This window comes from Trinickia diaoshuihuensis (assembly GCF_003390925.1).
In the GTDB taxonomy this organism is placed as follows: domain Bacteria; phylum Pseudomonadota; class Gammaproteobacteria; order Burkholderiales; family Burkholderiaceae; genus Trinickia; species Trinickia diaoshuihuensis.
The window spans coordinates 1-43,690 of record NZ_QUBS01000068.1; the positions used below are offsets into that span (position 1 = coordinate 1).

45 protein-coding genes are annotated in these 43,690 nt (G+C 65.0%); 17 read left to right on the forward strand and 28 right to left on the reverse strand.

Translation table 11 applies throughout. The annotated features are described in order from the left end of the window. The 13 genes from fliF to fliR form a co-directional block, all read left to right on the forward strand. Positions 1 to 1,752 (forward strand): flagellar basal-body MS-ring/collar protein FliF (fliF, locus tag DXT59_RS13530; RefSeq protein WP_240324504.1); only part of this gene is annotated, 1,752 nt, incomplete at its 5' end. Further along, positions 1,742 to 2,737, forward strand: a complete 996-nt coding sequence (gene fliG / locus DXT59_RS13535) for a flagellar motor switch protein FliG (protein ID WP_116137409.1) — start codon at positions 1,742 to 1,744, stop codon at positions 2,735 to 2,737. The genes fliF and fliG, both read left to right, overlap by 11 nt. Then, positions 2,730 to 3,398: a flagellar assembly protein FliH gene (fliH, locus tag DXT59_RS13540; RefSeq protein ID WP_116137410.1), complete on the forward strand. Its 669-nt coding sequence runs from the start codon at positions 2,730 to 2,732 to the stop codon at positions 3,396 to 3,398. Before fliG ends, fliH begins: the two co-directional genes overlap by 8 nt. Next, a complete protein-coding gene (gene fliI / locus DXT59_RS13545) occupies positions 3,392 to 5,071 on the forward strand; it encodes a flagellar protein export ATPase FliI (RefSeq protein WP_116137411.1) in 1,680 nt (559 codons plus the stop codon). The genes fliH and fliI overlap by 7 nt, the downstream gene beginning before the upstream one ends. A gap of 13 nt (positions 5,072 to 5,084) precedes the next feature. Further along, complete coding sequence (fliJ, locus tag DXT59_RS13550; protein WP_116137412.1) at positions 5,085 to 5,537, forward strand: flagellar export protein FliJ; 453 nt, start codon at positions 5,085 to 5,087, stop codon at positions 5,535 to 5,537. Between the two features lie 67 nt (positions 5,538 to 5,604). Further along, positions 5,605 to 7,113: a flagellar hook-length control protein FliK gene (locus DXT59_RS13555; RefSeq protein ID WP_116137413.1), complete on the forward strand. Its 1,509-nt coding sequence runs from the start codon at positions 5,605 to 5,607 to the stop codon at positions 7,111 to 7,113. Between the two features lie 289 nt (positions 7,114 to 7,402). After that, a complete protein-coding gene (fliL, locus tag DXT59_RS13560; protein WP_116137414.1) occupies positions 7,403 to 7,903 on the forward strand; it encodes a flagellar basal body-associated protein FliL in 501 nt (166 codons plus the stop codon). 82 nt (positions 7,904 to 7,985) lie between these two features. Continuing rightward, complete coding sequence (fliM, locus tag DXT59_RS13565; protein WP_116137415.1) at positions 7,986 to 8,987, forward strand: flagellar motor switch protein FliM; 1,002 nt, start codon at positions 7,986 to 7,988, stop codon at positions 8,985 to 8,987. Further along, positions 8,980 to 9,468 carry a flagellar motor switch protein FliN gene (fliN, locus tag DXT59_RS13570; RefSeq protein ID WP_116137416.1) on the forward strand — a complete coding sequence of 163 codons (489 nt, stop codon included), beginning with the start codon at positions 8,980 to 8,982 and terminating at the stop codon, positions 9,466 to 9,468. Before fliM ends, fliN begins: the two co-directional genes overlap by 8 nt. Next, a complete protein-coding gene (gene fliO / locus DXT59_RS13575) occupies positions 9,468 to 10,049 on the forward strand; it encodes a flagellar biosynthetic protein FliO (protein WP_116137417.1) in 582 nt (193 codons plus the stop codon). Before fliN ends, fliO begins: the two co-directional genes overlap by 1 nt. Beyond that, positions 10,050 to 10,829, forward strand: coding sequence for a flagellar type III secretion system pore protein FliP (gene fliP / locus DXT59_RS13580; protein WP_116137418.1), 780 nt, complete (start codon positions 10,050 to 10,052; stop codon positions 10,827 to 10,829). It begins immediately after the preceding gene. Between the two features lie 33 nt (positions 10,830 to 10,862). Further along, positions 10,863 to 11,132, forward strand: a complete 270-nt coding sequence (fliQ, locus tag DXT59_RS13585; protein ID WP_102644072.1) for a flagellar biosynthesis protein FliQ — start codon at positions 10,863 to 10,865, stop codon at positions 11,130 to 11,132. Between the two features lie 32 nt (positions 11,133 to 11,164). Further along, a complete protein-coding gene (gene fliR, locus DXT59_RS13590) occupies positions 11,165 to 11,947 on the forward strand; it encodes a flagellar biosynthetic protein FliR (RefSeq protein ID WP_116137419.1) in 783 nt (260 codons plus the stop codon). A gap of 123 nt (positions 11,948 to 12,070) precedes the next feature. Here the strand turns inward: fliR and flgL are convergent, their stop codons facing one another. The 12 genes from flgL to DXT59_RS13650 all read right to left on the reverse strand — a co-directional run bounded on the left by flgL (position 12,071) and on the right by DXT59_RS13650 (position 24,237). After that, a complete protein-coding gene (flgL, locus tag DXT59_RS13595; protein WP_116137420.1) occupies positions 12,071 to 13,309 on the reverse strand; it encodes a flagellar hook-associated protein FlgL in 1,239 nt (412 codons plus the stop codon). A 13-nt stretch (positions 13,310 to 13,322) separates the two neighbouring features. Continuing rightward, positions 13,323 to 15,323: a flagellar hook-associated protein FlgK gene (gene flgK, locus DXT59_RS13600; RefSeq protein ID WP_116137421.1), complete on the reverse strand. Its 2,001-nt coding sequence runs from the start codon at positions 15,321 to 15,323 to the stop codon at positions 13,323 to 13,325. 117 nt (positions 15,324 to 15,440) lie between these two features. Next, complete coding sequence (locus DXT59_RS13605; RefSeq protein ID WP_116137422.1) at positions 15,441 to 16,196, reverse strand: flagellar brake protein; 756 nt, start codon at positions 16,194 to 16,196, stop codon at positions 15,441 to 15,443. Positions 16,197 to 16,570: 374 nt separating this feature from the next. After that, entirely contained in the window at positions 16,571 to 17,593 is a 1,023-nt protein-coding gene (gene flgJ, locus DXT59_RS13610; RefSeq protein WP_116137423.1) for a flagellar assembly peptidoglycan hydrolase FlgJ, read from the reverse strand. A 19-nt stretch (positions 17,594 to 17,612) separates the two neighbouring features. Beyond that, positions 17,613 to 18,776, reverse strand: coding sequence for a flagellar basal body P-ring protein FlgI (locus tag DXT59_RS13615; protein ID WP_116137450.1), 1,164 nt, complete (start codon positions 18,774 to 18,776; stop codon positions 17,613 to 17,615). A 5-nt stretch (positions 18,777 to 18,781) separates the two neighbouring features. Beyond that, positions 18,782 to 19,507 carry a flagellar basal body L-ring protein FlgH gene (flgH, locus tag DXT59_RS13620; RefSeq protein ID WP_116137424.1) on the reverse strand — a complete coding sequence of 242 codons (726 nt, stop codon included), beginning with the start codon at positions 19,505 to 19,507 and terminating at the stop codon, positions 18,782 to 18,784. Between the two features lie 50 nt (positions 19,508 to 19,557). Next, positions 19,558 to 20,346: a flagellar basal-body rod protein FlgG gene (gene flgG / locus DXT59_RS13625; protein WP_116137425.1), complete on the reverse strand. Its 789-nt coding sequence runs from the start codon at positions 20,344 to 20,346 to the stop codon at positions 19,558 to 19,560. Between the two features lie 51 nt (positions 20,347 to 20,397). Then, on the reverse strand, positions 20,398 to 21,156 hold the full coding sequence (gene flgF, locus DXT59_RS13630; RefSeq protein ID WP_116137426.1) for a flagellar basal-body rod protein FlgF: 759 nt from the start codon (positions 21,154 to 21,156) through the stop codon (positions 20,398 to 20,400). A gap of 38 nt (positions 21,157 to 21,194) precedes the next feature. After that, positions 21,195 to 22,433 (reverse strand): flagellar hook protein FlgE, encoded by a 1,239-nt coding sequence (flgE, locus tag DXT59_RS13635; RefSeq protein WP_116137427.1) that lies wholly within the window; start codon positions 22,431 to 22,433, stop codon positions 21,195 to 21,197. A 41-nt stretch (positions 22,434 to 22,474) separates the two neighbouring features. Further along, the gene (locus tag DXT59_RS13640) at positions 22,475 to 23,203 is read right to left on the reverse strand and encodes a flagellar hook assembly protein FlgD (RefSeq protein ID WP_116137428.1); all 729 of its coding nucleotides are present in this window, start codon (positions 23,201 to 23,203) and stop codon (positions 22,475 to 22,477) included. Positions 23,204 to 23,214: 11 nt separating this feature from the next. Further along, the gene (gene flgC, locus DXT59_RS13645; RefSeq protein WP_205417426.1) at positions 23,215 to 23,637 is read right to left on the reverse strand and encodes a flagellar basal body rod protein FlgC; all 423 of its coding nucleotides are present in this window, start codon (positions 23,635 to 23,637) and stop codon (positions 23,215 to 23,217) included. A gap of 78 nt (positions 23,638 to 23,715) precedes the next feature. Next, positions 23,716 to 24,237, reverse strand: a complete 522-nt coding sequence (locus DXT59_RS13650; RefSeq protein ID WP_116137429.1) for a flagellar basal body protein — start codon at positions 24,235 to 24,237, stop codon at positions 23,716 to 23,718. A gap of 232 nt (positions 24,238 to 24,469) precedes the next feature. On the opposite strand from DXT59_RS13650, the gene flgA reads away from it, so the two are divergent. The 4 genes from flgA to DXT59_RS13670 all read left to right on the forward strand — a co-directional run bounded on the left by flgA (position 24,470) and on the right by DXT59_RS13670 (position 27,131). Further along, complete coding sequence (gene flgA / locus DXT59_RS13655; RefSeq protein WP_116137452.1) at positions 24,470 to 25,711, forward strand: flagellar basal body P-ring formation chaperone FlgA; 1,242 nt, start codon at positions 24,470 to 24,472, stop codon at positions 25,709 to 25,711. A 167-nt stretch (positions 25,712 to 25,878) separates the two neighbouring features. Beyond that, positions 25,879 to 26,220 carry a flagellar biosynthesis anti-sigma factor FlgM gene (flgM, locus tag DXT59_RS13660; RefSeq protein ID WP_116137430.1) on the forward strand — a complete coding sequence of 114 codons (342 nt, stop codon included), beginning with the start codon at positions 25,879 to 25,881 and terminating at the stop codon, positions 26,218 to 26,220. An 83-nt stretch (positions 26,221 to 26,303) separates the two neighbouring features. Further along, positions 26,304 to 26,744, forward strand: a complete 441-nt coding sequence (locus DXT59_RS13665; RefSeq protein ID WP_116137431.1) for a flagella synthesis protein FlgN — start codon at positions 26,304 to 26,306, stop codon at positions 26,742 to 26,744. Between the two features lie 177 nt (positions 26,745 to 26,921). Then, positions 26,922 to 27,131 (forward strand): type II toxin-antitoxin system HicB family antitoxin, encoded by a 210-nt coding sequence (locus tag DXT59_RS13670; RefSeq protein WP_116137432.1) that lies wholly within the window; start codon positions 26,922 to 26,924, stop codon positions 27,129 to 27,131. A 22-nt stretch (positions 27,132 to 27,153) separates the two neighbouring features. On the opposite strand, the gene DXT59_RS13675 is transcribed toward DXT59_RS13670, so the two are convergent. The 16 genes from DXT59_RS13675 to DXT59_RS13750 all read right to left on the reverse strand — a co-directional run bounded on the left by DXT59_RS13675 (position 27,154) and on the right by DXT59_RS13750 (position 43,400). Then, complete coding sequence (locus DXT59_RS13675; RefSeq protein ID WP_116137433.1) at positions 27,154 to 27,720, reverse strand: cysteine hydrolase family protein; 567 nt, start codon at positions 27,718 to 27,720, stop codon at positions 27,154 to 27,156. Positions 27,721 to 27,723: 3 nt separating this feature from the next. Beyond that, positions 27,724 to 28,116, reverse strand: coding sequence for a VOC family protein (locus DXT59_RS13680; protein ID WP_116137434.1), 393 nt, complete (start codon positions 28,114 to 28,116; stop codon positions 27,724 to 27,726). 182 nt (positions 28,117 to 28,298) lie between these two features. Then, the gene (locus DXT59_RS13685) at positions 28,299 to 29,027 is read right to left on the reverse strand and encodes an RNA polymerase sigma factor FliA (RefSeq protein WP_116137435.1); all 729 of its coding nucleotides are present in this window, start codon (positions 29,025 to 29,027) and stop codon (positions 28,299 to 28,301) included. A gap of 31 nt (positions 29,028 to 29,058) precedes the next feature. Then, positions 29,059 to 29,937 carry a MinD/ParA family ATP-binding protein gene (locus DXT59_RS13690; protein ID WP_116137436.1) on the reverse strand — a complete coding sequence of 293 codons (879 nt, stop codon included), beginning with the start codon at positions 29,935 to 29,937 and terminating at the stop codon, positions 29,059 to 29,061. Next, positions 29,930 to 31,759, reverse strand: coding sequence for a flagellar biosynthesis GTPase FlhF (flhF, locus tag DXT59_RS13695; protein WP_116137437.1), 1,830 nt, complete (start codon positions 31,757 to 31,759; stop codon positions 29,930 to 29,932). The genes DXT59_RS13690 and flhF overlap by 8 nt, the downstream gene beginning before the upstream one ends. Further along, positions 31,756 to 33,858, reverse strand: a complete 2,103-nt coding sequence (flhA, locus tag DXT59_RS13700) for a flagellar biosynthesis protein FlhA (protein WP_116137438.1) — start codon at positions 33,856 to 33,858, stop codon at positions 31,756 to 31,758. Before flhA ends, flhF begins: the two co-directional genes overlap by 4 nt. Further along, a complete protein-coding gene (gene flhB / locus DXT59_RS13705; protein WP_116137439.1) occupies positions 33,855 to 35,060 on the reverse strand; it encodes a flagellar biosynthesis protein FlhB in 1,206 nt (401 codons plus the stop codon). The genes flhA and flhB overlap by 4 nt, the downstream gene beginning before the upstream one ends. 268 nt (positions 35,061 to 35,328) lie before the next feature. Beyond that, positions 35,329 to 36,576, reverse strand: a complete 1,248-nt coding sequence (locus DXT59_RS13710; protein WP_116137440.1) for a DUF3443 domain-containing protein — start codon at positions 36,574 to 36,576, stop codon at positions 35,329 to 35,331. A 23-nt stretch (positions 36,577 to 36,599) separates the two neighbouring features. Then, entirely contained in the window at positions 36,600 to 37,121 is a 522-nt protein-coding gene (locus tag DXT59_RS13715; RefSeq protein ID WP_116137441.1) for a DUF2844 domain-containing protein, read from the reverse strand. 310 nt (positions 37,122 to 37,431) lie between these two features. Beyond that, a complete protein-coding gene (locus DXT59_RS13720; RefSeq protein ID WP_240324505.1) occupies positions 37,432 to 38,760 on the reverse strand; it encodes a DUF3443 family protein in 1,329 nt (442 codons plus the stop codon). A 24-nt stretch (positions 38,761 to 38,784) separates the two neighbouring features. Next, positions 38,785 to 39,285, reverse strand: a complete 501-nt coding sequence (locus DXT59_RS13725; RefSeq protein WP_116137443.1) for a DUF2844 domain-containing protein — start codon at positions 39,283 to 39,285, stop codon at positions 38,785 to 38,787. A gap of 167 nt (positions 39,286 to 39,452) precedes the next feature. After that, positions 39,453 to 40,157 carry a protein phosphatase CheZ gene (cheZ, locus tag DXT59_RS13730; RefSeq protein ID WP_116137444.1) on the reverse strand — a complete coding sequence of 235 codons (705 nt, stop codon included), beginning with the start codon at positions 40,155 to 40,157 and terminating at the stop codon, positions 39,453 to 39,455. Position 40,158: 1 nt separating this feature from the next. After that, positions 40,159 to 40,554 (reverse strand): chemotaxis response regulator CheY, encoded by a 396-nt coding sequence (gene cheY, locus DXT59_RS13735; protein WP_116137445.1) that lies wholly within the window; start codon positions 40,552 to 40,554, stop codon positions 40,159 to 40,161. A 49-nt stretch (positions 40,555 to 40,603) separates the two neighbouring features. Further along, positions 40,604 to 41,698, reverse strand: a complete 1,095-nt coding sequence (locus DXT59_RS13740; RefSeq protein WP_116137446.1) for a protein-glutamate methylesterase/protein-glutamine glutaminase — start codon at positions 41,696 to 41,698, stop codon at positions 40,604 to 40,606. A 5-nt stretch (positions 41,699 to 41,703) separates the two neighbouring features. Beyond that, on the reverse strand, positions 41,704 to 42,429 hold the full coding sequence (cheD, locus tag DXT59_RS13745) for a chemoreceptor glutamine deamidase CheD (protein WP_116137447.1): 726 nt from the start codon (positions 42,427 to 42,429) through the stop codon (positions 41,704 to 41,706). Then, complete coding sequence (locus tag DXT59_RS13750) at positions 42,426 to 43,400, reverse strand: CheR family methyltransferase (RefSeq protein WP_116137448.1); 975 nt, start codon at positions 43,398 to 43,400, stop codon at positions 42,426 to 42,428. Before DXT59_RS13750 ends, cheD begins: the two co-directional genes overlap by 4 nt. Positions 43,401 to 43,690: the final 290 nt, after the last annotated feature.

A 43,690-nucleotide genomic window follows, 5' to 3' on the forward strand; every position in this document is an offset into this window, starting at 1 on the left:
CCCGGCGCAGCCGCGGCCGGCGCGCTGCAAGGCGCCGGCGCGGGCTCGGCCGGCGGCGCCGAGTTCGGTGGTTTCGCTCAGCGGCTTTCGTCGCTCTCGCAGATGCGCGGCAATCCGCGCGCGCCGCTCATCGTCGCCGTTGCGATCGTCGTGGCCCTGGTGACCGCGCTCGTGCTCTGGAGCCGCACGCCCGACTACCGCGTTCTTTATAGCGGCCTGTCCGACCAAGACGGCGGCACCATTATTGCCGCGCTGCAGCAAGCGAACGTGCCCTATAAGCTGTCGGAAGGCGGTTCCGCGATTCTCGTGCCGTCCGAGCAAGTGAACGACGTGCGCCTGAAGCTCGCCTCGCAAGGCCTGCCCAAGAGCGGGTCGGTCGGCATGGAACTGATGGACAACGAAAAGTTCGGGATCAGCCAATTCGCCGAGCAAGTCAACTATCAGCGCGCGCTCGAAGGCGAACTCGAACGCACGATTCAATCGATCTCGGTCGTGCGCCAAGCGCGCGTGCACCTCGCCATTCCGAAGCCCACGGTCTTCGTGCGCGATCGCGAGGCGCCCACGGCGTCGGTGCTCGTGAACCTTTATCCGGGCCGGATGCTCGACGAAGGCCAAGTCTCGGCAATCACCCATATGGTGGCATCGAGCGTCGCCGACTTGCCCGTCAAGAACGTGACGATCGTCGACCAGGACGGCACGCTGCTGACGCAGGCCGCCTCGCTCTCGGGCCTGGACGCCACGCAACTGAAATACGTCCAGCAAGTCGAGCACAACACGCAGCAGCGGATCGACGCGATTTTGGCGCCGCTGTTCGGCGCGGGCAATGCCCACTCGCAAGTGAGCGCCGACATCGACTTCTCGCAGCAAGAACAAACGGCCGAAACCTACGGTCCGAACGGCAACCCGCAGCAGGCGGCGATCCGCAGCCAGCAAACGAGCCAAGCGACCGACATGACGCAAAGCGGCGCCTCGGGCGTGCCGGGCGCGCTGTCGAACACCCCGCCGCAGCCGGCCTCCGCCCCGATCGTCGCGGCGAGCGGCGCGCAAGCCACGGGCGTGACGACGACGCCGGTCAGCGAGCGCAAGGACGCCACGACGAACTACGAGCTCGACAAGCGCGTGAGCCACGTCGAACAGGCCAAGGGCGGCGTCAAGCGTCTGTCGGCGGCGGTCGTCATCAACTACCAGCGCGTCGTCGATGCCAAGGGCCACGCGAGCATGCAGCCGCTCACGCCCGAGAAACTCGCGCAAGTCACTCAGCTCGTGAAGGACGCGATGGGTTACGACGTCAAGCGGGGCGACTCGGTCAACATCGTGAACGCGACGTTCACGGCCGAAACCGACCCGCTGGCAAACCTGCCGTGGTGGAAGCAGCCGCAGATCATGTCGCTCGCGATCACCGCCGCTAAGTGGCTCGGCATCGGCCTCGTCGCCCTGGTTTTGTATCTGGTCATGATCAAGCCCGCGATGCGGCGCGCGTTCCCCCCGCCGGCCGAGACGCAAGCGGCCGACGGCTCGGGCGCCGGCGGCATGCTGGACGGCCCCGGCGAGCCCGTGCTGCTCGACGGAGGCTCGCCCTCGCCGGTCACGACGGCGATCGAGCTCGACAACGACATGGAGCAAAACCTCCTGGCGTTCGAAAGCGAGAAGCACAAGTTCGAACGGAACCTCGACTACGCGCGGACCATCGCGCGCAAGGATCCGAAGATCGTAGCGACTGTTGTCAAGAATTGGGTGTCCGATGAGCGCTGAAGGAGTTACGAAGAGCGCGCTTCTGCTGATGTCGATCGGCGAAGAAGAAGCCGCTGAAGTTTTCAAGTTTCTCGCGCCGCGCGAAGTGCAGAAGATCGGCGCCGCCATGGCCGCGCTCAAGAACGTGACGCGCGAGCAGGTCGAACACGTCTTGCAAGACTTCGTCAAGGAAGCCGAGCAGCACACGGCGATGTCGCTCGATTCGAACGACTACATCCGCTCCGTGCTCACCAAGGCGCTCGGCGAGGACAAGGCCGGCGTGCTGATCGACCGGATCTTGCAAGGCAGCGACACGAGCGGCATCGAAGGGCTCAAGTGGATGGACTCGCCCGCCGTGGCCGAGCTCATCAAGAACGAGCACCCGCAGATCATCGCGACGATCCTCGTGCACCTGGATCGCGACCAAGCCTCGGAAATCGCCGCTTGCTTCACCGAGCGGCTGCGCAACGACGTGCTGCTGCGGATCGCCACGCTCGACGGGATTCAGCCCGCCGCGCTGCGCGAACTCGACGATGTGCTCACGGGCTTGCTCTCGGGCAGCGACAACCTGAAGCGCAGCCCGATGGGCGGTATCCGGACGGCGGCCGAAATCCTGAACTTCATGCCGAGCGTGCACGAGGAATCGATTCTCGAGAACGTGCGCCAGTACGACGCGGATCTCGCGCAAAAGATCATCGATCAGATGTTCGTGTTCGAAAACCTGCTCGACCTCGAAGACCGCGCGATTCAGTTGCTGCTCAAGGAAGTGGAGTCGGAAGCGCTCATCATCTCGCTCAAGGGCGCGCCGCCCGCGCTGCGTCAGAAGTTCCTCTCGAACATGTCGCAGCGTGCGGCCGAGTTGCTCGCCGAAGATCTCGACGCACGCGGTCCGGTGCGCGTCTCGGAAGTGGAAACGCAGCAGCGCCGTATCTTGCAGATCGTGCGCAACCTGGCCGAAAGCGGCCAGATCGTAATCGGTGGAAAGGCGGAAGATGCATATGTCTGATTCAGGCCGTTCGGACAAGAAGCCCGTCTCGGCGTACCAGCGCTGGGAGATGGCTTCGTTCGACCCGCCGCCGCCGCCCGATCCCGTCCGCGAAAACAAGCTCGCGCAGGAAATCCAGCGCATTCGTGCGGCCGCCCATCAGCAAGGACTCGCCTCCGGGCACGTCGCCGGCCAAGCGATCGGCTACCAAGCCGGCTTCGACCAAGGTCATGCGCAAGGGCTCGAAAAAGGCCGGCAGGAAGCGCATGCCGAAGCCGCGCGGCTCGCGGGTTTGGCCGATGCGTTCAAGGCCGCGCTCGACGGCGCCCAAGCCGAAATGGCGGAATCGCTGGTCGCGCTTGCGATCGACATCGCGCAGCAGGTCGTGCGCCAGCACGTCGCGCACGATCCGGCCGCCGTCATCGCCGCGGCCCGCGAGGTGCTCGCCGCGGAGCCGGCGCTGTCCGGCGCGCCGCAACTGATCGTCAACCCGGCCGACTTGCCGATCGTCGAAGCCTATTTGAAAGACGAACTCGACACACTCGGCTGGAACGTCCGTACCGACGTGGCGGTGGAGCGCGGCGGGTGCCGCGCGCAGGCAGCCACCGGTGAAATCGACGCCACGATCGGCACGCGCTGGCAGCGTGTCGTCGCCGCGCTCGGCAAGGTGAGTCAATGGTAAATCCCGCTCCGACCGTCGAATCGCTGCGCGCAAGCGGGCTGTCGCCGCTCGAAATCGAACTCGCGCTGGCGTCGTTCGGGCCGGAGGCCGCGCAGCCAACGCGGCCGGCCGCCGATACGCATACCGGCGAAGGCGGCTCGAGCTTCGACCCCGCCGGCGAATTGGCGACGATCGACGCGATCGATGCGATCACCAAGGCGGCGGCCCAGGAGAGCGCGCCCGCTGCCGCCCACACGCCGCAGCCGAGCGCCTCGCGCGCATCCGCTGCGCCCGTTCCGTTCACGCCCGATCCGGCCTTGGCGAACAATCGCCATCTGGCCGCTTGGCGCACGCGTCTCGATACGTTGCGCGAGCGCAGCGCGCTAGCGCGGCCGCTATCGACGTGCGGGCGCCTCACGCGCGCCGCGGGGCTCGTGCTCGAAGCCGTGGGCATGCGCATGGCCGTCGGCGCCGAATGCCTGATCGAATTGCCGCCCGGCAGCACCGCGCCGATGGCCGAAGCCGAAGTGGTGGGTTTCGCGGGCGACCGCCTCTTTCTGATGCCGACGACCGAGTTCGCGGGCCTGCTGCCCGGCGCACGCGTCTATCCGCGCGAAAGCGCCCCCGTCGCCGATCCGCTCGCGGGCGCCAAGCGCCTGCCCGTCGGCTGGGGCATGCTCGGGCGCGTCGTCGATTCGTCGGGCCGTCCGCTCGACGGCCTCGGTCCGCTCGACACCGGCGCCGATGCGCCGCTGTCGGCACCGTCGATCAACCCGCTGCAGCGCGAGCCGATTCACAAAGTGCTCGACGTCGGCGTGCGCGCGATCAACTCGCTGTTGACGGTCGGACGCGGTCAGCGCATGGGCTTGTTCGCCGGCTCGGGCGTGGGTAAGTCGGTACTGCTCGGCACGATGGCGCGCTACACGAGCGCCGAGGTGATCGTGATCGGGCTCATCGGTGAGCGCGGCCGCGAAGTGAAGGAATTCATCGAGCAAATCCTCGGCGAGGACGGGCTCGCCCGTTCGGTCGTCGTGGCGGCGCCGGCCGACGTCTCCCCGCTCATGCGGATGCAAGGCGCAACGTACGCCACCTCGCTCGCCGAGTACTTCCGCGATCAAGGCAAGCACGTGCTGCTCTTGATGGATTCGCTCACGCGTTATGCCATGGCGCAACGCGAGATCGCGCTGGCGATCGGCGAGCCGCCCGCGACGAAAGGCTATCCGCCCTCCGTCTTCGCCAAGTTGCCCGCGCTCGTCGAGCGTACCGGCAACGGTCCGGCGGGCGGCGGCTCGATCACGGCGTTCTACACCGTGCTCACCGAAGGCGACGACCAGCAAGACCCTATCGCCGACTCGGCGCGCGCGATCCTCGACGGCCATATCGTGCTGTCGCGCGCGCTCGCCGAGGCGGGCCATTATCCGGCGATCGACATCGAAGCCTCGATCAGCCGGGCGATGACGGCGCTCATCGACGAGAAGCATCTGGACCGCGTACGGCTGTTCAAGCAGATGTTGTCGCGTTATCAGCGCAATCGCGATTTGATCAACGTGGGGGCCTATTCGAGCGGACGCGATGCGCTGCTCGACCGGGCGATCGCGCTGTATCCGCGCATCGAGGCGTTTTTACAGCAGGGCTTTCGCGAATGTGCACCGTTCGACGAAAGTCTCACCATGCTCGATGCGCTGTTCCAATGAGGAGTGCTAAGCGATGGCGAATCATTTTCCGATCAAAACGCTAATCGACCTCGCGCAAAACGACGTCGATGCGGCGGCCAAGCAACTGGGCCGCGCGCAACGCGAGCGCGCGGACGTACAGGCGCAATTGGAATCGCTGGTGCGCTATCGCGACGAGTATCATGCGAACTTCTCCGCTTCGGCCCAGGCCGGCATGCCCGCCGGCAACTGGCGTAACTTCCAGGCGTTCATCGATACGCTCGACGCGGCGATCGAACAACAGCGGCGCCTGCTTCAGGCAGCCACCTCGCGAGTCGAGGCGGCAAAGCCCGAATGGCAGCGTCAAAAGCAAAAGCTCGGCTCGTACGAAGTCTTGCAGGCCCGCGGCGAAGCAGCCGAGGCACGTGTCGCCGCGCGGCGCGAGCAGCGCGACGCCGATGAACACGCGGCCAAGATACTGCGGATGCGTCGCGAAAGTTTGAACTGAACCGGAATCGAATCGGCCGGCCCGCGCACGAGCGCATGGCCTGGCCGACGCACACAAAGGCATAGCCATGTCGCCCATCTCTCTTCTCGGGTCTCTCACGGGTACGCCGGGCTCCTCGTCCGGCGGCGCCCGCGCGAATACGCCGGCCGTCGCCCCGTTCTCGCAGACCTTGCAGCAAAGCGTAAACGCGCAGCAACAAGCGGCGCAATCGGCTCAATCCGCCCAGCCGGCCGGGTCGGCGCAGTCCGGCGCGAACGCGTCGTCATCGACTAGCGCTCAGAACAACGCCGCATCTCAGCAAGCTTCAACTCAGAACGCGGCGAACGGCGGTGCGTCGAGTGGCGCCGACAGTGCCGCCAATGCCTCGTCGAACGCGCCCGCGAGCGACGGCACGCCGTCCTCGCAAGCGAGCACGGGCACGAAGAGCAGCGACGCGTCGTCGAACGCGCAGCAGCAAAGCGACCAAGATCAAAACGCGGCAGCCGCCGCGGCCGGCAGCGCTCAAGCGCAAGCCGCGGCCGCCGCCCAAGCCGCCGCGCAAACCGCGGCTCAGCAGGCGCTGGCCGCCGCCGGCACGGCCACGCCGAGCCCCGCCGATGGCTCGACGAACACGACAGGTACGGTGGGCGCAACGGGCAAATCCGCCGAACCGAAGACGGTGCGCGCGGCGCTCGAAGCGGCGCTCGCAGCCCAGATGGGCATGCAAGGCGCGGCGGCCAGCGGCGCTGCAGCGGGAGCGGGCGGCGCGCAGGTGCTCGGCAACGACGGCAACACGGGCGCGACGGGCAACCTCGCCAACGGCACGGGTTCGCTGCCGCTCAACGCCAAGCTCGTGGGTACGCTGACGGGCGACGGCAAGAACGCCACCGCCCAGGCGATCAGCGCGGCCGCCTCGCAAGCGGCCAAAGCCGGCGCGGGCGCTACGGCGTCCCCCGACAGCGCGGCGCTCGCCACGGCCCAAGCGCTCGCGGGCGGCGGCGACGCAACCGCCGCGCTCGCCACGCTCAAGGACAACGCCGAGGCGGCGCGCAGCGCGCTCGCCGCCACGCAGGCAGGCTCGGCCGCGAGCATGGCCAGCGCCGGCGCTCAAGCCATGGCGACCTCGCCGAACGCCGCGGCAGCGGCGGCCTCGCTCGCGCCGCAAGTGGGCACGCCCGATTGGGAAGATGCGCTGAGCCAAAAGGTCGTGTTCCTCTCGAACGCGCACCAGCAAAGCGCCGAGCTCACACTCAATCCGCCCGATCTCGGCCCGCTCCAGGTCGTGCTGCAAGTGGCCGACAACCACGCCCATGCGCTGTTCGTCTCGCAGCACCAGCAGGTGCGCGAAGCGGTCGAAGCCGCGCTGCCCAAGCTGCGCGACGCGCTGGAGGCCGGCGGCCTCGGTCTTGGCAGCGCGAGCGTCAGCGATGGTTTCGCCCGTCAGGCAAGCCAGCAGCAAGCCGGCAATCAAAGCGGCGGCGGCAACGGGCGGCGGACGGGATCCGGCTCCGGCGACGGCGGCGCCGACGCGACGGTGACCGCCTCGGCGTCGATCGCCACGCGACGCACGGTCGGTCTCGTCGATACGTTCGCTTAAATACGCGGCTGCGCGCCGATTCGCGTCTCGGCGGCCGACCGCCGGGCGCGGCGCGCTCGTGCCCGCCGCACTCGGCCCGGGCAAGAATCGGCCATCCGCGCGCGGGCGCCCTCGCGCGTTCCGGATCCGTCCCATGGATCCAGCCTATCGCACCCCGTTTTTCCGCCCCGGCGCGCTTGCTTCCGGCTTAAACGGATGAGATGGCGTCGAATGTCCCTTCTTTTCGGCTTATCGCTAGAGCCCGGTATAGCCAACAATTCACCTTACCGCACTTACGCAAAGCATTGTCATGGCATCCACGACCGCAGCTCAGCAGACCGTCGACGTTCCCGCGAAAAAGGGCAAGCTCAAACGCATCATCGTGATCGTTTTGATCGCGCTCGTCGCGGCGGGCGCCGCCGCCGCGGGCATGTACTTTTTTCTGCTCAAGAACGGCGTCGGCAACGGCAAACCCGTACCGCCGCCCCCGCCGCCCCCGCCGGTGTTCTTCGCGCTCGACCCGATGACGGTCAATCTGCTGTCCGACGACGGCCAGCATTACCTGCGCGTCGGCCTGTCGCTGAAGCTTTCCGACGCGAAAATCCAGGAGGCGCTCACGCTGCACATGCCCGAGATCCGCAGCCGCATCTTGCTCGACCTGTCGAACAAGCATCCGGAAGATCTGCAGACGCTCGACGGCAAGCGCGCGCTGGCGCAAGAGTTGAAGACACTGATTGAAAAGCCGACCGACGCGAGCGAGCCGCCGGTCCACGTTCAAGAAGTGCTCTTCACGGAATTCGTGGTCCAGTAGTGCGCAAGGTCCGGCCCGGCGCCGGACCGAACGTGCCACTTTAGGCGTTACTCACAACCGCAATACAGGGACGAGCAAAGCGATGGGCCACGAAGAGTTCATGTCCCAAGAGGAAGTCGATGCACTCCTCAAGGGCGTAACCGGCGAATCCGATGCCGACACCGAGAGTCGCGAGAAGGCGGGCGTACGCCCGTACAACATCGCCACGCAGGAGCGGATCGTCCGCGGCCGGATGCCCGGCCTCGAGATCATCAACGAGCGCTTCGCGCGGCTCTTGCGTCTCGGCATCTTCAATTTCATGCGCCGCACCGCCGAAATTTCGGTCGGTCCGGTCAAAGTACTGAAGTACAGCGAATTCACACGTAATCTGCCGATTCCGACGAACCTGAACCTCGTGCACGTCAAGCCGCTGCGCGGCACGTCGCTGTTCGTGTTCGATCCGAATCTCGTGTTTTTCGTCGTCGACAATCTGTTCGGCGGCGACGGCCGGTTCCATACGCGCGTCGAAGGGCGCGACTTCACGGCGACCGAACAGCGAATCATCGGCAAGCTGCTCAATCTCGTGTTCGAGCATTACACGACGGCTTGGAAGAGCGTGCGGCCGCTGCAGTTCGAGTTCATGCGTTCGGAGATGCACACGCAGTTCGCCAACGTGGCCACGCCGAACGAAATCGTCATCGTCACGCAGTTCTCGATCGAGTTCGGCCCGACGGGCGGCACGCTGCATATTTGCATGCCGTACTCGATGATCGAGCCGATCCGCGACGTGCTGACCTCGCCGATCCAGGGCGAAGCGCTCGAAGTCGATCGCCGCTGGATCCGCGTGCTGTCGAAACAGGTGCAGGCGGCCGAGGTCGAGCTGACGGCCGATCTGGCGCAGATCCCGGTGACGTTCGAGGACATCCTGAACATGCGCGCGGGCGACGTGCTGCCGATCAATATTCCAGAAAACATCGTTGCCAAGGTCGACGGCGTGCCCGTCATGGAATGCGGCTACGGAATCTTCAATGGTCAATATGCGTTGCGCGTGCAAAAAATGATCAGCGCAGCGGAAAACACGATTAAGGAAACGGATTATGAGTGATCTGAACGCGACGCCGGGCGAAGGCTCGGCCCAACTCGACGCGCAAATGGCCGCCATGGCCGCCGAGACGGTCAAAAGCACGGCCCCCGCCCCCGACGAGGAAGCGAGCCTGGACGACTGGGCGGCCGCGCTGGCCGAGCAGAACACGAATCCGACGCCCGCGCCCGCCGCGGCCGGCGTGTTCCAGCCGCTGTCGAAAGTCGAATCGACCACGACGCGCAACGACATCGACATGATCCTGGACATCCCCGTCCAGATGACGGTCGAGCTGGGGCGCACGAAAATTGCGATCCGCAATTTGCTGCAACTTGCGCAGGGTTCCGTCGTCGAACTCGACGGGATGGCCGGCGAGCCGATGGACGTGCTCGTGAACGGCTGTTTGATTGCGCAGGGCGAAGTCGTCGTGGTCAACGACAAGTTCGGCATCCGGCTGACCGACATCATCACGCCGGCCGAACGCATTCGAAAACTGAACCGTTGATGAAATCACGCTTGCACCGTGCGCCGCTCGAGCGGCGCGTGGCAGCAATCCTCCTCGCGGCACGCATCACCATGGCCGCCACGGCCGCCGCCGCATTCTCGGCTTTCGCGCCCCTGGCCGCGGCCGCCGACATGAACGCGGTCAACAATGCCGCGAAAATCGCCTCGGGCGTGGGGGCGGGCACGGCCGTGCCGTCCGTCGGCGTGGGCGCGGTATTGCAAACGCTCGTCGGCTTGGCCGTCGTCGTGGCGCTCGTCTTTGCCTGCGCGTGGCTCGCCCGCCGCCTAGGTCTGCAGCCTTCCGGCCGCGGCCAGCTCGTGCGTACCGTCGGCGGGGTGTCGCTAGGCGGTAAGGAGCGCGTGGCCGTCGTCGAGATCGGCGATACCTGGCTCGTGCTCGGCGCGGCGCCCGGCAGCGTACGGCTGCTCCATACGATGCCGGCGGCGAACGCCGGCGCCCCCGGCGGCGAAATCGATTCGCCCGAGGGCGCGATGCCCGGTACGTTCGGCGCGCGGTTTCGCTCGGCACTCGGCGGCGAAGCCAAAAAACGGTTTTCTCGGCCTTCGGGCGGAGGCAAGTAAATGTCGTCCAGTCCCATCGTGCGGCTCGCGCGCGCCGCGGCGCCCGCACTGCCCTTTCTGATCGTCACGCTGCTGCCGCAACTGGCGCTCGCGCAAGCGGCGCCGAACGGCCTGCCCGCGTTCAACACCAGCCCCGGCCCCAATGGGGGGACGACCTACTCGTTGAGCGTGCAGACGATGCTGCTGCTCACGATGTTGTCGTTTTTGCCGGCAATGGTGCTGATGATGACGAGCTTTACGCGCATCATCATCGTGCTGTCGCTGCTGCGCCAAGCGCTGGGCACGAGCACGACGCCGCCGAATCAGGTGCTCGTCGGCCTGGCCCTGTTTCTGACGCTGTTCGTGATGTCGCCCGTTATCGACAAGGCTTACAACGACGGCTACAAGCCTTTCTCGGACGGCACGATTCCGATGGAGACGGCCGTCTCGCGCGGCCTCGCGCCGTTCAAGCAATTCATGCTGAAGCAAACGCGCGAATCGGACCTCGCCCTGTTCGCGAAGATCTCGCATTCGCCGCCGCTGCAAGGCCCGGAAGACGTGCCGCTGTCGCTGCTCGTGCCAGCGTTCGTGACGAGCGAGCTCAAGACCGCGTTTCAAATCGGCTTCACGATCTTCATTCCGTTTCTGATCATCGACATGGTCGTGGCCAGCGTGCTGATGTCGATGGGGATGATGATGGTGTCGCCCATCACGATTTCGTTGCCGTTCAAGCTCATGCTCTTCGTGCTCGTGGACGGCTGGCAATTGCTCATCGGCTCGCTCGCGCAGAGCTTTACCTGAGCCCGCCCAACCTTACCGAGTAAGCGCTTCGCCATGACGCCCGAATCCGTTCTCACGCTCGCGCACCGCGCGATGTACGTGGCCCTGCTGCTCACCGCCCCGCCGCTGATCGTCTCGCTGGTGGTGGGCCTGCTCGTGAGCTTTTTTCAGGCTGCCACGCAGATCAACGAGTCCACGCTTTCGTTTATCCCGAAGCTGATGGCCGTAACGATCACGCTCGTGATCGCGGGTCCCTGGATGCTCTCCATCGTGCTCGATTACATGCGGCAGATGCTGACGAGCATTCCCTCGCTAGCCGGATAGCGCCGCTCGCCCGCTCGCGCCCCGGCCCGTCGATGTTCACCGTCACTTATGCGCAACTGAACGCCTGGCTCACGGCCTTTCTCTGGCCGTTCGCGCGCATCGCCGCGCTGATCGCGGCCGCCCCCCTGCTCGGCCACCGGTCGATTCCCGCGCGCGTGAAGATCGCGCTCGCGGCTTTTACAACGGTGATCGTCGCCCCCACCCTGCCCGCGATGCCACAGGTGACCGTTTTTTCGGCCGCCGGCGTCTGGGTCATGGTCATGCAGTTCCTGATCGGGGCGGCGCTCGGCTTCACGATGCAACTCGTGTTCACGGCCGTGGAAATGGCGGGCACGCTCGTGGGGCTGCAGATGGGGCTCGGCTTCGCGACGTTCTTCGATCCGACGTCGAACGCGTCCTCACAGGTCATCACGAGCTTTCTGAACATGATCGCGATGCTTGCGTTCCTCGCCTACAACGGGCACACCCAGGTCATCGCGGCGTTGATCGAGTCGTTCCAATCGGTGCCGATCGCAGCGACCGTGGTGGGGCCGCCGGGGTTTCGCACGCTCGCGCAATGGGGCGGGTCCATCTTCATGGCGGGGCTGCTCATTTCGCTGCCGGTCGTGGTGGCGCTGCTCGTGGCCAACCTTTCGCTCGGCATTCTCAATCGCGCCGCCCCGCAAATCGGCGTGTTCCAAATCGGCTTTTCCGTGACGCTCATGGTCGGCATGCTGCTCTTGATGCTGATGCTGCCGAATATGATTCCGTTCTTCGCGCACCTCGTCGATACGGGTATCGATCAGATGGGGCGGGTGGCCGCGGGGTTGCGGTAGCCGACCGGCGCCAGCCAACGCTGGGCAAAAAAAAGCCGAAGTCCCGAGGAGATGGGGCTTCGGCCTGATGACGCGCCCTTGCGGGCGTGTGGCTTCGTCAATCGTCGAACGTGCGGCGGTACGTTAGTTGCCGATGTATTGGAACAGCGACATCCCTTGCATCTTCACGAACGTCTGTTGCGCCGCTTGCAGCGCGCTTTGCGTTTCCTCGAATTTGCTGATCGCCGTGACCATGTCGACCCCCGTGAGCGTCGCCAGATCGCTTTGCGTTTGCACGGAGTTCGTCCGCGTCGTGGTTTGCAGCGCTTGCAGTTCCTGCTCGCGGCCGCCCACCGACGCCTGAACGACCGTCACGTTCGTCATCGAGTTTTGGACTTGCGTGAGACCCGACGTCAGTGCGTTTTTCAGCGTCGCCATCGCAGTCGGATTGTTGTCCGCCGGTTGCTTCAATGCCGCGATGATCGAATCGAGCGAGGAGAAAACACTCGTATTTTGCGTGGCCGTTGCCGGCGTCACGGTGAACGTGTCGCCCGGGTTCGGCGCGCCGGAGATCGATACTTGCATGCCGGCCCCGAGCGAGATCGGGTTGTTCGCGCTGAACGCGGCGGGGGCCGTCGTCGTCGCCGGAACCACGGTGTTGTCGGTCACCGTATAGGTGGGCGCGGCAGCCGTGCCGCCGATGGTGATCGAGTAGTGATCGGCGTTCGTCGTCGCGGACGGGTTCGTGACCGATGCGGTGCCGATCACGCCCGTGCCCGTGTTCGTGCTCGCGCCGGCCGAGACGGCCGAGGTACCGGTCGCGGGCACGGCCATGAACACGTTCGCCCCGCTATCGTTCGTCGCGATCTGGCGCGTATCGGCCACCTGAATCTGGCGGATGCCGCTATCGCCCTGGTAGTTCACGCCGCCGGCCGGATTGTTCGTAAACGGCTGCGTCGTCGCTTGAAAGCCCGAGAACAAATAGTTGCCGGCGCCATCGCTCGCATTCGCCAAGTTCAGGAGCTGATTGCGATAGCCTTGGAGCGCCTGAGCGATCGAAGCTCGGTCGGAATCGTTCAAGGTGCCGTCGCCCGCGCGCACGATCTGCGACGTGATGCTGTCGAGCGTGTTGGTCACGCTCGAGAGCGTCTTATCTTCGAGGCCCAAAGACGAGAGCGCCGTGGTCTGGTTCGTTTGGTACTGCGTGATCGTGGCCGAGACCATCGTCAATTGGACGGCCTGGGCCGCACCCAGCGGATTGTCGGCGGGCGTGGTCAGCGCCGTGCCGCTCGAGAGCTGCTGATAGTACGTACTCAGTTGGCTCTGCTGGTTATCCATCGTCTGGATGTTCTGTTCGTAGAACTGCGAAGTCGAGATGCGCATCATCGCTCACACCTTAATGGAAGATGCCCATCAGGGTCTGGAACATGGTTTCGGCCGTTTGGATGACCTTACTGTTCGCCTGATAAGCCTGCTGATATTGCAACAGATTGGACGCTTCTTCGTCGAGATTCACACCCGATACGGCTTGCTGCGCCGAGGTGATCTGCGTCACGAGCGCCGATTGCGACGTGCTGGCGGCCTTGAGCTGGCTCGCCGCGTTGCCGATGTTGTTCACGTAGGAAGCGTACGAGGCCGTCAAGGTCGACGTCCCGCCGTTCAGCGACGCATTCGACACGAGCTTGGACATGGCCAGCGCATTGCGGCCGTCGAACGAGCCCGTGTTCGGCGCGATCGTGAACGTGTCGCCGTTCGCCGGCGTGCCGGTGAGCGAGACGGTGACGCCGTTCGTGATGCCGGCCGGCGTCGGGGTCGTCGTGCTGTTGATCGTCATCGTCGCGCCTTGCGACGGGTTGTACGGCACGGTCGTCGCAGCCGAGGTGATCGGAATCGAGGTCGGGGGCGAACCCGCTAGCACCACCGTCGTGCCGACCTGGAAGCCGCTCAGCGTATTGGTGGCCGAGTTGTAGGTCAGCGTCGTCGTGCTCGTGAGCTGATAACCGGCCCCCACCGTGCCTTGCGAGATCGAGCCCGTGCCCGTGTTCGAGCTGGGGGCCGTGGCAAGCACCGGCGAAGCCGCCGCGATCGACGACGGATTCGTCGTGGCGAGCGCGAACGAATCGAGCGCGCCGCGCGTCGGCTGAATCGTAAAGGAATCGCCCGGGTTCATCGCGCCCGACGTGATGTTCAAGACCAGCCCGCCCATCGCGCCGGTGCCGTTCGGGGGCGTCGGCGACGTGCCGACCACCGTGCCCGTCGTCGTATCGGTCAACGTATAGGTGCCGCCCGCGAACGAGAGCGCGTAATCGTCGCTCGTCGGCTGCGAACCGTTGGCGAAGGCGACCGACAACTGGGCGTTGCCGGTATTGGCGAGGTTCGAATAGGCCGTCGGCCCGCCGACGGTGAACAGGTTACCGCCCTTGTTGCCCGCCAGATCGATACCGAGCGCGTTTTGCGCATTGACCTGGTTCGCGAAGCTCGTCGCGATCGCGCCGAGTTGCGATTCGGCCGGATCGAGCGTCTGGCTGCGGAACTGCAGCAGACCGCCGATCGTACCGCCGGGAATCGCCGAAGACGGCAGGTATTCGACCGGCGGCGGGGTCGTCGCGCCCGCGAGGCCGGTGTAGGTCACCGCCAGCTCGCTCGGATCACTTTGCGAGGTAGCCGTGCCCAACTGGAAATTGTTGGTGCCGACGACGAGCGGTTGCCCGTTGCCGATAAAGACGCTGTAGCTGCCACCGCTTTGCACGACGGACACGCCGACGAGCTTGGAGAGGTTAGCCACCGCCTGATCGCGCTGGTCGAGCAATTGATTGGGCGGCTGGCCTTGCGCGGAGGCCGCGGCGATCTGGCCGTTGAGCTTGGCGATCTGCGACGAATACGTATTGACCGAAGCAACGGCGGTCTGCAGTTGCTGATTCACGCTCGTGCGCAGTTGATCGTATTGCGCGCCGGCCGCGTTCAACTGCGTGGCCAACGTTTGCGCACTGCTGATCGCCGTTTGGCGCATCGCCTGGCTGGTCGGCGTGTTGGCGACGTTCTGCAAACCGGTGAAATACGCGTTGATGGCCGCCGAAATACCGGCCGTCGGGCTGCCGACGAGGTTGCTCAGCGACGAGGCCATCGCGTAGTTGGCCGACAGCGCGCTGTTGGTCGACGTGGCCGTGTTGAGCTGCGTGCTCAGGTACTGGCTGTAATTGCGCTGGACCGTGACCGTGTCCACGCCGTTGCCGAGGTAGCCCGAGCCGGTGTACTGGCCGCTGGCCTCCGCATAAACGGGGTTCTCGACCGTGTAGCCGGGCGTCGATGCGTTGCTGATGTTCTGGCTGGTCGTCTGCAAGCCCCATTGGGCGGCATTGAGCCCGGACAACCCGATGTTGAAAATATCGTTGGACATGCGTCTTCCTGAAGGGCGGACGCCATGGGGCGCCCCGCCTCGTTGAGGGAACACATGTATAACGGCCGCCCGCGCGGAAATTTAAGGGGGTTCGGTGCCCCGGCCCCTATTATTTTTTTACGCTTTGACGAGCGAGCGCCGGCGCATTTCGAGTTGGGTGATCAGGCGCTGGAGGGTGTTTTCCGCGCTGCCGGGCAGGGCGACGAAACGCATTCCGAGCTGGAAGCGCCGGCCGCCGTTCGGCAGTTCGGTCGCGCGCATCGAAACGAGTTCGAGATCGAGCGAAAGCATGCCGTGGCCGTTCAGGTGCACTTCGACGTCGGGCAGCATGACGCCCATCGGCAACTCGGCCACGCGCTCGTCCGTCGTGCGCAGACCGATCCCGCCGAGCGAAATGTCGTGCACCTCGAAGCGGAACGTGTCGCCCTCGGGTAGCCTGCCGCGGCAGAAGTACGGGTCGAGCACGGGCGCATCGACGCGGAAGTACTCGCGCCGCTGCACGTAGTACAGCACTTCGGGGAACGGCGCCTCGAATGCGGGTAATCCCTCAAAACGGGTTTCTTGCGGCGTCACCGTCGAAAACTCGACGCGCACACCGTCGGGCGACGCGCGGAACGTGCAACTGGGCGAAGCGAGTACGCCCTTGTTCTGCTCGGGCAACGCGCCCCAATCGAACGAGAACGTGCGCGCTCGCACGTCGACATCGAGAATTTTCGTAACGAGTTGGCCGTTCTTGTATTGAACGGTCAGAAAATCGCCGCGATTGGCCAAATTGCGGAGCTGAACGCCGATTTCGAGCGGATTGCGGCGGCCGAAATCATGATCGCTTTCGGCGGAATCCTCCGTCGGGCCATTCGACTGATTGGTATCCATGGGCTCGGGTATGCAAACTTGCGTGGCGCGACATACGCGCCGGCGCCAATGCTTTCGGACGTATTACAGCAATCCGAACAGGGTCTCGTCTGATTAGCGGCATCGGACGTGCAAAGTTTAGAGGTATTCTCGAAATATTTTTTTAGTTTTCGAGCAAACGCTCGGTTATCGGCTTGCGCCGGCAACCGTCCCTCTATCGCTCGCGCCGACGATCGGCGTCATTATGATGCGCCTGATGCGGCTCTGTCCATCGCGGCTCGGCCGGCTGCTCGATCGAGCGGCCGGCCTTGTACCGTCTATTTCTCGCTTGGCCCCGTCGCGCTTTATCGCGCTCCCCGTGTTATATCCGTCGTCCCGGCGTGGATCGGCGCCGGTCAAACCATTTGCTTCATGATCGAGATCAGCTTTTTCGCGTAATGCGGATCCGTGGCGTACCCGGCCTTTTGCATGCCGTGCGCGAAACTGGCCGCGTCGTGCGAGGTCGAGAGCACCGAGGCGTAGCGCGGGTTGTCGCGCAACATGCTCGCGTAGTCGGTCATCGCCTCGGCGTACGAACTGTACGCGCGGAATTTCTCGACGACCTTGTGCGCCACGCCGTGAATGTATTCGGTCGTCACGGTCGAGACCGTCTTGCCGGTCCAGTCGCTCGTGGCCTTGATGCCGAAGACGTTGTGGCTCGGCGAGCCGTCCGCGTTCTTGATCTCGCCCTTGCCCCAGCCCGATTCGAGCGCGGCCTGGCCGACGATGAAGCGCGCGGGAATACCCGTCGCCGCGCTGGCTGCCTGCGCCGGCGCCGCCATCTTCTCGACGAACGCATCGACCTTCGGCGAATCGCCCTTGCCGCGTAGCGGCGGCGTCAACGCGCTCTGAGCCGTGTAGCCCTTGTCCGAGGCGAGCGAACCGTTCGCTTGCGCATTCGAATAAGCGCGGGCCAGCGCGCTCATCATGGCGGCATCGCCCTCGTCGCCGCCACCGGCCGCGCCTGCCGCCCCGCCGCCGAACAAGTTGCCGAGCGCCGCCGGCGAACCCGCGCCGCCCGCCGCCGCGCCGGCGTTCGCGCCGCCGAGGTTGCGCGAAAGCTGCTTGATCAGCGCATCGGCCACGCCGACGCCTTTGGACGAAAGCTGCTGCGAGAGCTGCTGGTCGAGCATCGACTGATACTGCTTGCCGTCGTTCGAATCGAGGATGCCGTCGGCCGGCGTCGCATCGCGCATGCTCTTGAGCATCATTTGAATGAAGACGGCGTCGAACTGCTTGGCCGTCGACTTCAGTGCCTTTTGCGGGTCGGCGCCCGCCTGGGCGCGCAACGCGTCGAAGCCTTGGACGTCGAGCGCGAAGCGCTGCGAGACGTCGGTGCCGGTATCGACTTTGCCGCTATAGGTCGTGTTCGCGTTCATCGGGAGACCTTGACCTTATTTAAATGATCTCGAGATCCGCGCGCAACGCGCCCGCGGCCTTCATGCCTTGCAGGATCGACATCAAGTCGGCCGGCGTCGCGCCCAGCGCGTTCAGCGCCTTGACCACGTCGGCCAGATTCGCCCCCGCCGTCACGAGCTTGAGCGAGCCGTTGTCCTGCTTCAGTTGAATCTGCGACTGCTGTGTCGCCACCGTCTGACCGTTCGAGAACGCGCCGGGCTGGCTGACCGCGGTTTGCGTATTGACGACGACCGAGAGATTGCCGTGCGCCACGGCGCAGCTTTGCAGCGTCACCATCTGATTCATGACGATCGAGCCGGTGCGCGAATTGAGGATGACCTTCGCGGCCGCCTGCGCCGGACGCACGTCGAGGTTTTCGAGCTGCGCCATGAAGGCGACTTGCTGACTCGGATCGATCGGGGCGCGCAGTTGGATCGTGCGGCCGTCGAGCGGCATCGCCGTGCCTGCGCCGAACGCGTTGTTGACCGCCGCCACGATTCGCTGCGTCGTGTCGTAGTCCATATCGTTCAGCTCCATTTGCACCGTGCCGCCCGCTTGCGCGACTTGCGTCGGCACCGCGCGTTCCACGATAGCGCCGCCCGGGATGCGGCCGGCCGCGAGCTGATTCACTTGTACCTTGCTGCCGTTGGCGCTGGCCCCGGCGCCGCCCACGGCGACGTTGCCCTGCGCCAGCGCATAGACTTGCCCGTCGGCGCCCTTGAGCGGCGTGAGCAGCAGGGTGCCGCCGCGCAGGCTCTTGGCGTTACCGAGCGACGAGACGGTGACGTCGATCGCCTCGCCCGGACGCTCGAACGGCGGCAGCGTGGCCGTGACCATGACGGCCGCGACGTTTTTGAGCTGCATGTTCGATGCGGAGCTGCCGCCGCCCGCCTGACCGTTATTCAGCGAAATGCCGAGATTAGCCAGCATGTTCGTGAGCGTTTGCGTCGTGAACGGCGTTTGCGTCGTTTGGTCGCCCGTGCCGTCGAGGCCGACGACGAGACCATAGCCGATCAGCGGGTTATCGCGTACGCCTTGGATCTGAACGAGATCCTTCAGGCGCTCGGCATGCGCGGGGCCGCCGCATACGAGCATCAAAGGCAACGCGGCAAACGCGAGGCTACGGCTGAATTTGCGCAGGGCGCGCATGAGCGAAGTCGTCATCGCGATCACCACGGCGCTATGTTCAGGAAGAAACGCTGGAGCCAGCCCATCGTTTCCGCTTCGTTGATGTACCCCTTGGCCGAGTATTCGATTCTCGCATCGGCCACCTGGGTCGAAAGCACGGTGTTCGCGCCCGAAACGGTGTTCGGATTGACCACGCCCGAGAAGCGTACGAACTCGTTGCCTTGGTTGATCAGCATTTGCTTCTCGCCGCTCACGACCAAGTTGCCGTTGGGCAGCACGTTCGTCACCGTCACCGTGATGGTGCCGTTGAACGTGTTCGACGCGTTCGCGCCGCCCGAGCCGCCGAACGTATTCGCACCCGAGGCGCTCAGATCGACGTGATTGAACAAGCCCTTCAAGAAGCCCGCCGTCGGCACCGACATATTCGTGGTGCCGTTGCGCCCGGCCGCCGCGGCCGACGATTTGGTCGCGTTGATGTTTTCGGCGATGACGATCGTGAGGATGTCGCCCGTGTTGCGCGGCCGCTGATCTTCGAACAGCGGATGGCCCGCATAGCCGGGGTTGTAGATGGAACCCGGCGGCTGCAACTGCGGCGGCACCGGCGGCGCCGCCGTCATCGGCTGCTGCACGATGGGCTGGCGGTGCTCGATCTGCGCGCAACCGGCGAAAGTGCCCGTCAGCACCCCTGCGAGCGCACTCGCATAGGCCAGCGTGGCTGCCGCGCGCAACCCGCGCACGCGAAAGGGAATTCGACTCGTTTGCAACATCTTCGTCTACCGCCTGCTCATCAAAGTACGACTACAGTCCTACCGGAGCCTTAAACCGACATCTGGCTCAAGGTCTGCAACATTTGGTCCGAAGTCTGGACCGCCTTACTGTTGATCTCGTACGCGCGCTGCGTTTCGATCATGTTCACGAGTTCTTGCACGACGTTCACGTTCGACGCTTCCAGATAGCCCTGGTTGAGCGTGCCGGCGCCGTTCAGACCCGGCGTCGTCACGTTCGGCGCGCCCGAGGAGGTCGTTTCCTCCATCAAGTTCTCGCCCTTCGACTCGAGGCCGGCCGGGTTGATGAACGTGGCGAGCTGGATCGTGCCGATCGTTTGGTTGTTCGTCGAGCCGGCCACCTTGATGCTGACCGTGCCGTCGGTGCCGATCGTCAGCGACGTCGCGTTTTGCGGAATCGTGATCTGCGGCATGACCTGGTAGCCGCTCGAGGTCACGAGCTGGCCTTGCGCGTTCGTTTGAAACGAGCCGTCGCGCGTATAGGCCGTCGTACCGTCGGGCATCTGCACTTGGAAGAAGCCGTTGCCGTTGATGGCGACGTCCTTCGAGTTGCCGGTCTGCTGCATGTTGCCCTGCGTGTACAGACGTTCGGTCGCGACTTGCTGCACGCCGGTGCCGACTTGCAGGCCCGAGGGCAACTCGGTTTGCTGTGTCGAGTTCGCGCCCGGTTGGCGCAGGGTTTGGTAGATGAGGTCCTGAAACACCGCCCGCGAGCCCTTGAAGCCGGTCGTGCTCACGTTCGAGAGGTTGTTCGAGATGACGTCCATCTGCGCCTGCTGCGCGTTCATGCCGGTGGCGGCGATGTAAAGCGAGCGGTTCATGGTGAATCTCCTGGTAATTGCAATCCGGTTTAGGCGTCAGCCTTGTACCGGTCAGGTGAACGACAGCAGTTGGTTCGCCGTCTGATCGTTTTGGTCTGCCGTCTGCAGCAACTTCGTCTGCATCTGGAACTGGCGCGCGTTCGTGATCATCGAGACCATCGCCGCGACGGAATTGACGTTGCTGCCCTCGAGCGCGCCTTGCGCCACGGTCACGGTCGGATCCGCGTCGGCCGGTTGGCCGTCGGCGGTCCGGAACAGGCCGTCGTCGCCGCGCGTCATCGTGGCCGCATCCGGGTTCACGAGCTTGAGCTGATCGAGCACGACGATCTGCGAGGGCGAATCGCCCGCACCGAGCGCCGAGACGGTGCCGTCCCTGCCGATCGTCACGGTCGCGCCCGGCGGAATCGAGATCGGGCCGCCCGTGCCGAGCACCGGCTGGTTCGTCGCCGTGACCAGTTGGCCGTTTTCGTCGGTGTGCAAATTGCCGGCGCGCGTGTAAGCCTCGTTGCCGTCCGCCGTTTGCACGGACAGCCAGCCGGGACCGGTGATCGCGACGTCGAGCGGGTTGCCCGTCTGTGCGATCGGGCCCGACGCGAAGTCGGAGCTCGGCGTCGCCGTCAGCGCGAACGTGCGCGTCGTGTCGTTGTTCACCGTCGTGCCGTCGCCGAAACTGAGCGGCACGTTGCGGAAGTTCGCGAGTTGCGCGCGAAAACCCGTCGTCGACGTGTTCGCCAAGTTGTTGGCCACGACGGCCTGCTGTTCGAGCGCCTCGGAGGCGCCCGTCATCGCGGTATAGATCAGTCGGTCCATGCTTCGCCTTGTTCTGCGGTGCTGACGGTTTCGCGCGCTTACAGGTTGATCAGCGTTTGGTCGACGGTCTGCTGCGTCTTGATCGTCTGCGCGTTCGCTTGGTAGTTGCGCTGCGCCGTGATCAGATCGACGAGCTGGCTCGTCAGATCGACGTTCGAGTTTTCCACCGAGCCGCCCGTGAGCGTGCCGTGATTCGTGCTGCCGGGGGCCGAGATTTGCGGCACGCCCGAAGCCGACGTTTCCGCGTACTCGTTGCCGCCGAGGTTTTGCAGCCCGTTCGGGTTGTTGAAGTTCGCGAGCACGATTTGGCCGAGCGATTGCGTGCGGCCGTTCGAGTACGTGCCCGAAATCGTGCCGTCCGCGCCGATCGAGAAGTTCGTGAGCTGGCCCGAGGCGAAACCGTCTTGCTTCAGGTTGTTCACGCCGTCGGAGCCGCCGTATTGCGTCGTGCCGGCGAGGTTCAGCGTGATCGGCTGCGGCGTCGCGCTGCCGTCGGTGTTCGGAATCGTGAACGAGATCTGGCCCGTCGCGGGCGAGGTGGCCGGTGCCGTCGCCGTCGTCGAGGTCAGCGCGCCGGACGTGCTGAAGCCGACCGAGCCCACTTTGCTGATCGCGCCCGAGGCCGGGCCCGAGTAGACGTCCCAGTTGTTCGCGGCCGTCTTCACGAAGTACATGTTGACCTGCTGCGAGCCGCCGAGCGAATCGTAGGTCTGGATCGACGTCGAGTAGTTGAACGTCTGCGAGTTCGTCGCGACGAACGGGGTCACCGTGGGAACGGCATCCTGCGAATTCAGGTTCAACTGAGCCGTGATGTTTTGCGTGGCGATCGGCGCGATGTTCGTCGTCGGCACCTGGATCGGCACCGTTTGCGCCGAATTGATGACGCCGTTCGCGTTCGCCGCGTAACCCATCAATTGCAGGCCTTGCGCGTTCGTGATGAAGCCGTTCTTGTCGAGCTGGAACACGCCGTTACGCGAATACGTCAGCGTGCCGTTGTTCGACATCTGGTAAAAGCCCGTGCCGTTGATCGCGACGTTCAGCGCTTGGCCCGTCGTCGTGAACGTGCCTTGCTTGAAATCTTGCTGCACGCCGGCGAGCTGCGTGCCGATACCGATCTGGTCGTTGACCGAACTCGCGATCGTGTTCGCGTACAGGTCGGCGAACTGCGCCGTGCTTTGCTTGAAGCCGACGGTGTTCGAGTTGGCGATGTTGTTGCCGATCACGTCGAGGTCGTTCGACGATGCGGACAAGCCGCTCAAGCCTTGTTGGTAGCCCATTTAGCGGTCTCCCTTCGGATGAATTCGTTGGTTCGTTACAGTTACAGGATGGCGGACACGCTGGTCATGCCGACCGTGTTGCCGTTATTGAGCTTCAGGCCCGTGCTGCCGTCGCTTTGCTGAACGACGCTTTGCACTTGCGCGCCAGTGAGCGCCGTGACCGTGGCTGCCGCGCCGTTACTGCCCGTGCCGACGGCCGAAATCGAGTAGGTGCCGTCGGCCAGGGTCTTGCCGGACGAGTCCACCGGCTTCCAGTTGACCGGAACCGTACCCGCCTGCTGCGCGCCCAGATCGAGCGTGTTGACGATGTTGCCCGAGCTGTCCTTGACCGTGACCTTCAGATCGGAGACCGCCGACGACAGCGACACGCCGAAGCCCGTCGAGGCGCCATTGCCCACCGTCGTCGTCGCGCCCGTGGAGTCGGCCGGCACGAGCACGTTCTGCCCGATCAAGAGCGACGCTTGCGAGCTTTGGCCGGCCGAGAGTTGCGAAGCCAGCGAGGCCAGCGTCGTATTCAGTTGGCTGATGCCCGTCACCGTGTTGATCTGGGCAAGCTGCGAGGTCATCTGCGTGCTGTCCATCGGGTTGGTCGGGTCTTGGTTCTGCAACTGCGTCACGAGCAACTTCAGGAAGGTCGTCTGCAACGAGCTGGGCGAATTGGGAGACGACGAGCTCGGCGACGCCGAATTCGACGAAGTGCCGTTGATGGTATCGAGCAGTTGCTGCGAAACGGTGCCGCCGCTGCCGATGGTCGTATTGGATGACGTCACGAAAAATCTCCTCAGGTACCGATCGTCAGGGTTTTAAGCATCAGGTTCTTGGCGGTGTTCAGCGTTTCGACGTTGGCTTGGTACGAGCGCGAGGCCGAGATCATGTTCACCATTTCCTGCACCGGATCGACGTTCGGCATCTTCACGTAGCCGTCCGCGTCCGCCGCGGGGTTGCTCGGGTCGTAGGTGGTTTTCATCGGCGTGGGATCGTCGATGACGTTCGTCACCTGCACGCCGCCCACTTGCTGGCCGCTCGCGGTCTTCGCGCCGCCCACGGGCTTGACCCCGAAAACGACTTGCTTGGCGCGGTACGGTTGCCCGTCCGGGCCCGTCGTGCTGTTCGCGTTCGCCAAATTGGACGCGGTCACGTTGAGCCGTTCGGATTCGGCTGACAGCGCCGAGCCCGCGACGGTGAAAATGTTCATCAATGCCATGGCTTCAGTTGCCTCTTTCGATTGACGCTTGAACGGTTCGAAAACGTGTAAACAAAAACATTAGGGGGCGCGGATCGCTCAGCCGCCCGAGGTGATCGCGGCGAGCATCTGCTTGATCTCTTGCGTCATCGCGGTCATGCCCGACTGGTAATGCACGGTGTTGTCGGCAAATTGCACGCGTTCGGCGTCGAGATCGACGGTGTTGCCGTCGAGCGAGGGCTGGGTCGGGATCCGGTAGGCGAGCGTGCCGTAATCCTGCGTTTGACCGCCCGTCGGGATGAGCTGCACGTTGCCCGTCATATGACCGCGCTCGGTGGAGACCATCGTCATGCCGCTCGTCACGCCGGCCGGCTGGGCCATCGGCAGCGGTGCCGCGCCCGAGCTGGCCACCGCGCCCGAGCTGGCCACCGCGCTCGAGCCTTGCGCCGCGCCGGTGCGCTTCAAGGCGACGGCGAGCGACGCGCCGAAATTCACGTCGCGCGCTTTGTAGCCGGGCGTATTGGCGTTGGCGATGTTCGACGAGAGCAGCTCCTGCCGATAGGCGCGTACATCGAGCGCCTCGCGGCCGAAGGCAAATTCGGCATCGAGTTTGTCCAGCATCGGGTTTCTCCGTAACTCAAGCGTCGGCCGCTTGGTGCCGCTTCTCGGCCTCACCCTGGTTCGGGACAAGGTGCGCCGCGAAGGCTTTTTTGCATGACGTGCATCTTAGGGGCGGCAGGCAAGAGCCAATCGGACGAATAACCAGGGAAGCCGCCCTCTATTCAACGTTTGCGCACCTCGCGCGAGCCCTAGAATTCGATTCGTCGTTCGAATTGTTCCGATGGAGAAATCGATGTCCGTGTCCGCCGTTTCCGATCCAGCGCGCCGCCTTGGCCCGCGCGCCCTCGGGCAGCGGCATGCGCGCCTCGCGCGCGCGGCGGCCGGCTTGCTGCTGGCCGCGGCTTTCGCGCCCTTCGGCGCCGCGCAGGCGCAAAGCGCGGGCGCGAGCGGACAGATCTATATTCCCGGCCCGGGCGAATCGCATGCGAGCGCGCCCAGCGGGACGATGATTTCGATCCCGGGCCCCGGCGAAGCGCGGGCTCCCGCCGCCGCGGCAACGGCCGGCGCGGCAACGGCCGGCGCGGCACCGAATGGCATGATCGTGATTCCGGGGGCCGGCGAGGCAAATGCCGCAGCCGCGCCCCCTTCCGTCCCCGCCTTGCCCCGTGCCGCCGCGCAGCCACGGCCGTCAACGATGCCCGCGGCGGGCCAGGCCATGCCGGTCGTCGTCACGGCGCCGCAACGCGCCATTCGCTCAGTCCAGCCGATCGCGGTCGAGCAGCCGGCAAAGCCGGCCAACACCCGCTTGAACGCCGCCGTAGCGAATCCCTCGGCCAGCGCCGGCGCCGCGACCCAGCCGCCGGCAGCCCAAACGGCCGCGGTGGTTGAGCCCGCGTCGAACGCACCGGCCGGCCAAGAAGACGGCGAAACGATCCGGCGCGCCGCGCTCGCCTTTTTGCAACAGCAAACGGTCGGACTGCCGGGCAAGATCAATATCACCGTGGCGCCCAGCTTCCCGCGCGGGCTGGCCGCCTGTACGACGCTCGAGCCGTTCATGCCGACGGGCGCGCGCCTGTGGGGCACGACCTCGGTCGGCGTGCGCTGCGCCGGCGCGAAGCCGTGGACGCTTTATTTGCAAGCGCGCATCGCCATCGAGGCAACCTACTATCTGGCGGCCCGCCAAATCGATCCGGGCAGCGTCATCACGGCCCAAGACCTCCTCGCCCGCAACGGCGACCTGTCGAATCTGCCGCGCGCGATCGTGACGGATCCCTCGCAGGCGGTCGGCTCCACGGCCATCGTGCGGATCGGCGCCGGAACGCCGCTGCGTCAAGACTTACTCAAGAGCGCCAGCGCGGTAACGATCGGCCAAACGGTCAAGGTCGTCGCGCAAGGCGCGGGTTTTTCGATTTCGTCGGAAGGCAGCGTCATGAACAATGCGTCGCCGGGACAGCAGGTGCGGGTCAAGATGGCTGGGGGACAGATCATTTCCGGTACGGTCGTGGATGGCGCGACCGTGCAGGTCCAGATGTGACGGGCTGACCGGGCCGTTTTGGGCCGAGAGGTCCGGCGCGTGGAGGCGCCGGGTGGATCGACCCCAAAAGCGCGGCCGGCGTCGACAGGTGTTCTTCCTGATTGCGCTAAAGTTTCGTCGAGTGTCGCCGTTATCACACTCAAATCGAAATCGTTCGGGAAGCCATCGTGAAAGTCGATTCCACCTCCACTTCGAACCTGACTTCGCCCAAGGGCGGAGTGCAGGGTGCCCGTCAAGGCGGCCAAGCCACGGCCAGCGCCGCGCCGACGGGCGGCAATACCGCGCCGGCTCAAAGCGCCGGCGGGGATTCCAATGTCAGCCTATCGGGGCTGTCGTCGCAATTGCGTTCGCTCGCCGCGTCGGGCGAGGCCGACATCGACGTCGCGCACGTCGAGTCGATCAAGCAGGCGATCGCCGACGGTACGTTGACGATGGATGCGGGCAAGATCGCGGACGGTATTCTCGCGACGGCTCGCGAACTGTTGAAAAATCAGTCGACTGGCGGCTGAACACGGCGGTATTGGGTTGTCGTGTGCGCTGGTTCGGCTTTGTTTGAACGCGCGCACGCGCCCCTGAGTTTTTGGCGGATGAGATGAGAGACGCCCTACTTGCCACCGTGACCGAAGAACACGCGACGCTCGAAGCGTTCGCGTCCTTGTTGATGTACGAGGAGAAAGCGCTCGCCGCGGTATCGCCGCTCGAGACGCTGCCCGGCATCGTCGAGAAAAAAACCGAACTGACCGAAAAGCTCGCGTCGCTCGAGAAGACGCGCGACGAGCAGTTGCGTCAGATGGGGATGCCCGCCGGCTGGAAAGGCATGGAGCTCGCGATCGCCGACGATCCGCGGCTTGCCAAGCAGTGGAAGCTTTTGCAGGACGTCGTGCAGCGCGCGCGCCGCGCGAACGCGACGAACGGCCTGATGATCCGCATTCGGATGAATTACAACCAGAGCGCGCTGGCGATCCTGCGCGGCGGTGGTTCGCGTCAGACGGCCAGCGTGTACGGGCCGGATGGGCGCATGGCGACCGTTTGAGTCGACTCGCTTTAGGTAGGACGGAAAGATATCGGACGCTTCTGGGCGTCCGATGTTTTTTTAGAACCCGCGTGTCATGCGGCCATCGGCTCTATCATTGCCGGTCTCGTAGCCGCACCCCGACAGCAGTGAAGTAGCCGTCATCTATACATGGCTCGAGTCGAATGGGGCGAAACCATGAATCTCTTGACCATAGGCGACCTGCGCGCAGTAGTGAGCTACGATCCCGATACAAAGTTGTTGAGGGGCGAGTTTATCGGTCTAAACGGTGGCGCCGAATTTTATGCTCCCGACCTCGTCTCTCTACAAGCAGAGGGAGCGAAATCCCTAGCCGCGTTCCTCCAGACATGCCGGGAAAACGATATTGCGCCCGGAAGCTCCGGCTAACGCACACGTCGACCAACGCACGTTAACGGGCCGCCGCCCCCACGATCTCCTCCGTCGTCCGCACCACCGCATAATCCATCGCAAGATTCGCCAATGACAGTGCGTGCACGTCCTCGGCCGGCCAGAGCCGCCCGCTCAGGTCGCGCAGATCGAAGGTGAAGGCTGCGTCCGACGCCACGATCGTCTCGAAACCCGAATTCCCCGCGCTGCGCGCCGTCGCTTCGACGGAGTTGTTCGTGATCACGCCTGCGATCACTAGCTGACCGATACCCCGCACCCGCAGCCATCGTTCGAGCCCCGTTGCCGCAAAAGCATCCGGGACGTTCTTTTCGACGACATGCTCATGCGCCAGTGGCGAAAACCGAGGCTGAAACTCGGCGCCGCTTTGACCGGGCCAAAAGATCGACTCAGGTGAGCGGGACATATGACGGACGTGCACGACCGGCCTGCGCGTTGCGCGCCAGGCGGTCAATAAGGCTTCGATGTTCTGTTCGGCGGCGGGATTGTTGCGCCGGCCGAGCGTCGGCCGGTTGATGCCGTTTTGCATGTCGATGACGACGAGCGCGGCGTTCTCGGCAAGGGGACTCATCGGCTATCGTCCCTCCGTACCGGCGAAGTTCAACTCGACGCCGTTACCGGCCGGATCGACGAAGAAAAGCTGCCATTGATCGAGCACCGGAACATGACCGCGCCGGAAATCGACGCCGAGCGAGCGCAAACGGGTCTCGAAACCGGGCAAGTCCGTACACTCGAAGGCAACATGATCGAACGTACCGCTGCCTTGCGGCGCGCGCCGCTCCAGCGGCCTCGCCTCGGACAAATGCAGCACGGCTCGCTCGCCGATATAGAGCCAATAACCGAAACTGCTAAACGGCGGACGCGGCCCGGCTTGCAAGCCGACCACGTCGATATAGAAATCGCGCAAGCGCTCGAGCGTCGCTCGATCGGCGCGTAGGTTGTAGTGACTAAAGCCCGTAACAGGCATGCAATGCTCCCGCGGCGGCACCGGCTTCTCGAACGAAGCGGCAATGCGGGAGATCTTAACGCGAGGCTCGATCGGACGTGCGCGGCGGATACGTCAAACGCGGGTCGATCGCTTTCATGCCTGGCGTGTGGAGCGGGCGGGCGTAGGCCGCCGCCGGAAACTTCGAAATGACCGCGGCAAAATCAGTCGACGCTCGCCCAGGCCATTTCGCGCAGCTTCGCACGCAGCCGGGCAACGGCCTGGCTGTGTAGCTGGCAAACGCGCGATTCACTCACTTCCATCACCGCGCCGATCTCGCGCAGATTCATCCCGCGCTCGTAGTACAGCGACATCAGCAGCTTCTCGCGTTCCGGCAGCTTCTCGATGGCCTCCACCAGCGCCGCGCGCAAGCTCTCGTCGAGCAGCGCCGAAAGCGGATCCGCGTGATCGACGCAGTAGCGGTCGAGGAACGGCTCGTCGTCGGCGGAACGATCGAAGTCTTCGTAATAGATGAGCTGACTGCCGTGCAGATCTTGCAGCATCGACTGGTAAGACTCGAGCGGCATCTCCAGATGATCGGCGACTTCGGTCTCGCTCGCGGACCGGCCGAGCCGCTGCTCGACATGGTGCACGGCCGATTCCACTTCGCGCGACGTCTTGCGCAAGCTGCGCGGCAACCAGTCGTTGTTGCGCAGCTCATCGAGCATCGCGCCGCGAATGCGCTGGCTAGCATACGTTTCGAACTGCGCGCCTTGATCTTCCTTGTAGCGGCTCGCCGCATCGAGCAAGCCGATCATGCCGGCCTGAATCAAGTCGTCCAAATCGACGCTCGCCGGCATTTTCGCCACGAGCTGCAAACCCAATCTGCGCACGAGCGGCGCGTATTGCGTCAATACATCCGTCTGGGACATTTTCCCCTGAGCGTTGTACATCGAGGGCCCCCTTCTCCTTGTCCCTAACGTTTCAAGCATGTTGGCGTTCGGCAACGCCCGCGTCGGCGAGCGCCGACGCCGGCACAGCCGAGCGCACCGTGACTTCGGCGCGCGGCGCATACATCGCCGGGCGCATCGGCCAATACAGCATTTCCGCGGCAACGTGCCGAAAATCCCGCGCCGACTGAGCCGACGGGAATGCATCGACGACGCACCGCCCCAATTCCAGCGACCGCTCCATCAGCGGATCGGCCGTCACGCAGCCGGCATCCTCGATCGACACGGTCAGATAGCGCGCCGCCACTTCGGCGAGGTTCTCGAACGTCGTGTGCGCATCGGCGAGGCTCGATACGTGATTGACGAGCACGCGAAACTGCGCGATCGCATGTTCGAAGTGCAAGCGCTTCATGCACGCATAGGCCTCGGTGATCGCGCTGGCCGCCACGCGCGTGACGATCATCACGTCGTGCGCTTGGCACGCGAGCGGCGAGAGCGCGCCTTGGCGGTCGAGCCGCGCATCGACGAGCACCACGTCGGCCGGTCCCGACAGCAACAATCCCAGTTGCGCCGCGCTGTAGCCCGCGCAGTTCTCGCGCGAAGCGGCGAGCACCGAAAACCCCAACTCATGACGGGCGCACGCCTGGTCTAGCCCAATTTCGCCGTCCATCAACGCGCGCAGCGAACCCGCGCCATGCACGCCGCCCAGCATCGTCGACACCGAACGGCTGCCGAGGCGTTCGTCGATGACGAGCACGTCCTTGCCGAGCGCCGCCAGCGCGGCCGCCAGATTCACGACCGTCGAAGTACAGCCGACGCCCACGGGGCCGCCGGTGACGGCCACCACGCGCGAACCGCTCTTCGCGAGCAGCCGGCGCAGCCCTTCTGCCTGATCGGTGACTTGTTTACCCAAAGCGAACCTCGTGAAGTTCGGCGCTCGAGCGGCTCGACAGCGCCGAGAGCAAGGCGGGAATATCGTCGTCGTGCGGCACGAACGGCGAGCCGTCGCGCGGGATGCAAAACGCGCTCTTGATCAAAAACTTCTTCGTGGCGACGTACAAGTTCTCGGGCACCTTCTGCCCCGTCGAGACGTAATGCACGGGCAGCTTGTAGCGGATGACCGTATCCAACACGCCGCCGAGGTTCGTCGCCTCGTCGAGCTTGGTCAGGATGCAGCCGGCCAGCTCGGGTTGCCCCGGCGCGCTGCGATAGGCCTGCACGACTTCGTTGAGCGTGTCGCCGTGGCTCGTCGCGTTCAGCAGCAGCAGCCGCTGGACCGGTTGACCCGCGCCGCACAGCATCGCGATTTGATCCGACACGGTGCGATCGCGCTGGCTCATGCCGATCGTGTCGATCAGCACGATGTGTTTGTTGCGCAGCTCGGCGAGCGCCAGTTGCAGATCGGCCGCGTCTTTCACGGCATGCACCGACACGCCGAGGATCTTGCCGAAGATGCGCAGTTGCTCGTGGCCGCCGATCCGGTAGCTGTCGGTCGTGAGCAACGCGACCTTGCTCGCGCCGAAGCGCATCACGCAGCGCGCGGCGAGCTTGGCTGTCGTCGTGGTCTTGCCGACGCCCGTCGGGCCCATCAGCGCGAACACGCCGCCGCGTTCCATCAATTCGTCTTCGTTTTCGAGCACGGGCAGGTTCGAGGCGAGCACCTGGTTCACCCAGTCCATACCCGCATCGAGGCTCTCGACTTCGGGCATATGCTCGACGACCATCCGTACGAGTTGCGCGGAAAAACCCGCCGAGAACAGCGCTTTCGTGACTTCGCCGTTGACGGGGCTGCGGCGTTGGCGCTCACCCCACATCAAGCCGGCGAACTGCTCTTCCATCATGCCGCGCATCGCGGACAACTCGCTCATCACCGTTTGGTTGACGATTTCCTCGACGCGCGAGCGCACGGCGTCGGCCATCGCTTGCGCCTCTTGCTCGCTCGCGCCTTCGAAGGCCGGCTTCACGCGCGGCACCGCGCGGCGCGCCGCGACGCGGGCGGCTTCATGGGCCCAATCGGGCAACTGAGCCGCATCGAGTTCTTCGTCCGCGAGCACGCGGCCCGCTGCGCCGAGACCCTTGGCGGCCGCCGCGGCGGGCGTCATCGAATGCGCGCGCGAGCTATGGGCGGCGCGCTCGTTTTGCGCGGCGATCCGGCGCGCATGATCGATCAGCCAGGGATTCGTCTCCGCCATCGTCAGCGATGCTTGCGCGTCGGCGGCGCTCGCGGCCGAGCCGCCGGGCGCGTTCGTTGCCGCCGGCATATTCGGCGCGGCCGCGCGCGCGGCGAAGTTCGCGCGTTCGCGCTCGGGCAGACGCGGTGCCGCGATCGAGGCGGCGTCGGTCAGCGGGGCGCGGCTTTCGTCCGATGCGGCCGCGCCCACTTCGGGGCTCGCGCCGAACACGGCGGAAAACACGTCCGGCATCCCGTTCGCATAAGGATTCGAGGCCATTGCGCCCGGCGCCGCGCTCGCATACGAGGGGGCCGGCTGCATGGCACTAGGTGCCGCGTAGGGATTGGTCGACGGCGATGGCAGGCCGGGCGGCGTGCCCATCGAAGCCGTGTCGCCGGCATCGGGGGTGATCTGCGCGAAATCGGTATCTGCGAGCGCGACGATTTCCACGCTGCCGTCGTCATTGGTCCGGTTCGACAACACGACCGCGTCCGCTCCGAGGGCCTCGCGTACGAGACGCAGCGCGTCGCGGCTCGTCGCGCCGATGAATTTACGAATGTTCAAGCTAGACCCCCGATGAGGTTAACGACTTTGATCGTGCGGGTCTCGGGCACTTCGGCGTACGAGAGCACTTTCAATTGAGGCAGGCTGCGGCGCAGAAATCGCGCAAGCATCGCGCGCAGCGCGTGCTGCACGAGCAGCACCGGAGGCAGCCCGGCATTTTGTTGACGGTTGATCGCCTTTTGCGTCGCCGTCAGAAGCGTGTGTGCGAGGCCGGGCTCGAGCCCGGGGTTCGCACCCGTCGCGAGCGCTTGCGACAGCACGCGCTCGAGGTTCGAATCGAGACCCATGACCTGCATTTCGCTGGCGCCCGGGTACCACTGCTGCGTGATCGCGCGGCCCAGGGCCAGGCGCACGCAAGCGGTCAGATCGTGCGCGTCGGTCACCTTGCCGGCGTGCTCGGAGAGCGCCTCGAGGATCGTACGCATGTCGCGAATCGGCACGCCTTCCTCGAGCAAGTTTTGCAGGACCTTTTGCAGCGTCGTGAGCGGCAGCGTCTTCGGCACGAGGTCTTCCACGAGCGAGGGTGCGTCCTTGGCGGTGCGCGTGATCAGCGCCTGCACTTCCTGGCGGCCGAGCAATTCGGCGGCGTGCTGCACGACGAGATGGTTCAAGTGCGTCGCCACGACCGTGCTCGCATCGACCACCGTGTAGCCGTACACCTGCGCTTGCTCGCGCAAATTCGTATCGATCCAGATGGCCGGCAGACCGAACGCCGGATCTTGCGTGGGCTGGCCCGGCAAGGCGGCCGAGACTTGGCCCGGGTTGATCGCGAGCCATTGGCCCGGGTAGGCCTCGCCCACCCCCACTTCGACGCCCTTGAGCGCGATGCGGTATCCGTTCGGGCGCAGCTCGAGGTTGTCGCGGATATGGATGACGGGCGGCAAGAAGCCGATTTCCTGCGCGAACTTCTTGCGGATGCTCTTGATGCGCTTGAGCAATTCGCCGTCGGTGTTCTTGTCGACGAGCGGGATCAGGCGATAGCCCACTTCGAGGCCCAGCGTATCGATGAGCGTGACGTCGTCCCAGCTTGCTTCGTTGTTCTCTGCCGGAGCCGTGACGGCCGGCGCGACATCGACGAGCGAGGCGCCGGTCTTGGCGGCTTCGGCACGCTTTTTCATCGTGCGGCCGAGCTGTATCGCACCGCCGCCGAGCAGCAGGAAGGCGAAGTGCGGCATGTTGGGGATCAGGCCCATTACCGCGATGATCGTGCCGGTGATGATCAGCACGCGCGGGTTCGTGAAGAGTTGCCCCGTCAGTTGCGTGCCGATGTCCTCGTCGGTCGCCACACGCGAGACGATCACGCCGGCCGCAGTCGAGATCACGAGCGAGGGGATCTGCGCGACGAGGCCGTCACCGATCGTGAGCAGCGTATAGGTCTTGCCGGCCGAGCCGAAGTCCATGCCGTGCTGCACGACGCCCACGATCAACCCGCCGAGCACGTTCACGACCATGATAATGAGGCCCGCGATCGCATCGCCGCGCACGAACTTCGAGGCACCGTCCATCGCGCCGTAGAACTCGGCTTCCTGCGATACGGACTGGCGGCGCTTGCGCGCACCGGCTTCGTCGATGAGGCCCGCGTTCAGGTCGGCATCGATGGCCATCTGCTTGCCCGGCATCGCATCGAGCGTGAAGCGCGCGGCCACTTCGGCGATACGGCCCGCGCCCTTCGTGATCACCATGAAGTTGATGACCATCAAAATCACGAACACGACGATACCGACGGCGAAGTTGCCGCCCACGAGGAAGTGCCCGAACGATTCGATGACCTGGCCCGCCGCGCCGGGGCCGGTGTGGCCTTCGAGCAGCACGACGCGGGTCGAGGCGACGTTCAGCGACAGGCGCAGCAGCGTCGAGAACAGCAGCACGGCCGGGAACGCCGCGAAATCGAGCGGCTTTTGCGTGTACATGCTGACGAGCAGCACCATCACCGACAGCGCGATGTTGAACGTGAACAGCAGATCGAGCAGGAACGGCGGCAACGGCAGAATCATCATGCCGAGGATCATGCAGATCAGGATCGGACCCGACAGCGCGCGCAGGTTCGTGCCGCTCAGTACTTGCCCCTTGCCGAAAAGACTTCCGACGCGCGCGTTCATGCCGATGCTCCTTCATTTGCGTCGCCGAGCGCTTCGTCGGCTTCTTCGCGTTCGTCGGCCTCGGAAATCGGGCCCTTCTTGTCCATCTCGGGCGGTACCTCCAGTTCGGTCGGCGCAGCCGGAACGTCGCCGCCTTCCTCGCGGAACTTGCGCAGTTGATAGACCCAGGCCAGCACTTCTGCCACCGCGTTGTACAGCGTGCCCGGGATTTCCCGGTTCAATTCGACGTTGTGGTAAAGCGCGCGAGCCAGCGGCGGCGCCTCGAGCAGCGCCACGTTGTTTTCGGTCGCGATTTCGCGGATCCGGGCAGCGACGAGGTTCACGCCCTTGGCCACGACCTTCGGCGCGCCCATTTCGCCATCGGCGTATTGCAGCGCAACGGCATAGTGAGTCGGGTTCGTCACGACGACGTCGGCCTTGGGCACGGCGGCCATCATGCGGCGGCGGGCGATGGCGCGCTGCTGCTGGCGAATCTTGCCCTTCACGTGCGGATCGCCTTCGCTTTCGCGGTGTTCGCGCTTCACTTCTTCCTTCGTCATGCGCAGCTTCTTGTGGTACTGCCAAAGTTGATAAGGAACATCGAATGCGGCGATCAGAAACATGCCCGCCACGGTCGTCGCGCAGCAGACGGCGACGATGGACATGCCGTGTCCGAGCGCCCGCATGAGCGGTTCACCGGCGAGCCCGAGGATCTGATCCTTGCGCTGCCACATGGCCGCGCCGCCGATCACTCCGACGAGCAGCGTCTTGGCGAGCGACATGCCGAGCTGGATCACGCCGTTGATCGAAAACATGCGGCCGATGCCGGCAACCGGATTCAGGCGCTCTAGCTTCACCTCGAACACTTTCGGCGAGAGCAGCCAGCCGCCGAGCGCCATCGGGGCGACGACCGCCGCCAGGCCGGTCAAGGCGAGAATCGGCATCACGGCCATGAAGCCTTCGCGGCCCGCGTTGGCGGCGCCGATCAACATACGATTCGTGTCGCGCAGCGTGGCGTGGTCGAACGTGAACGCGCCGCGCATCAAATGCTGCAGATGCATCCCGATCGGACCGGACAGGCCCCAGACGCCGAAGAAACCCGCGGCCAGCAAAGCGAACGTCGCCAACTCCCGAGAGCGCGCGACCTGCCCTTCCGAGCGCGCCTTTTCCAGGCGCCTGGGGGTTGCTGCTTCGGTTTTGTCGAGGTCGCTGTCCTCTGCCACAGGAAATTTCTCCGCAAGAAAAACGGCGGCATGCCGTTATCCAGTGAGAGCGATTATTCCTGGATGGGTCAATGGACGATCGACGGATAAGGCGGGGGAAACGGGTGCATTTCGACTGATCGGGGCCCCGGCCGGGCGCGCGGGCGACGGGCGGCGATCGAGCCCGCCAAATCGAGCGAGCGCCGCGTCGGCGGCGCTCCGCGTAGAGGGATCAAACGAAGGAAGATTCGAGCGATCCGGCCCCGAATCCTCCGGGGCCGTGCTTCGTTCAGAAAGCGACGAACGGCCCGGGACCGCCGGAACCGGACTGGTCGAGCCCGTAATAGACGTTATGGCCGTAGAAGAACGGCATGCCGATGTCGACGAACTGCTGCCCCGCGCCGAGATCGCCGGCGAGGTCGTTGAGGCCGAAGTTGCCGTTGGAGAGCAACGTCTGCGCGTTGCCGACCGCCATCGCTATGGGAAGACCGCCTGGCGCCCCCGAAGCGGCGGCGTTATAGTTCGCGACGTTCACGGTGCGCGTCACGGTCGAGGCCGGGCAGTAGAACGACGAGGCGGAGCCCGAGCAAATCGGCAGTGTGCTGTCCGTAAAGAAATACGCGTTCGATCCCGAGTCGAAGAACGCCGTGGTCGCACTGCCGGCAAAAGTCGCGTTGACGTCGCCGAACGGGTTCGTCGTCAGCTTCGTCACCGTGCCCGGCATGGCATTGTTCGATTGCGTGCCGATGCCGAACGTGAGGGTTCCCGTGACCGTCGCCTGGCCGCTCGGACCGATGGCCGGCATCGACAACATGACGCCGTTGTTGTCGGAGGCGAACTTCGGCACGGGATTGGTGACTTGCTGCGAGATCGGCACGAGTGTCTGCGCGCAGTTGGTGTTGCCGGGGCACGCGTAATAATCGCTGCCGCTCACCGGCGCGACGGCGCATCGCGTTCCGCAATCGCTCGTTGCCACGCCGATACCGAGAATCCCGTTCGCGCTTAGGTCGGCGGGCGTCAGTTCCAGCACGCCCGAGGCGCAGCCGCCGGTCACGACGGCGCTCGGCGACAAGTCGCCGATCACCTGGATCGGCAAGCTGGCCGCCGTTTCCCCACCGATCTTCACATCGGCCGTGCGCACGCTGCCCCAGGTGTGGCCATCGGCAAACCCGGTGCATTCGGCGATCGGCACGCCGGCGACCGTCTCCTGCGGCAACGATCCCAGCACTTGGCTCATCGCCGAACTGGCCAGCCGCAAGCCGAACGACTCGGTGTCGACTTGCACGTTGTCCACCGTCTGGCAGACGCTCGAACCGGGCTTGCAGATCGTCACGCTGACGGTTGGAATGTTCGCCACGCGCTGCACGCCCTGAGCGACGGTGACCGTCACCTGATTGGCGGCGGCCGCGCCGCCTCCGCCCGCCCCACCGGTCGAACTACTCCCGCCCCCACCGCCGCCACAGGCAGCCAGCAGCGAGGCAAAGGCGGCTAGACCGAGCGCGCCGAGCGCCCGAACGACTCTGCTGTGAGTACGCAAGATGGTTCTCCTTGTTCGTTCGGTTATTTGATGTCGGCGCCGGTCATGCCCGCGGGCAGCGCGCCGGGGAGCCACGCCTGCCCGAAGAAGGAGCCCATATGTCCGCCCGAATGGACGACGAGATCCGATGCCTCGACGGCGACCGGTCCGCGGCTGCGACGGGCCGCATGCAGCGCCTTGACGCCGCTTGCGTACTGCGAGAAGTAAGTACCGAGGAGCGCTTGTAGATCGGGCATGGACGGACCGTTCCAGGCGATGGCGAAGACGTTGCCGTCCGCGCCGACGTACTCGCGCACGGTCGTGCCGCTCGAAAACTGAGTAGTCCGTAAGGTGTATGGAGCCGCAGCGGCCGCGCCCGAGGCCGCCGTGGCGGTCGACGCGGCGCGCGCCACGGGCGCCGCTATGGCGGTCGTTATGGCATCGGCGGGGGTGTTGATCGGTGCGCCGCCGAGCGCCGCCCAGGCGGGCAACGTCAACGCGGCGAGCGCGGATGCGAGAGCCGCTCGGACACAAGCGCGCAAAGGAGATACGGGACGATTCGACATTCGATCGGTGCCTCCCTAGTTGGAATTTTTCGAGCGCGTGGACAAGGACCGCGCGAGGCCACGCCGTCGATGGAACATTGCCGCTCTAGAAATCTAGTACATCCGGCGGTGCTGTATGAGTTCGAATGACGCGCAAAGTTCGTACCGAATCGCGTAGTGTCGGCCTAGTGCGGCGCAGCACGAGCCGGCGTCGCGCCACTCGCGCGAGGACGGGGCAAGAGGAAAGACAGGCGCCGGCGGAGACCGGCGAGAGACAAGCGGCGCTAGGCGAGCGGGCGGCCCGCCTAGCGCTGTGCGGGAGAACGGCTGGTTAGAACGACACGTACGTGTTCGATGCGAAACCCTGGTTGCCCATGCCGACCGGGTCGTAGTCGAAGTAGAGCGTCCGTCCGTAGAAGAACGGCATACCGATGTCGATCGCGAAAATGCCGCTCGTGGCCGGATCGAGATACGCGCCGAGGTCGTTGAACGCGAAACCGCCGCTCGTAATCAGCGTCGATGCGTTGGCGATGTTCAACGTAACCGGACTGCTCGTCGTGTTATACCCGGTCAAGGTCGCAACGCGGGAGATCGTCGATGCCGGGCAGAAGAAACTGCTGCCCGAACATTGGGTGATCGTGTTGTCGGGGAAAAACAGCCCGTTCGATCCCGAGTCGAAGAAAGCGTACGTCTGCGAGCCGATACTCGTCATCATGGCCTTCGGCACGTCGCCGAAGATATCGGTCTGGAATCGCAGCAATCCGGAGGTCGGCTCCGCGTTGTTGGTTTGCGTCCCGATGCCGAAGGTCAATAGGCCTGTGGCGGTCGCGGCCCCCGTCGCCGGAACCGCGGGCATGATCAGCGAAATGCCGTTGTTGTCCGCTGCGAAGGAGCGCACCGGGTTGGCCACTTGCTGGTTCAACGGTACCGTCGTATCGGTGCAGCTCGGCGTGCTGAAACAACTGTAGTACATCCCGTTCGTCACGTTGGTCACGCAATTGGAGCCGCAATCGTAGCGCGCCGTACCGACGCCCAGGATACCGTTCGCCGAGAGCCGCGACGGCGTGTCGTTCAGCGTGCCGCTGGCGCAGTTGCTCGAGGTCGCGCCGGCGCCGCTGCCGAACGCCGACTGCGAGATGTCGCCGAGGATCTGAATCGGCAAACTCGACGCCGTCTCGCCGCCTAGCTTGACGTCGGCGAGGCGTACCGAGCCCCAACTGAAACCGTCGGCGAAGCCCGCGCATTCGGCCAGCGTTTTCCCGCCGGGCAAGGTTTGCGCCGGCAGCGACGAGAGGAAGCCGCCCACGGCATCTTTCGTGAGACGCAAGCCGTACGAGCCCGTATCGAGTTGGACGTTATCGATCGTCGCGCAATTGTTCGTTCCGGGCGCGCATAGCGTGACGCTCACCATCGGCATATTCGGCGCCTTCAGCGAGAGGTTCAGTCCCGACGAGACGGTCACGCTCACCTGATTGTTCGCGGCCGCTCCGCCGACGCTTACGCTCGGACTGGACGGACCGTTGGACGCGCTGCTGCTCGTGCTGCTCGTGCTGCTCGAACTGGTCCCGCCGCTACCGCCGCCGCCCCCGCCGCACCCTGCCGCCAGCGCGATCACCGCGGCCAAACCCGCGGCGCAGAGCCATTTTCCGTTGATACCCAAGATGTTTCCCCTCGTTCTCGTTTGTTATCGGATGTCGCCCGCGGTCACACCGGCCGGCAGCGATTGCGGCAGGTAGGCCTGGCCCGAGAAAGCGCCCATATGGCCGCCGGAGCGGACCACGAGCCCCGGCGTGGCGAGGTTCAGCGGACCGCGGCCCGGTTGCGCGTCCTTGAACGCCGCGCGCGCGCTGTCGTATTGAGGGAAGTAGCTGCCGAGCAGTTGCGGCAGATTGGGAATGACGGGGCCCGTCCAGGCGATGCCGAACACCGTGCCGGCGCTCGAAACGTACTCGCGCACGACCGTGCCGGTCGATAACGTGGTTTGCGTGACGCTATACGCCGCCGCAGCAGCGGCGCTCGCCCCGCTCGACGCGGCGTGGACGACGGGCGTCAGCGAAATGGAGACATCGCCCGCAGCGGGCGGCGTAGGTGCCGCCCCAAGCGCGGCCGACGCAGGCGCGGCAGCGCCGAGCGCGACGCATCCCATCGCCGCGCAAATCGCGGCATGCAAGATCCGATTCGACATCAGGAAAGAACCCCTCTTTTTTGGTTGGTTTTATCGCGCCCCTCGGCGCGGGCTTGCCGGTACAGCCTTTGATACGCGCGCATCGCTGGCCCAAGCGAAAAAAGGCCGCCTGCGATTGCGCAGGCGACCTCTCGTCCGAATGTCAGCGACGGCGCGCCGAAGAAACGTCAAAACCCAAGGCTGGCAAGCAGATCGTCGACGTCCGCCTGATCCTGGACGACGTCGGTGCGTCCTTCCGGGTTGATCTGCGGTCCGTTCAGCAAGTGATCGGGCGTGGCGATCGAGCTCGGATCGGCCACGAGCGAGGCCGCCGTTTGCGCGAACTGCTCGCGCCGCTCGGGGGCAATGTTCTCGACGAGCACCGTCAGCAATTGCTGCTCGATCACGTAGACCACATCCATGATCTTCTTGATGACCTGGCCGGTCAGATCCTGGAAGTCTTGCGCGAGCATGATCTCGAGCAGCTTCTGGTTCGTCGTGACCGTGGCGTCGGGCACGCGGGCGAGGAACGCGCGGGTGTCGGTCATCAGCGTGCGCACTTCCTCGCGCTCGATCGGGGCGGCGTACCAGCGTTCCCAGCGGCTATCGAGTTCGGCCGCATCGGCTTGCAGCTTCTCTTGCAGCGGCTTGGCGATGTCGATCGCGGTCAACACGCGTTCCGCCGCCTGTTCCGTCATGTCGGCGACATACTTCAGGCGGTCGCGCGCATCGGGTACCATTTCGGCGGCTTGCTCGACGTGCTTGTCCAAGCCCAGCTCGCGCATGGAATCGCGCAGCGTCTTGGTGAGTTGGCCGATCCTCGCGAGGATGCGGTCGGCCGTCAAATCGGGGCTATCCGAGCCTTCCGATGGCACATTGCTGGGTTGAGTCACATCAGCTCCCGGTCTTCGCCAACTTTTCGAGGATCTTCGTGAGCTTTTCGTCGAGCGTAGCGGCGGTAAACGGCTTCACGACATAGCCGCTCGCGCCGGCCTGCGCCGCCGCGATAATGTTTTCCTTCTTCGACTCGGCCGTCACCATCAGCACGGGCAAGTGCGACAGCGCGGCATCGGCGCGGATGCGCTTGAGCATCTCCAGGCCGTCCATGTTCGGCATGTTCCAGTCCGAGATCACGAAGTCGAAGCCGCCGCCTTGCAGGCGCGAAAGGCCGGCCGCGCCGTCTTCGGCTTCGTCGACGTTCGAGTAGCCGAGTTCTTTCAACAGGTTGCGAACGATCCGGCGCATCGTCGGAAAATCGTCCACGACCAAAATCTTCATGCTTTTGTCCATCTTTGTTCCCTTTAACCCTAATTGGCCGGCGCAAGAACCGGATTGCCGGTTACACGCGCTGCACGCGATCGCCCATCGCCGCCAGTCTCGTCATGACTTTGCGGCTCATTTCCGATAAAGGCGCGACCTCATCGGCGCCGCCCATCGCGATCGCCTCGCGCGGCATGCCGAAGACGACGCAACTCGCCTCATCCTGCGCGAGAGTGTATGCGCCTGCATTTCTCATGTCTAACAGTCCCGCGGCACCGTCGCGCCCCATTCCCGTCAAAATCACGCCGATGGCGTTCTTGCCGGCATGCTGGGCAGCCGAGCGGAACAGCACGTCCACCGAGGGCCGGTGCCGGTTCACGGGCGGATCGTCCGACAGATGCGCGATGTAATTCGCCCCGCTGCGTGCCAGCAACAGGTGTGCATGCCCGGGCGCGATATACGCGTGGCCCGGCAATACCCGCTCGCCGTGCTCCGCTTCCTTGACCGTGATCCGGCACAGCCCGTTCAAGCGCTGCGCGAACGACTTCGTGAAGCCGGGCGGCATATGTTGCGCGATCAGGACGGCCGGCGCGTCGGGCGGCAACGGCACGAGCACCTCGCGGATCGCTTCGGTGCCGCCCGTCGACGCGCCGACGATGATCAGCTTCTCGGTACTGACGAGCGGATTGCCCAACATCGGCGCATGCGCGGCCGCCGCCTGTGCCACGTTACCGCCGGCGGCCGGAGCCTGCGCGGCCGTACGCGCCCGCACCCGCGCACGCGCGGCGGCCCGGATCTTGTCGGCTAGCTTTTCGGCATAGTCGAGCATACCTTCGCGAATGCCGACCTTCGGCTTCGTCACGAAGTCCACCGCGCCGAGTTCTAGAGCTCGCAGCGTGATTTCGGAGCCGCGCTCCGTCAGCGACGACACCATGACCACGGGCATCGGCCGCAGCCGCATCAGCTTCTCGAGGAAATCGAGCCCGTCCATGCGCGGCATTTCCACGTCGAGCGTCAGCACGTCGGGGTTATGCTGCTTGATGAGTTCGCGCGCGACGAGCGGGTCCGGCGCCGTCGCGCAGACCATCATGTCGGGCTGACTGTTGATGATCTCCGTCATCAAGCTGCGGATCAGCGCCGAGTCGTCGACACACAATACTTTGATTTTCTGCACAGAAACTACGCCTCCTCTACTGTCTTGGCGCTATTGATCGAGGCTCCGACGCGTACGTTGGTGCCGAACAGTTCGATCCGCGGCTTTTGCGTCTGGCCGTTTTGCGCGAACAATTCCACATGGCCGCCCGCGCGCGCCGCGCGGGCGTGACGGGCCGCTCGCGCTTGCTCCACTTGCTTGGCGAGCGCCTGTTCGCGCTCGGCCACGGTCGGATCTTGCTGCAACCGCAACTTCTTGACCATCGCCTGGCCCGTGGTGGGCATGAACGCGACCTTGCGCGGATGCACGCCCTGCAAATCCTCGGCGATGATGCGGATCTTTTCGAGCGCGAGGTAACGACGGACGAATTCGGCATTGCGGTCGCCGATGTTGATGGTCGTCATGCCCGCGAGCACGGCCGCTCCCCCGAATACCTTCGCCTCGAAACGCTCGCGGCGGCCGCCCATTTTAATCAGTTCGTTGATCAGCACTTCCATCGCGTACGCGCCGTAACGCATCGATTCGGATGCCGGCTGATTCGGCTGGTCGCCGTCGTCGGGCAACATGAAATGATTCATGCCGCCGATACCGGCCGTTCGATCGTGAATGCAAGCCGCCACGCACGAACCGAGCACGGTGACGAGCACCATGTCCTCGCGCGTCGTGTAGAACTCGTTCGGCAACAACTTCACGCCGCGCCGGCCGAAGTGATTGTCGAAATACAGATTCGTCGCGATCGGCAAGGCACTCATACCGCCACCTCCTGGTGAGCCTGAGAGCGCGATCCGCGACCGCCCGCCTGCGCGTCGCGCGCAAGTTCGTACACCGTCTGGCCGCGCAAGCGGAACGCCTGCGTGACATAGGTGAAGTTCTCGGAATGACCGGCGAACAAGAGCCCGCCCGGCTTCACGAGCGGCTCGAAACGCGAGAGCACTTGCGACTGCGTCGGCTTGTCGAAGTAGATCATCACGTTACGGCAAAAGATCGCGTCGAACGGCTGGCGCAGTCCGTAGTCGGCGTCGGTCAGGTTCAGTTGCGCGAAGCGGATCATCGAGCGCAGTTCGGGACGCACTTTCACCAGGCCGGCATGCGGCCCCGTGCCCTTCAGGAAAAAGCGCTTCAGACGCTCCTGGCTCAGTTGCTTCACCTGATCGAACGAATAAACGCCCGCCTCGCCTTTGGCGAGCACTTGCGTATCGAGATCGGTCGCAAGAATCGTGGCTTGACGGGCTTGCGATTCGCCGAGCGCTTCCACGAGCGTCATCGCGATCGTGTACGGCTCCTCGCCCGTGGAGGCGGCCGAGCACCAGATCGAGACCGGCTGCTGACGGCGTTTGACGAATTCGGCGAGGATCGGGAAGTGGTGCGACTCGCGGAAGAACGCCGTCAGATTCGTCGTCAGCGCATTCGTAAACGCTTCCCACTCCTCGGGGCTGTTCTCCGCTTCGAGCAGGTCGAGATAGCGGCGGAAGCTGTCCAAGCCGCGTGCGCGCAGCCGCCGCGCGAGCCGGCTATACGCCATGTCGCGCTTGTGTTCGGACAGCGAGATGCCGGCGCGGCGATGAATGAGTTCCCGGATCCGCGCGAAGTCGGCGGACGTGAACTCGAAATCGCGATCGGCGAAGCCCGAGCGATCGCCGAGACCGGGCCGGTCGTCGGCACGATCGCCGAGGCCGCTGGGCTCGGCTCGATCAGACCGGGAAAATGCGCGCGCTGTCGTCATGTTGCTTCTCTCACTTCGTGATGGCCGGCGCCAGCCGGTGCAACGATGCACGGGTCACCGGAACGGACGCTCGCGCGCCCTGCATTTGCCGCTCCCCGTCCGCGCGTGGGCCCGCGCGGCGCATCGAATGGCCCGATCGCGGGCGGGGTGCCGAAACGCCACATACTCTTTGCCTTTCCTACCGGCGGCGCGCCTTACGGGCGCGCCGTCGCCTCAAAACGTTTCCCAGTCGTCGTCCGACTTGCTGCTCGATACCGCCACGGCCGGGGCCGCGCTTGCAGCAATCGCCG

What these genes read in the sequence shown, in the direction of transcription:
- fliJ (WP_116137412.1), top strand. Translation starts at nt 5,085, where the DNA reads ATGGCGAATCATTTTCCGATCAAAACGCTAATCGACCTCGCGCAAAAC.
- cheY (WP_116137445.1), bottom strand. Translation starts at nt 40,554, where the DNA reads ATGGACAAAAGCATGAAGATTTTGGTCGTGGACGATTTTCCGACGATG.
- flgG (WP_116137425.1), bottom strand. Translation starts at nt 20,346, where the DNA reads ATGAACCGCTCGCTTTACATCGCCGCCACCGGCATGAACGCGCAGCAG.
- DXT59_RS13670 (WP_116137432.1), top strand. Translation starts at nt 26,922, where the DNA reads ATGAATCTCTTGACCATAGGCGACCTGCGCGCAGTAGTGAGCTACGAT.
- DXT59_RS13680 (WP_116137434.1), bottom strand. Translation starts at nt 28,116, where the DNA reads ATGCCTGTTACGGGCTTTAGTCACTACAACCTACGCGCCGATCGAGCG.
- flgC (WP_205417426.1), bottom strand. Translation starts at nt 23,637, where the DNA reads ATGGCATTGATGAACATTTTCACCGTCGCGGGCTCGGCGCTGTCAGCC.
- flhA (WP_116137438.1), bottom strand. Translation starts at nt 33,858, where the DNA reads ATGAACGCGCGCGTCGGAAGTCTTTTCGGCAAGGGGCAAGTACTGAGC.
- DXT59_RS13725 (WP_116137443.1), bottom strand. Translation starts at nt 39,285, where the DNA reads ATGTCGAATCGGATCTTGCATGCCGCGATTTGCGCGGCGATGGGATGC.
- flgL (WP_116137420.1), bottom strand. Translation starts at nt 13,309, where the DNA reads ATGCGCATCTCGACTTCGCAGTTCTACGAACAGAACATCCAGACGATG.
- DXT59_RS13605 (WP_116137422.1), bottom strand. Translation starts at nt 16,196, where the DNA reads ATGGATACCAATCAGTCGAATGGCCCGACGGAGGATTCCGCCGAAAGC.
- DXT59_RS13685 (WP_116137435.1), bottom strand. Translation starts at nt 29,027, where the DNA reads ATGTACAACGCTCAGGGGAAAATGTCCCAGACGGATGTATTGACGCAA.
- fliO (WP_116137417.1), top strand. Translation starts at nt 9,468, where the DNA reads ATGAAATCACGCTTGCACCGTGCGCCGCTCGAGCGGCGCGTGGCAGCA.
- fliG (WP_116137409.1), top strand. Translation starts at nt 1,742, where the DNA reads ATGAGCGCTGAAGGAGTTACGAAGAGCGCGCTTCTGCTGATGTCGATC.
- DXT59_RS13555 (WP_116137413.1), top strand. Translation starts at nt 5,605, where the DNA reads ATGTCGCCCATCTCTCTTCTCGGGTCTCTCACGGGTACGCCGGGCTCC.
- fliP (WP_116137418.1), top strand. Translation starts at nt 10,050, where the DNA reads ATGTCGTCCAGTCCCATCGTGCGGCTCGCGCGCGCCGCGGCGCCCGCA.
- fliI (WP_116137411.1), top strand. Translation starts at nt 3,392, where the DNA reads ATGGTAAATCCCGCTCCGACCGTCGAATCGCTGCGCGCAAGCGGGCTG.
- DXT59_RS13615 (WP_116137450.1), bottom strand. Translation starts at nt 18,776, where the DNA reads ATGACGACTTCGCTCATGCGCGCCCTGCGCAAATTCAGCCGTAGCCTC.
- fliN (WP_116137416.1), top strand. Translation starts at nt 8,980, where the DNA reads ATGAGTGATCTGAACGCGACGCCGGGCGAAGGCTCGGCCCAACTCGAC.
- cheD (WP_116137447.1), bottom strand. Translation starts at nt 42,429, where the DNA reads ATGAGTGCCTTGCCGATCGCGACGAATCTGTATTTCGACAATCACTTC.
- flgK (WP_116137421.1), bottom strand. Translation starts at nt 15,323, where the DNA reads ATGTCCAACGATATTTTCAACATCGGGTTGTCCGGGCTCAATGCCGCC.
- fliH (WP_116137410.1), top strand. Translation starts at nt 2,730, where the DNA reads ATGTCTGATTCAGGCCGTTCGGACAAGAAGCCCGTCTCGGCGTACCAG.
- fliQ (WP_102644072.1), top strand. Translation starts at nt 10,863, where the DNA reads ATGACGCCCGAATCCGTTCTCACGCTCGCGCACCGCGCGATGTACGTG.
- DXT59_RS13650 (WP_116137429.1), bottom strand. Translation starts at nt 24,237, where the DNA reads ATGCTGGACAAACTCGATGCCGAATTTGCCTTCGGCCGCGAGGCGCTC.
- flgH (WP_116137424.1), bottom strand. Translation starts at nt 19,507, where the DNA reads ATGTTGCAAACGAGTCGAATTCCCTTTCGCGTGCGCGGGTTGCGCGCG.
- DXT59_RS13675 (WP_116137433.1), bottom strand. Translation starts at nt 27,720, where the DNA reads ATGAGTCCCCTTGCCGAGAACGCCGCGCTCGTCGTCATCGACATGCAA.
- flgE (WP_116137427.1), bottom strand. Translation starts at nt 22,433, where the DNA reads ATGGGCTACCAACAAGGCTTGAGCGGCTTGTCCGCATCGTCGAACGAC.
- flgF (WP_116137426.1), bottom strand. Translation starts at nt 21,156, where the DNA reads ATGGACCGACTGATCTATACCGCGATGACGGGCGCCTCCGAGGCGCTC.
- fliM (WP_116137415.1), top strand. Translation starts at nt 7,986, where the DNA reads ATGGGCCACGAAGAGTTCATGTCCCAAGAGGAAGTCGATGCACTCCTC.
- fliR (WP_116137419.1), top strand. Translation starts at nt 11,165, where the DNA reads ATGTTCACCGTCACTTATGCGCAACTGAACGCCTGGCTCACGGCCTTT.
- flgJ (WP_116137423.1), bottom strand. Translation starts at nt 17,593, where the DNA reads ATGAACGCGAACACGACCTATAGCGGCAAAGTCGATACCGGCACCGAC.
- fliL (WP_116137414.1), top strand. Translation starts at nt 7,403, where the DNA reads ATGGCATCCACGACCGCAGCTCAGCAGACCGTCGACGTTCCCGCGAAA.
- DXT59_RS13665 (WP_116137431.1), top strand. Translation starts at nt 26,304, where the DNA reads ATGAGAGACGCCCTACTTGCCACCGTGACCGAAGAACACGCGACGCTC.
- flgA (WP_116137452.1), top strand. Translation starts at nt 24,470, where the DNA reads ATGTCCGTGTCCGCCGTTTCCGATCCAGCGCGCCGCCTTGGCCCGCGC.
- DXT59_RS13715 (WP_116137441.1), bottom strand. Translation starts at nt 37,121, where the DNA reads ATGTCGAATCGTCCCGTATCTCCTTTGCGCGCTTGTGTCCGAGCGGCT.
- DXT59_RS13750 (WP_116137448.1), bottom strand. Translation starts at nt 43,400, where the DNA reads ATGACGACAGCGCGCGCATTTTCCCGGTCTGATCGAGCCGAGCCCAGC.